Here is a 57,671-nt window from a genome sequence, read left to right on the forward strand (position 1 = left end):
GCCGCCGTAGGAATTCGGTGAGGTCCGCCATGTACGATTTTCCGCTCCTCACCGCACTGATTCTGCTCCCGCTCCTCGGCGGGTTGGCCGGGCTGTTCTTCCACCGCCAACCGGCCCAGGCCCGGTTCATTTGTCTGACCGCCGCTCTGGCCGAACTGGCCCTGGCCCTGGTCCTTTTGCCGGAGGTCTTCGACGCGGGCATACTGATCGAGCGGTTCGACTGGATTCCCTTGCTCCGCGTACAGTACTCCCTGGCCATGGACGGACTGAGCTATATCCTGGTCCTGCTCACGGCCCTGCTCGGCGTACTCGGCATCCTGACCTCCTGGCGCGAGATCCGCGAGGGCGTAGCCGTGTTCCACTGCCTGCTCCTGGCGGCCCTGAGCGCGGCCATCGGCGTGTTCCTGGCCCGCGACCTGCTGCTCTTCTACCTCTTCTGGGAGGCGCAGCTCATCCCCATGTTCTTCCTCATCGGGCGGTTCGGGCACGAGCGGCGGCGCTACGCAGCGCTCAAGTTCTTCGTCTTCAGCATGGTCGGCGGCCTGCCCATGCTCCTGGCCGTGGTCTGGCTTATGCTGACCGGGGTCGATCCGTCCCTGGCCGCCCTGGCCGCGTCGCCCGTGTCCGGAGCCATGCAGGGCTGGTGCGCCGCGGCCTTCATCCTGGCCTTCGCGGTCAAGACCCCGCTGCTGCCGGTTCACACATGGCTGCCGGACGCCCACACCCAGGCCCCCACGGCAGGCAGCCTGCTCCTGGCCGGAGTCCTGCTCAAGACCGGGGCCTACGCCATGCTGCGCTGGGCCATTCCCCTGTTCCCCCAGGCCGTGGCGGCCGCCGCCCCCTGGCTGGCCGGGCTCGGGCTGGCCGGGCTGTTCTACGCCTCCTGGACCGCCCTGGCCCAACAGGACGCCAAGCGACTGGTGGCCTATTCCAGCGTGGCCCACATGGGGCTGATCACCTTCGCTCTGTTCGCCTTCGACCGCACCGGCCTGTCCGGCGCCGTGGTCATGATGGTCAGCCACGCCCTGACCACGGGCGCGCTGTTCGTCATGGTCGGCATGCTGGCCGAGCGCTTCCACTCCCGGCGGCTCTCGGACTTCGGCGGACTATGGGGGAAGATGCCGGTATACGGCGCGTTCATGCTCTTTTTCGCCGTGGCCTCGGCCGGACTGCCCGGCCTGTCCAACTTCGTGGGCGAACTGATGATCATGCTCGGTTCCTTCAAGGTCTACCCGGTGGGCGCGTCCCTGGCCTTCTTCGGCATCGTGGTCGGCCTGGCCTACGTCCTGCGCCTGCTGCGGGGCACGGTCCTGGGACGGCCGGGTCCGCTGACCGAGTCCGGCGGAGCCGCGGACCTGAACGGTCGGGAAATCCTGATCCTGTCGGTCTTCGCCCTGGCCGTGCTGTTCATCGGCGTCCACCCCGGCCCGCTGCTCGACCTCATCCGCGAACCGCTCAACGTCCTGGCGACAAGCAGGCCGGTCTAGGCAGAGGGAAGCGACCATGCACGATATTCTCCTCTTCGCACCGCATCTGCTGCTCACGCTGGGCATCCTGCTCTGCTTCGTCCTGGGCACGCTCTTCAGACGGCCCGTCGGGCTGTACGGCGTGACCCTGGCCGCCACGCTCCTGGCCGGATCCTTCGGCCTGGCCGTGTACCCAGCAAGCGGTCCGGTCCTCCCGGCCCTGAAGCCGTTCCTGGCCACGGGCATGCTGACCGCCTATTTCCTGCCCCTGATCTGCGCCCTGGGCATAGGCGTGCTGCTCTTCTTCGGAGCCGAGCTCAAACGCGAAGGGCGCAAGCACGACGACGAGCTCTACGCCCTGTTCCTGACCGCCCTGCTGGGCGGCATAATCCTGGCGGGCGGCCGGAACTGGCTGGCCTTCTTCCTCGGGCTGGAGTTGCTCTCCCTGCCGCTCTACATTCTCATCGGCCTGCGCAAGGACAGCGGCGGAACCGAGGCCTCGGTCAAGTATTTCGTCATGGGAGCCACGGCCAGCGGCGTGCTGCTCTTCGGCATCGGGCTTGTCTACGCGGGCTCGGGCAGCCTGGATATCGCGCACAGCCTGCACGCCCCGGAGGGCGGCGGCACCGTGCTCATCGGCCTGGGCATGATCCTGGTCGGGGTGGCCTTCAAGCTGTCGCTGGCCCCGTTCCACCTCTGGGCCCCGGACGTCTACCACGGAGCCCCGGCCTCGGTGGCCGCCCTGCTGACCTCCATGGTCAAAGCCGCGGTCGGCGGCGGACTGCTGCGCATCGTCCTGGCGCTGGGCCCCGAGTTGTGGCCCGCCACGGTCCCGGTGCTCTGGGGGCTGGCCGCCTTGACCATGCTGGCCGCCAACCTGGCCGCCCTGGCCCAGACCAGCCTCAAGCGCATGCTCGGTTTCTCCTCTGCCGCGCACATGGGCTACCTGCTCATGGGCGTACTCTGCGTGAACCAGGCCGGGCCGGGCCCGGTCATGTTCTACGCCGCCGCCCTGGCCGTCATGGACCTGGCCGCCTTCGGCGGGCTCTCCCTGCTGGACGACGGCCCCGAGCCCGTGGACACTCTGGCCTCCCTGCGTGGCCTGGGCCGGACGCGCCCCTGGGCCGCCGGGCTACTGGCCGCGGGGCTGGCCGCCCTTTCCGGTTTGCCGCCCACGGCCGGTTTCACGGGCAAGCTGCTCCTCTTCCGGGCGACCATCATGGGTGGCTACAACTGGCTGGGCGTCATCGGCATCCTGGGCGCGGCCCTGTCCGTGTACTACTACCTGCGCCCCCTGGTCGCCCTCTACCTCCGCGAAGGCGATGCACCGACGGCCCCGGAGCGGCTGTCCATAGGGGGCGGCGTGGCCGTGTTCCTGGTCCTGCTCGCCCTCCTCGGCCTGGGAGTCGCCCCGTCGCCCATCCTGCAACTGATCCCCTAGCAACTCGAATAGCAACGAAAAGCAGGACTTCGAGGCTTCGTTCGGAGCCCTTATGTCCTGCCGGCCGTCGGATTGCCGCGTGTTATTCCTTTGCAGAAAAAACAAAGGACAGACTGACCAGTCCCCTGCAAAGCCCACCCGCCTCGAATGTCAGGTATGCGGCCCGTTGATGATGCCCCGTGGACATCCTTGACCGCCCTTCCACTTTCCACGGACTCCGGAACATGCAGTTTGCACTGCGGGAAATGCGGGGTCAGGGGGCCGCACCAATAGTACATATCCACCTTATCGCATTTGATATGCTGCATATCCCATAAAAAAAGGCCTGAAAGGAAAACCTTCCAAGCCCTTGCCATATCTTGGTGGAGCCGCAGGGGGTTGCATCCGGGCCCTCTTGCGCGCCCTTCAAAACAGCGCGGACCAACACCCTTTTTCATGCCTTTTTTAACAGCCCCCGCAACCTCTCATTCCCTGCGGCTTTGGTCGCGGCACCTTGTTGTGCTCGGGAGGATTGTCGCCCGAAGGCGGTAAACCACGTCAGGCGGGAATCAGAGGTACTGCCAGACCTTGCCGATTGTTGTCTCCATAACGGCAACGGCGCAAAGATCGCTGTAGGCGATTTCGACAATCTCAGCCCGAAGCTTCCCCTCCCCCTGCCTTTTGTTAAAGGCCTCCATTACTGCAATGGAGTCACTGCGGGTGCGCGATCGCGGAGAGCTGCCATCGTGCGTCCGGGGGTGGTAACCCATGAAAATCTTTTTGACCTTTTCCTGTTCGCTGTCCATATCCTGTCCTCGTCGGTTTGTGGCCGTTCCGTGTTCGATCCGAGGCCGGCGTCCTCCGGCCCGGGGCTTAGGATTTCCCCCAAGTTTTCCCAGCCCGCGCTTGGCTGCGCACACTGCGAGCCCGAGGCTCTGTTTGCCATCCTATTCGCACCGTTGTAAAGTCCCGCGTCTTAGGGGCGGCCCGCAGTAAAAACTCCCGCTGATGGAGATATATCAAACGTGCCCCAAGCCAGAGGGGGTACCCCCTCTGGCTTGGCCTGCCAAGCGGCGTAGTCCGCTCATCTGTCCACCGTAAAAACGTCGCTCAGTGGTTCAACAAAGCGGCCACGCTTCCAGTAACGGCTGGGGCACCAATTCGGGCACCGCTTCCCATGGTTACATAAATCCGGGGAAAAGCCACAACGATTACACGGGAACGGAAGAGGGCCGTTGCTCCTCGGCCTCCCATGTCCAGGCTGCATCCGGCTTGCCGAACGACCTGTTCACATCCTGCATATTGAACGGCACCCCATAAAACCTGGCGTAGAATCCCGTCGCTTCCTTGAATATATCGAAGGGGCGCTCGCCCTGATGCATTTCATTGGCAATATTCATCAGCCCCAATATCCACTTGGGACAGCCGAAATCGCTACTCGGAATCGGAGAGGTATAAATGCGTTTGTTCTGCACCGCGTCTATATCAAGGCCTTTCTCCACGCACTCCTGATAAAAGTCCACCGGGGAGTTGGAAATGAACGCCGAAATAAAGATGATTTCCGGGTTCAGATCCTCGAGCGTCTTCAGGGGGATGCTCATGCCTGGACGGCCACTGACCGTGATCTCCCGGTTGACGCTGATCCCGTTGCATATTTCCACCAGGTTGTTTTCGAACCGCTCGCCCTTTATGCAGAACTGCGGCTTGCCCATCGCATAATAGACTCTGGGCCGGGTACCCCGCTCCAGACACACGGCCCGGACCGATTCCGTCTTCTCTTCCAGGTAGGCCGCCAGGATATTGGCCGAACCCTCGCGGTGTACCAATGAGCCGAAGAAGCGTATCATCTGAACATACTTCTCCACCTGCTGGATGTCATGATGCAAGTCGTGCATTTTCCCATTGCATAGCAGATATTCCCAGACCTGGATGACCTCGGCCTTGCTCTCGACGCCGATGGCGATCAGGATGGATTCAACTATTTCAAGGGCCCGCGTAAAGGGATAGCCCCCTTGAAAATCCTTTTCCCGGAAGTCGCTGATGTTGACCTCCCCGCGCACATCGAGAGGATGACGGCACTCGGGACAGGAAATGCGCTCCTCCTGCCCCCAGGCAGGGGTTTTCAGCCGTGCCCCCATCGGGCCGTAAAAATCCCTGCTCAACACTGTTTCGCCGCAAGAGGGGCACACGGTGTCCAGCTCCTTCGTGCCCGGAGAGTTGAACACGTACACATGAGGCAAAAGCGCGCGCATCTTCCGGCTGAGTGCCTCCGTTTCCCGGATCAGCGGTTCCTGTCCAGGGTCGGCCCCTTCCAAAGGGATGAAACGCATCACCTGCAGAGGAATTTTCGGTGATATGTCTTTGATAACGGCACACAGATCCAACAATTCCGCGGCATTGTCCTTCCTATGGATACAGGCGAGTTCAATGTGGACACCCCCCTGGTGCAGCATGTTGATATTTCTCAATACGGGCGCTACCCCCTTGAACCCCGCACAGGCGCGGTATCGCTCGTCCGAAAGGCCTTTGATCCCGATATTGATGAAATCCAGGACCGGCAGTAGCTTGTTGACGGATTCCACGGAAAAATACCCGTTCGAAGAGCACCCGACGTAAAGGCCATTTTCCTTGGCCAACTCCGCGACGGCAAGAAACGTGTCGAATGCGGCCAAAGGATCATTCATCAAAAAGGCAATGCCCAGGCACTCGTCATGGATGGCCTTTTCCACTATCTGGCCGGGGGTAAGCTCCTGCAGAGCCCTGCTATCCGGATTCATCTCCCGCACGATCACCGTGGAAATGCACCCCGGGCAGTCGAAATTGCAGCCCACGGTGCTGACCTGGAGAAACCGCCCTCCGGGGTGGAAATGCAGCATGGGCATGGTCTCTATCCGTATGGGGCACGCCATGATATACCTGTTCGGAAACAACTCCGAGACAATCCCGTGCCTGTTCCCATAGCGGCCGCAACGGCCGACGCCGCCCGACGGAATCGGACAGGCGTTTTCGCAAATACGGCACACTTGAACGGAAGTGTTGTCGGACATTCTCACATCCTCCCCGGCTTATAGATCTCGACCCAGGTACCATAATCGTCATCGGTGATATTGTATGTATTGACGCCTAATTGCCGCAGTGCGTCCTCGACAAGGCCGCCTTTCTTCCAACGGGTCCGCTCCGCCAGGACGTCCGGTGGCCAGACCGGACGCATCGCCTTGACATCCTCAAGCGTTTGGAGGTGGCTGAATCCGCACCCGACCATCGCATTGCCTCCGGGGGCGAGCACGCGGAAAATTTCCCTAAAGGCCGACGGGAGGTCATCCCAAAACGGAATCGCCCCCCGGCTGAGGATCAAGTCGACGCTCTCATCGGGCAAAGGAAGCTCTTCCACCGGAGCTGTCACGAACCGTATGCGACCGTCGGGAACGCCATGCAGGGTACAGTTCTCCCCAGCCATATATATGGCTTCGGGTTCGGCATCCAGGGCGGTGATCTCCAGGTCCGTGATCTTCGACAATTCAATGACAAGCGCGGCGCTCCCCGTTCCGATATCAAGGCACGTCCCTTCGGTCAGGCCATACTTGTCGACGATCTCGCGAGCCAATAACGGATACATCGCTGCGAAGCGATGACCCTTGGTGTATCTGTAGAAAGACTTGTCCTTTTCCGGTATGGGCATGATTGATTCTCCTCCTTGCCGGGCGGCGGTCGGGTTTCCGGAAGTCTTGATCACTTCACGACAGATGACGGGGGGGGCCAGGACCGGCCGGCCGCATCAGGCGCCGACGCGCAAAGCCTCGCGTAAATCACCCCGGGAACGCATATCCTGAAATTATCGGCATACGGCAGGACAAAAACCCTTGCTCCGTAAAGTTCATACAGATTTTCCTGCGTAATGACGTCGTTGGGTGGGCCGTCACTGTGAACCACGCCGTTCTTAAGCATGATCACATGATCGGAAACCCAAAAGGCATGGTCCGGGAAATGCGTGGATTTGACAAAGGTATAGCCCTCGCCGCACAGCTCGTGCAGTTGCTCCAACAACTTGACTTGATTGCCGTAATCGAGCCCGTTGAGCGGTTCGTCCAGGATGAACACCCGGGCGCCCTGTGCCAGGGCGCGGGCAATGAGGGTCAGTTGCCTTTCCCCGCCGCTGATCCGAGTGTACGGCTTGTCCCGCAAGTGGAGAATCCCGGTTTTCTCCAGGGCGCCGAGCGCCTCTTTCTCGTCCTCTTTTGAGTACCGGCTGATAAAACTCTTGTGGGGCATCCTCCCCATCATGACCACGTCCAGCACAGGATAAGAGAAAGGAGCGCTGTGCACCTGGGGAACATACGCCACCTGCCTGGCAAGGCTTTTCCTGCCGATCTGCCCGATGTCCACACCGTTCAGCAATACCCGCCCCGTTTGCGGCGCGAAGATGCCGAGAAGGAGTTTAAGCAGCGTGGTCTTGCCGCATCCGTTGGGTCCCAGAACGGACACCAGCTCGCCCTTGGCGACGCTGAAGGAGACACCGTTCAGGACAGGGGTGTCGGCATAGGCAAAACCGATATCTTCCACACGCAACACCGTCATCTATTTCCATCCCTGTTTCGCATTTCCCATGATGATGGAAAAAAACGGTATTCCGACGAGCGACGTGATGATCCCCAACGGAATTTCCACATTCAGCAGAAGCCGCGACAGATCATCGACAAGCACGAGATAGATGGCTCCGACAAGGGCGGTCGTCGGGAGCAAGATGGAATTGTTGGGGCCCACCAGCATTCTGCCGATGTGGGGAATCACCAGCCCCACCCAACCGATCAACCCTCCGATCGCAACGGTAAGCGCGCTGATCACGGTTGCGACGAAGATGAGGCACAACCGGACCACCCTTACGTTGATCCCCAGAGTCCTGGCCTCCTCGTCGCCCATGCTGAGCGCGTTGAGGTACCGGGACATGCTCAGGATGCACGCTATCCCAATCAGGATCGGCAAGGCGGTGTAGGCGACCGTCTCCTTATCGACAAGAGAAAGACCACCCATGAGCCAATAGACGATGGCCGGCAATTGATCCGTGGGATCCGCCGTGTATTTGACAATCGAGAGCAGCGAAGTAAACAGGGATCCGCTTATTATCCCCCCGAGGATAAGCACCGTCAGCTTGTCGCCATTGTAGATTCCGGCCAGGAAGACCGCCATGCATACGGCCACAAGGCCTCCGCCAAAACTCAGTAGCTGAACTTGAAACCAGGAGTTGCCGATCAGCATGCCGAGCGCAGCGCCGAACGAGGCGCCGGGCAATACCCCGAGAAGCCCCGGGGAAACCAAGGGGTTGACGAACATGGACTGGAAGGCCGCCCCGGAGAGGGACAGGGCCGCCCCGATCACTGCCGCGGCGACCAGTCGCGGGGCGCGGATATCAAAAAGGACATTGGCCACCAGTTGGAGATGGCCGGGGTACGGGCCCCCGTTCCGGAAAAACCCGTGCCGCAAGACCAGCCCCATCTCCTTCAGGGAGATGGGATACTTTCCCAGTGACAACGACACGGCCAGACACAGGACCAGGCCGAGCGCCAACCCCGTAAGCAACAGGGACCGGCTCCTCCAGCCGCGAAAAAGGTGCGCTCTCCTCCCGGCAAAAGGTCGAGGCAGTCTCATTAGGAGGCGCTCATGAGTTGTCGCGCGTCCTGGGCAGATATGTCCTTTTGTAAAAACAGATGGAAGAACTCACGGCATTCCTGCTCCATGTCCCAATCATAACGGTCCGGGTAGAGGATGTCGGCGACCCACTTCAGCCCCAGTATCCGCATGAAAGACGGTGGGCGGTCGAACCAGTTGAAGGGTCTCCGGGGGACGAGATAGACGCGGTGATTCTTGACCGCCGGGATGCTTTTCCATCCGTCGGACGAATAAATCCTTTTATAAAAATCGGGTTGTTCGACAAAAATGACCTCCGGTTGATAGGCTATGACCGTTTCGAGAGTCACCTTTTCTTTTCCGTATCTGGTCAGGACGCCTCCGTGGTGCGCATTGATTCCGCCGGCAAGGGGAATAAGCTCGGCATGGATTGATGCGCCGCCCTCCGTCCGCAGCCCGTCGTTGCCTTCCGCATAATAGACTTTCACTCGCTTTTCCGCAGGGATTGAAGCTGTTACAGCCTTTACCCGGGCAAACGTTTTCCGGGTGTAATCGGCGAGTTCCTTTGCCCTGGATTCCCTGCCGAAGATATGCCCCAAAAGTTCAATCGCCTCCGGATATTGATCCAATCTGTCAATGACGATGTTCGCCACCGGAATATTGAACTTTCGGAGAAAGGCCTCGAACTTTCCGCTCAACGGATTTGATTTTCTGCCGATAACGATGTCCGGGTTCAGCGCGACGAGCGCCTCCAGGTTGGGCGTCTTGCCCTGGCCGAAATATCCGCCGATAACGGGCAGATTCAAGGTGTGCGCGTCAATATACTTGTCCTTCAAGGGGAAATTCAACCCGGCCAGGAGCATCGGATCGATCGCATAAACAAGCATGGTTTCAGGAGGTGAAGCTGCATACACCGTCTCTATCGTGTCCGGGATCGCGACGACGCGGCCCGTCATATCGGTGATCCGGCGGGCCCACGCTCCCCCGGCAAGCAACAGGACAGAGGCACAAGCTACGGCCGCAAATGCAATCAGTCTTTTCGTCACACAGGTCATCACGCGTTCTCTCTGCTTGGAGTTCGATCGCCGGTTCGGCACTTGGATACACCGCTCCAGGCGTAGGCATTATGCCCTACGTTCCATTCTGCCAATCCCGTCACGGCGTTGACTGTTTTCGTGATACAAGACCGAACCCCGGCGCCCATCCGCAAGATCGCGATGCAACGATGCCTATGGGATCGGCATCATGGGAAAAATGGGCACCGAGGTCGCTCTCCGTTCATGTGGCATGTGGACAAGGCACGGCGCAGGCATGCCCCGTTCATGTACCGAACCGGGCATGCCGCTCATCCCGCCCGGACCCGGCTTCAGAAGGTGAACCCGAGCCGGGTGATGATCTGATAATCCTCACCGAGCCCATAGCGGCTGGTCTGCTCGGGGCTGGAGGAGTAGCCGTTGATGTACCGGTAGACGACCAGAGGCACTCCCACGGACAAGTTGCTGTTTTTCGATATCTTCCAATGCACGCCGGGCGTGATGTAAATGGTATGGCCCCCCGATGAGTTGTCGGCCGAGCCATCATACCACTGGCGTTGCTGGTCCACTCCGTTGAGCTCCAACTCCACATCGAAGTACTTGTTCAGGGCATATCCGTATCCCAGATCATATTTGAACTGGTTGCCCACACGTGAATTGTGAGCGCCTTCCCCCGTGACGGTATACATAAGATGCGCGTCCACTCGGGACCGTCCAAAAATCTTGGTGGCTCCCAACTCGAACTTCGGATCCCACGATCTCGTGCCGAGCTGTCCGGCGGGACCGATATACTGGTGCGTATTGGAGTAAGGCAAACCGTTTTCATGGTCGGCATCGCCGGTGGGCAGCTTGAGGCCCGCGCCAAAGGCGAGATTCAACCAATCTCCGCTCCGTTGAGTCATCAGCGCGTACCGCCCCATAACAACCACGTCCCCCAAGCCGGAGACCGTATCCGTATCCCACGGTTTCAAGAGGTTGCCCGGCTTGCGTTTGACTTGTTTATCCCAATACGGAATCATAATGCGCGCTTCGAAATTTTCGAACAGACCGGCCTTTGCCGTAAGCTGCAAAGACTGATTCACGCGATCGTACTTGCCGCCGTAATTCCCGTTCTTTTTCGTACTGCCGTTATACAACGAGTCTTTATGCACGTATCTATACTTGACATTGGTTACAATCTTTCCCTTGGGAAGCACCATGCCATTTGACATATTCACAAGCCCTATGCACTTGGGCTCTTTATTGGATGGTTTAGCGACCATCACCTTCCCAGCCTTATCGCCTCCAGCCTCAACCGACTCCGCATATGCCCGATGTAGCCCCCCGACCGTCATCAGCCATGTACAGATAACAAAAAAAATCACACTCTTTTTCACATCAACCTCTCATGATTCGCGCCGTCCATTGAATAGATCTCTGGAATCGGAATGTTATAATCTAAAAAACAACTTACAATGCAGACACTATACAACACACAGTTAGTAATATTTTTCAATACACCTCACCATAATCGCTATCTTATCCAGAATTGCATTAATCTTATTTGACAATAACTATTAAATATTTTGCTGAAGACTACATACGCAATCGATTACTTCATGGCAATTGAGTCACGGGTTTAACTATAATCGTGCTACAACCGCCAATACAGAAACCGATTAAAATGTATGGCCCTCGCCGCGGGCAGAGACAGAGGGCGCTCCAACGGGATCAATCGCCAGCGACGCTTCGCCTCACAAAAAGAGGCCCGGGAGACTATCTCCCGGGCCTCTGCAATGTTTGATGGTTTGATTTCAACCGCAATCGCCGTCCTCATAAGGCCTTTAACGGCAGGAAGCCGATGGAGATATATCAGGCGCGATCCAAGCCAGAGGTGCCCCCTCTGGCCCGGCCCCGCCAAGCAGCGTAGCCCGTTAAACCGTCCACCTATAAAACGCTGCTCAGTGGTCCAACAAAGTGGACCCACTTCTCAGATCTGCATTGAACTCTCGCAGACCTACTTCGAGACAGCCTGCACCCGCCACAAGGCCCTCGCCAACTGGACCCTCTAACCACCCCCATCAACCAACGCGCAAAGCATCCGCCATGCCAAACAAAAAATCGACCACGCAAGCTTTCTCAACTTACGTGGCCGATTTTCTCAAATTGAATGTCAACTTACAGTCATTCAGGACAATCTGGCCGCCCATTATGAAGACCCAAAGGCTATGGTTTCGACAAAAGGAACACATAGCGGACATATTCCAACTAGCGCCCTTCGGAAACGAAAAAAGGATTCCAAGTATTAACTTGAAATCCTTATTTTTCTCGTGGTGGAGCTGGAGGGAATCGAACCCACGACCTCTTGAATGCCATTTTTGTTGGCACTCAACCCAATCAACACATCAACCAACTAATTAAACAGGACTTATTTGCCGCCAAGCCTATTCGAAACACGCTGTAGCATGGTGTGCGGAAAGCGCGAAATGTCGTCGTTTTCGCATGGCATCGGGAAAAAAACGGACACATAACGGACACGAGACGTGTAAAGTCTCCCATCTTAGGGCCAGCTAGTAGTAGAGACTTCCCGCCGATGGAGATGCCCCCGTTTTAGGTCCGGGCTTGTGTGAGTTCCCGGCGTCTTTCCAGCCCATCCATTCCGGGCAATTGCCCGGAATGGATGGCGAACTCAATGGGCGTCAGGTTGCCTAGGGACGAGTGAGGACGACTCTCATTATAGTCTCGTCGCCACGCCTCGACTTTACGCTGGGCATCCTCCAGAGACAAGAACCAGTTCACATTGAGGCATTCGTCTCTGAAACGACCGTTGAAAGATTCAATATATCCGTTGTCTGTAGGCTTTCCCGGCCTGGAGAAGTCCAGCTCAACGTGGTGTTCATAGGCCCATTTGTCCAAGGCCTTTGACGTGAATTCCGGTCCATTATCGCACTTGATACGAGTTGGCAGTGAACGATCACGGGCTATCTTTGCCAGCACCTCTGTTACATGCTCACCCGTAATACCCTGGCCGGCTTCAATGGCCAGACTTTCCCGCGTATAGTTGTCGACCACCGTCATCAGCTTGAGCCTACGGCCATCAAAAAGGGCATCGCTCATGAAATCCATGGACCACACCTCGTCTGGCCGCGTCGCGCTTTCTGTCTTTTCACGATGCATTGCGCTCACGATGCGTTTGGGCCGCTTGCTGCGCAGCAACAGTCCCTCCTCCTTATAGATTGTGGTTGATTTCCCAGCCTTCTCGACAGAGTAAAACGTGAATGCGCCGATAACCATATCGAACCCTGGTAGCGGCGATTTCACAAATTCTCATGCGGAGCTCGGCCTGATCGTCGCTTTTTCGTCGGTAGGTATACAGCGACCGGGATATGAGTGCGATGCGGCATGCACGACGGATGCTCACGTCGTAATCGCCCCGAAGGTCGTCCACCAACTCCCGGCGACGACCAGGCCTCAGAGCTTTTTTGACAGCACGTCCTGCAGCATGACCTTGTCGAGACTCAGATCCGCTACCATCTGTTTGAGCTTGCGGTTTTCCTCTTCGAGCATCTTCAGACGGCGAAGCTCACTGGTGCCGAGGCCGCCGTACTTCTTTTTCCAGCGATAGAAGGTCTGCTCGCTGATCCCCATTTTGCGGATCACTTCCTTTACGGGAGTCCCGTGCTCGGCCTGGCGCAAGGCAAAGGCGATTTGTTCTTCAGTGTGCCTTGATTTCTTCACGACGAAATCCTCCTACTTTCTGATAGTCGATTTCGCCGTAGAACTCACATTGTCGGTGGACCTATTTCACGGGGGCAGGTCACCATCAAGGTCAAGGCGAGCGCCACGGTCACGGCTGCCGACTTCAACGACATGCGGAAATTGGCAGAAGCAGGTGGAGAGAATTTTGTGCTGGGCATGGTTTTGTATGACGACGAGAAAACTTTGCCGTTTGGCACCCAGATATATGCCGTCCCGATATCCAGCCTGTGGCGTAAATAGAAACGGCTTACGATTGATCCCGTTTTCACGCAGGGGCCTCAACAGCAGCTCACGGTGAGCCACGCAATAGTCTATGGAGGCCGTTAACCCCGTCGTGAGACCAGTCTGGCAAAGGCGAAAAGGGCCCACATCGCTCCCGGCACGACGATGCACAACATCAGGAAGAGGACGCTCACTGCCAAGCTGCTGCTGGCGGCCTCGGCAACAGGCAGCCCGGCCAGCATGTACAGTGAGGCCTGGCCGATTTCCACGAGGCCAAGACCTCCTACGGTCTGGAGGGGTACGATACCGACCAGGGTCATGCCGCTGGCAACGGCAATGGCCGCCACCGGACCGACCGCTATACCCAAACTCTGTATCAGGCAGTAGATTACAATGAAATACCATGCCCAGATGACCACACTCTGCATCAAGAGCGTCGTTCCGGACACCGTCTGCTCTTCATCAAAACGGGCGACAGCTTTTTCAAGCATCTCGGAAAAGGAGCGCAGAAAGCCCAAACCGGGGAGCAGGGTCAAGAACCGGAACACTTTGTCGGCCAGGGACAAGATCCGCACCGGCGAAAGCAAGAAAAAAGCCACCCCCAGAATGCCGGCAACACCGATATACACTTTTAGCCAGGCATACTGGCGCATGGCTACCCATCCGGCACAGAGGATGAAGCTGATGGCCATCACGCGTAAATCCCACAGCCTGAACCGCAAAAAAACGCCAAGCGTCCTGTCAAACGGGGCGTACAATTTCATTTTGGCGAGCCAGAAAAAAGCGACTTCCCCCAACCGGAACGGCAGAATCTTGATCAGTGCCTGACAAAGAAAGGCTACTTCCACCGCCGAGGCATACATAGGGCCGCTTCTGCCCTCTGCATCCGGCAGTAACGTAGCCAGCCGAAGACCGGACACGCATTGCAGGACCACCATGCAGGCGGCCGCCCCCCCCAACCAGAACCGGTCAACGTGGCTAAGCAGTTGCCTTAAGAGGCCCAGGTCCGCACTCCATGCCACGACAGCCAACAAGACTACGGAACCCAGCAATGAAAACAACACCATCTTGACCAAGTTGCCATGCTCGGCCCTTCCCTGGGGATCATTTTGAATGGCATTGTTTTTCATCAATCATCCTGAGTTTATATACCAACCACCTTATACCATAGACAACATGGGAGGCGATAGCATCGGGCAACGGGCTGCGCAAGGAGAAAACTCAAAGGCGATGCCTCATGACAATATAATTGGAAACCAACACTTGGGCATTGTAGCATTTCAGGCTGGCCCAATTGTTCTCGTAACACACCTTACCCATGGACAGAAAAACCACAAACGCTTACTACACCTTCATGTGCATGACCGATATCTGGCTCGTTATGCCCTGCTTCAATGAGCGCAACCGGCTTTCCAGGGAAAGTGTCGATCAGTTCCTTGCCTACGCACCGGACGGGCACCTCTGCCTAGTGGATGACGGCAGCAGGGACGGGACACACGAACTCCTTCTCGATCTGCAGCGCCGCTCTCCGGACACGGTCACGGTACTCCGCCACACCTCGAACAAGGGGAAAGCGGAAGCGGTACGCACAGGTATCCTGCACGGGGCAAGCAAGTCCGATCATGCCTATGTCGGCTATTGGGACGCTGATCTGGCCACCCCGTTTTCGCAACTGCCCCTTTTTTTTGCAGAAATGGGAAAGACCCCATGCGGAGAAATCTTCATGGGGTGCCGCCATCAACGATTGGGAACAGCCATAGAACGAAAGTGGACACGCCACTATTCGGGCCGCGTGTTCGCCACAGCGGCTTCACAGGTCCTCGGCCTCCCCGTGTATGACACCCAATGCGGGGCCAAATTGCTCCTCCGGGAAACGGCAGTACCCCTCTTTCAGGAGCCCTTCCTGACCACCTGGGTTTTTGATGTCGAGCTACTGGCGCGTTTCCTTGCCGCCAAAGGACGACAGAAAGCGCTCGACGCCATTAGGGAAATCCCGCTTGAGCGATGGACTGACATTGCCGGTTCCAAGGTTTCGCTCAAGGCCTATTTCACAGGGGCAAGAGACTTGATCAATATCGCGCGGGAATATGGTTTCAGACCCGACCCCCGCCACACTCACTAAAGGTTGAACGCATGCTGAACGGCAAGAAGGTAGTCCTGGTCATGCCCGCCTACAACGCGGCCAAGACCCTTCAAAAGACCTATGAAGCCATCCCCAAAGGCTTTGTGGATGACGTGCTCTTGGTGGATGACAAAAGCCAGGACAATACGGTTGAACTGGCCCAATGCTTGGGCATCAAGACCTATGTCCATGCCCAAAACAGGGGCTACGGTGGCAACCAGAAGACCTGCTACGCCAAGGCGCTGGAACTGGGCGCGGATATCGTGGTCATGCTCCATCCCGACTACCAATACACGCCCAAGCTTATCCCGGCCATGGTCTCGCCCATTGCCGAGGGCGTGAACGACTGCATGCTCGGCTCCCGCATCCTCGGCAAAGGAGCGCTCAGGGGCGGCATGCCCATATACAAATACGTGGCCAACCGATTCCTGACCCTGATCCAGAATCTGCTGATCAACGAAAAACTTTCCGAGTACCACACCGGCTACCGCGCCTTTTCCCGCGAAGTGCTGGAACGGCTACCGCTGGAACAGAACAGCGACGATTTCATTTTCGACAACCAGATGCTCTGCCAGATCGTCTACGCCGGATTCCACATCGGGGAAGTCACCTGTCCCACCAAGTATGAAAAGGAATCCTCTTCGATCAGTTTCCTGCGTTCCTGCAAATACGGCATAGGTGTGCTCCGGTGCTCAATGGGAACCTTTCTGCACCGCCATGGCATGAGGAAGTCGCCTCTGCTGGAACCACTGGACAAGGCCTGAATGTCGATCCCACTTTGGCTGAAGCGAGGCTTCAATACTCCAACACAAAACGTTGTTAGACCACTAAAGACAAGGTTAAAGAGGTCCTCACGGGAGTGAGTCTGGGAGTCTATAGAATTTCGCGCAGCCAGTAGGCCTATATCTCTTTATTGAATCGTTTAAGTATTGAGTCGATTGCTAAGACAAAGTTAGCCTTTAGAGACTCGGGATATTGCAGCCATGAAGGCTCCCTTGAAGTGATCCCTGCCAAACCGGCTTGCCTGCGCAGAAATGGTAATAGGATCAAAGGTCAGGTCCGCTTCAAAGCGAAGAATGGCCTTTGCCAGGGATTCCGGGGTGTCCTGATTAAAGAATAGTCCATTTTTGTCTGTTATATAGTCGAGGGCTCCGCCTCTTGCATAGGCAATGACGGGCCTGCCAGCAGCCATGGTCTCGATGGGGACGATCCCGAAATCTTCTTCTCCGGGGAAGAGCAAGGCTTGGCAACCTGCATACAGTCTTGCCAATTCTTCACGCTCAACCTCGCCACGGAATTCCACCTTGGGCCCAGCCATCGATTTGAGGGCTTTCATTTCCTCCCCTTGGCCCACGACAACCAGCCGTTTGCCCAATTGTTCACAGGCCTTGATGGCCAAATCAGCACGTTTGTAGCGTACCAGTCTGCCCGCGAATAGATAATAATCGCCCGGTTCTTCGTTGATGAACGTTTTGAAATATTCCGTGTCAACCGGAGGGGGAATCACCTCGGCCTCGCATCCCCACCACCGTTTTATCCTGGCTGCCACCGCCGAGGAGTTCGCTACGATGGCATCCGCCCTTTTTGCCGAAAGGACGTCCCATAGGCGTAGATAGTGAAAGATAGGGATCATAAACAGTCTGATCAGAGGATTTGCCTCTGCCAGATAAGCATCCTTATGGTCCCAAAGATATCGCATTGGGGTGTGACAGTAGCAGATGTGTTTTGTCGTAGCCGGTGCGATAATCCCTTTTGCGGGGCCGGACTCCGAGGAAATGACCAAGTCGTACTCCGAGAGATCTACCTGTTCCAAGGCCAAGGGCATCAAAGGGAGATAATGTTTATAGAACCGTTTGCTGAAGGGCATCCGGTTGATAAACGTGGTCTTGATAGTGTGCTGTTCAAGGGTATGTGACAACTTGGTCGGGTCCACGCAATGAGTAAAAATATCTGCCTGAGGAAACAACTCACACAAAGCTTCGATGACCCGTTCACCACCCCCATTACGGTTGACCAACCAGTAGTGAACCAGAGCTACTTTAGCGGTATGTTGAGAAACAGTGGTCATCTGACAGAGTCTCCTTTTGTGATCATCATTGTATCCACGATAGAGAGATTGTCTTGGATACGCGTTATCCACATGATGTCGTCGAGCAGGACGAACCGGTCGTTTTCAAAAATCATCTTTAATCTACACATTAAGGGACTCTAAAAACAATTGCTCTTGAAAATATACCCTGTTGAAGCCCTGCATATCCAGTTCCGAATCAATGTGATTTTTACGACAAAAAACGACGACGAAACATCAATTGATAAAAAAGTAATCCGACACGCTGTACTCCGGCTCTGGCCCGTGGGCGACCGCGACGCCGCCCCCACCCTCCGGAGCAAGTGGTGCGATCCTCTCTCCCCCCTCAAGCACCGCATACGCCCGCACCATTACGGTCCCTTCAGGCAGCCAGGCCGTGGGGAGAAAGAGTTCCCAATACTCCTCACGGGTCGTGGAAACGCCAACGATCCTGTTGCCGACAACGATTAGCACAGGCACCCCGGATTGATCACGAGTCACGACACCCTGCAACAGCAAGCCCTTCACCTGGCCCTGCGCACCAATCATCTTCTCCACCACAGAGAAGGCACCACCCGCTTTATCTTCCTTGTCGTACTCGTCAAACCGCTTGATATCCCGGTAAAGGGAAAGCCGATCAGCCAACAGCATGGGCAGTTGTTTGAACAGGTAGGCCGTATCCGGAAAAATCGGGGCCAGATCACTATCGCTGGTCAGACTGAACAGCGCCTTGCGGGCCTTGGCAAACCGGGGTTCACGATTGCGAATCACAATAAAGGACAGGAGCGTGGACAGGAGAAACACTCCGGCGCAAAAGACCAGGAAATTCCGCCCAAGGATCAACCGATGGGTTGTTTTGTCCCTTTTCCAGGCCAACAGGAATAGCACGAACAAGGCCATCCAATAAGGTGTGGCGTAGGAGGCATAACGGCTCTCCAAGGCCTGGGCCAGGCCAAAGCCACTTCTTGCAAGGGCGGTAACTCCGGCGGAAAACAGCGTGAAGAGCATGACACAGGACCAGGGCATGGCCGCCCGCCACTGATCGCGATCATCGCAGCGCAACAGATCCCACAACAGCCGACCCAGCAGGCAAAGGGAGCAGGCTCCGATCGCCACCGCCAACGGCATCAGATTTTTGTCGCTGGACACGGCGCTGCCGAGATAGGCCATGAAATACCCGGCCATCCGGAAAGGCGCGGCCAGATCACCGGACAGGGACGGATGCTGGGGGGGGAATTGGAAGGAATAAAAATACAGGAACCAGACTAGGGCCGTAAGACCGCCCCATATGGACAATGTCCTAACGACATTACCCGATTTGCGGGCCTGCATATAAAGAAGCGGTGCCAGACAGAACCAGTAGAACAAGCCGTTGGCAAAACTGAAGGAGGGCAAAATGCCGACAACGGCGAGCGCCGACAGACGCAACAGTGACGGAGGGCCTCCGGCAGCGATAAGCACTCCCAGCCAGATACCCAACGGCAGGATCAGGACGGAACTGTTGGCCCCGAAGGTGAAGGCCTCCCATTGCAAAAGCGAGAAGCTCAGCATAGAAAAAATCAAGGCGACAAAGGGCGTAATCCGTTGTCGAAAAGTCCGGCCGTACAAAACGACCGCTGCCCAGAAAGAGCCTGCGGCCAACAGAAAATTCACTCCGTACTCGGCAAACCGGTTCAGCTTGAAAAGCGGCATAAGCAGCAGCCCGAACACGCGCGCAGCCATGTTGCGCTGCTCATTCTGCTGAGCGGCCAGATCGGCTAAGCCGAACGTCCCCGCCTTGATCTTGTGCAGCAGCTCCCCCCAGATCACCCACTCATCCCATTGCAGCACGTCCACTGCATACACGGCCACCACGGCAATCAGCAGTAGCGGCGGGACGATCCAGGCCCAGACTGGGCATTTTTCAGGGACCAATCGCATTACCTGGACTCCATATCCTGTCGCAGGCCGCTCAGGGTTCGCCCTTTAACCACCACATACCGTTTCAGCCAAACCACGAACGTACGCAGCTTTTCCAGGAAGTTCCGGACCGACTGCTCGGTCGGGAAATGGGGGCTTGCGCCCGGCAACAATTCCGAAGAATGAAAAAACAGATTCAGGACTTCTCCGTGGCGATGGGCGTGCAACCGAACCGCCTGCCGCATGCTCCAGGCGGGGAACCAGACGGGCTGGATACCGAGAGCCCCAAAGCTGGAAAAACGTCGGGTAACGGATTTCCCCATGTTCACGGCAAGACGTCCAAATGCAGGCACTATCGGCAGGACCGTCAGCGGCACCTCCAGCACCGAGTGCTCCTCATCCAGCCAAAAGGGCTCGGCAGGCGCGTTGAACCACGTTGTTCCGGCCGGGGTATGCTTGAGCGGTGCCACGCTGGCATCAACCAGCAGGCCCGAGGCCAGCACGGCCCGACGGACGCTTTCCGAAAAATCCCATCGCCCCATGCGGAAGGAGCGGGGCCGTCCCCCCACGCACGCCTCAACGGCCTCCAGGACATTCCCCAGCTTGGCCGAAAGCAGCTCAGGCGGCATGGCCGTGGAATCCAGCGGGTCGCCGTCCCCGAACGGGGGCGTGTTCCATGGATGCAGGTGCACGCCGATCTCCGCGCCCAGGTCATCCTTCCAATGCCGCAGGACCGTAGCGCAGGCACCGCTTGATGCAACGGCATGATCGACCAGCAGTGTCAGGGGGAGATCAAAATCCCTTGTCAGCCATTCCAGCTTTTCCAACAGCGCAACGTTGGAAACCGTGGCCCCGCTTCGCGGGTATGCCCCCCCGAAGAGTCCTTCTTCTTCAACGTCGATGGTAATGGCCAGCTTCAAAATTTCACCCATGCCATACGGCTGTTGTCAAAATATGCTGTTGCAAAAACAACATATTAACCTAGTAGTTGCAAGTCACGTCCTGCTGCCCTAAAGTAAAACGCCTTTTATCTGTATTCAATGCCAACTGATGGAAAATAAAACGATATTCCCGAGGATTCATGAGTAAACGCAGCCAAATTTCGCCGGCAGTCATAACCAAGCTCTTCCTCCGTCACGCCCGGCATCCGTGGATTGCCAAAAAACTGGTCGCATTGCAGGCCGACAAGTGGCTGTTCAACCTCACCCACTCACGGCTTGATGAGGGGTATGCCAAAAAGATCCACCAGTTCAGTGTCCGCATCACCGACGTGTGCAATCTGCGCTGCGTCATGTGCGGTCAGTGGGGCGAAAACGGATTCCTTCGCGGCAAGAAGCTGAGCGACCTCAAGAAGGCCGAGGTCTCCCCTGCACGGTATATCGAACTTCTGGACGACATGGTAGCTAACGGCCATCACCCCAACGTGTACCTCTGGGGCGGGGAACCCATGCTCTACGACGGCACCCTGGACATTATCGGACACGCCTCCCGGCTCGGCCTGCCGCCGTCCATTGCCACCAACGGCACCAAGCTGCAAAAGGGCATCGACTGTTTCACGGACTCGCCGCTCTACCTGCTCCAGGTGTCCATCGACGGCCATAACGCCGAGCTGCACAACGGCATCCGACGCCCGGGCAACCTCGATGTATTCGGGGCCATCATGGACGGCCTGTCCGACATGCGGGACGCCAGGGAACGCAAAAAAAACGACCTGCCCTTCATCGCCTCCCTGACCACCATCTCCCGTGATAATCACGACCATCTTCTGGACATTTATGAAAATATTTCCCCGATGGTCGACTTTCTGGTCTTTTATCCCTCCTGGTGGATCGATGAACCGAGCGCCAATGCCCATGCTGTGGACTTCGAGCGTCGCTTCGGCCAGAAACCAACCCTGCACCGGGGCTGGATCGGCGGCTGGAAGCCCGACAATTACGCGCTCATCGAATCCCAGATGCAGGCCATCAGACGGCGCTCGGCCCGGCTCGGCACCCCACCCGCCGTGTTCATCCCCAACATCTCCGGCGTTGACAATCTCCGGGAATACTACACCAACCACAGAAACAGCTTCGGCTTTGACCAATGTATCTCCATCCATCAGGTGGTGGAAATCGACAGCAATGGAGACATGTCCCCCTGCCGGGACTATCATGATTATGTCGTCGGCAACGTCAAGGAGCATACAGTCACCGAACTGTGGAACTCGGACCGGTTCCGCACATTCCGGCAAAGTCTGCATAGGGATGGACTCATGCCGGTCTGCAGCCGCTGCTGCGGGCTGATGGGCTATTAAATCGGGGGGGATATGGGCCTGCCGGAGATCAGCGTCGTCTTCGTCCTCCAGGATCTAGAATTCGGAGGCACCCAACGCCAGACCCTGGAACTGCTACGCCGCCTGGACCGCAGCCAGTTCACTCCCGAGCTGTGGATACTCAGGGACGGCGGCGACTTTCTGCAGAACGTCCGCACATTGGGTATTCCCAGCCACGTCCTGTCCTCCTGTCTGGCCGTGAACCCGACAAGCCTCCTCAATCTCTGGAGACGGCTACGGCGAACGCGCCCGGACATCCTCATCCCCATGACCGTCGTGCCCAACATCTGGTGTCGGCTGCTTGGAAGGCTGGCCGGTTGCCCGGTCATTCTCGGCACCTGCCGGGGCGGCGGCTCCGTCAAGCGGCAGCATGAAAAAAGGCTTTGGCGGCTGGCCCATCACCATGCCTGCAACGCGGAAGCCCTCTGCAAAGGGCTCGCGGCCCTCGGCACGCCGAGCCATCGCCTCACCCTCATTGAAAACGGCATTGACGTGGCGCAGTGGGACGCCGGACCACGAAGCGATATCGGGAAACGGCTGCTGGCCGTGGGCAGGCTGCATGAGGACAAGGACCATGAAACCCTGCTGCACGCCATGGCGCTGTTGCCCGAACACCACGCGGACGCCAGGCTGACCATTGTGGGCGATGGCCCCCTGCAGCACGAATTGCAGACGACCGCAGGACGCCTGGGACTGGACGACCGCGTCCGATTTGAACCGGCCCGACACGATCTGCTGCCCTATTACGCGCAAAGCACCCTGCTCGTTCACCCTTCCCGGCGGGAGGCCCTGCCCAACAGCATCATGGAGGGAGCAGCGGCCGGACTGCCGGTCATCGCTACGGACGTGGGCGGCGTATCCCGATTGGTTGTGGAGGGCAAAACAGGCCTTCTCGTCGAGCCGGGTGATGCGAAAGAACTGGCACAAGCGATCTGTACCCTGCTTGATGCGCCTGAAAGGGCACACGACATGGGCAGCCAGGGCAAACAACACATGCAACAGCATTTTAGCATGGATGCCATGGTCCAGAACTACGAAACCCTGCTGCATGATTTGGCTGCAGTCCTAAGGAGTTAAGCCCATGGCCAGGATCATCTATGGCGTCATGGGCGACTCCGGCGGCCACATTAACCGCTCCCTGGCCGTTGCTCGGGAAATGGACGAGCACGAATTCCTGTTCGTCGGCGGAGGCCGGGTACTGGAGGCAGAAAGGCACGGCTACCGATACTCCAGCCTGCCCATGATCTCCACAGTGCTGCGGGACAACCGTGTCCACGTGACGGGAACCGTCGCCAACTTCGGGCACATCATCCTTGGATATCAAAAAATTGTGGCCGGGCTCTGCCGACAGATAGAGGAATTCAAGCCGGATCTGGCCATCACCGACTACGAATTTTTCCTGCCCAAAGCGGCCAGGCAATGCGGCCTGCACTGCATCAGCCTGGACCACCAACACAGCATCACCAACACCGTGCACACACCGCCCTCCGAGCAGACCGTCAGCCGCCTGATAACCACCGGCATCATCAAGGCGCTCTTCAGTTGCGCCGACAAATACGTGGTCAGTTCGTTCTTCTCCCTGCCGGGCAAGGACAACACCACGGTCGTGCCGCCAATCCTGCATAGGGACGTTCTGGAGGTTGCGCCGTCAGAGGGCAGCCATGTGCTGGTCTACATGCGCAGCGGCGTGGGAAAAAACCTGCTCCAGGGGCTCCAGTCAACAGGCAGGACATGCCGCATCTACGGCACCCAGGAGACGGGCAGCCAAGGCGACCTGCACTTCATGCCCCCCTCCCGGGAAGGCTTCCTCACCGACCTGGCCGCCAGCGCCTACGTCATCTGCAACGGCGGCCACACCTTGACCAGCGAAGCCCTGCACCTGGGCAAACCCGTGCTCGCCCTGCCAACGGAATTATTCTATGAACAATTCCTCAATGCGCATTTTCTAAAAAAACTCGGATATGGCGATTTCACTAATGCCCATGAGGAAAACAATGTGGCCTTATGTCACTTCGATAAGCATCACAACAAACACAGAAAAATATTGGCCGAAAAGAATTTTTTCGGCAATACGGTGATAGCCGATACCATCAGATCACTTGCGGATTCATACTAACTCGCTTGGCCTTCAGAGAAAGCTTGGAGCCACTTATGGTCGTCAGGATCCCGGCCGCGGAGTTCTTGCCCAATGCCTTTCCGACAAATCTTCTTCCCTTGTAGTGACTAGCATGGACATTCATCCCATTGACCTCGCCCAAGAAGTGATAGAGGTCTTTTGATCCCATGAATCCAAAAACTTCAGCGTAGCCTGACACTTTCCGACCTTTCTGCTCGACATGGATAACAATATCCGCAATGAGATATCGAGTCTGCCAAATGCCGGTAAAATCGAAATTTTTCATTGTTACCTCCGCCTGCTACCGTTTATGCTGTTCCGGGCAAGTAAAGAATCACAACTTGCCAAGGGGGTAATATACGGAATAATGTCTATCAACGGTCAATACCATATTGTTATACTGAGGATACTAAAAAATCCGCCAACAACAATCAAGCCACGTACAACCAACACACAAGCCGACCAGATGAGCAACACGCCCGATCCCCAGACACGACCTTTCAACTCCAAGCACCCAAAAAGGCGCCAATGGACTGAACAGAGGCCGACCAAGCCTGAAACCGGTTTTGCCCCGGGCCTGAAAGCGTATTACGTTTGCTCCATAACTCTGATTGTTTTTCTGTTGCTCCCGGCCATCGGCCATTGCGCTGCAACCATCACCGACATGAACCAGACCTTCATAACGACCAGCGACGACAGCCGTATGCTGATCGTCACGTGTACTGTCCAAACGGACAAGGCGACAGAAAGTCCGGCGCTCCAAGTCAAGGTGTTTGACGACACAGGGAAAACACTTTCGAAGCATACAAGCTATGGTGGAAGATATTACGACAAGGCGGTCCTCTCCCAGCTGAGCCTCCTTGCCGCTACCGCTGCCGTTTGCTCCCCAATCCCCAAACCGGTCAAGCCGAACACCAAGAGGATTTATCAAATCCTCTTGCCCTATCCGAGGGAGTATACAATAAAGCTGGATGTCTCATTACTCACCGAGGCCAAACCAACTCCTGCCCCTCCTCTTGCTCCACCCGCACCCAATGCAGGATCGGGCTCAATACATACCGACGGACTTTACCTGCAAAAAGCCTTTGCCCCGTTCACTGTGGATGAAAGTGTCGACACGCTCTTCCGAGAGTATCCTGAAGACGTTCTTGCCACCTCCCAGCCGCAGACTTACGAACCAGAGGAGCGCCACTCGCCTGCACCTGTACCGCAGCCTGGAACAGGCAGTCGCTTTGAAGAAGCAGATAATCTACTGGAAGGATATGGCATTGTCCCTTATTGGGAGCTGGTAGCCTTTGGCTGGAGCATTGAGAAAACCAATAAAGAACTTGCGAAACATGCGCTTACTTCGTATAAAAACAATTCTTTAGTCGTCACCGCTTGCACGGAAAATATTTGCGACTACAGACTGAAAGATAAGTTGAAAAATTCCAAATCAATAGGATTCCTGTTTCTGAATAAAAAGCTCCATGCCATGACTGTCGACATTTCCACTCGGGACATGGTTAGGCGCAGAAGCCTGCTGCAAGCGTTAGCAACTTTATATGGCGGCACTATTTGGAGCCGAACTCGTGGTCCTGAAATGGGCAATGATGTCAGCCGACTTGAATATATGGCCGAGACTTCCGGTTTTACGATGAAAACCGCAGGCAACAAATTGCGCATCATTTCAACCGGCACAAATAAAAATTAATCGATTTTAACATATCCGGGCACTAATGACCTCCCTGCTATATCTTACGAACATTCCACAGGCATCCACAGAGGCCCCCATCAGCGACTCTGCGTTTATTCTGGACCAATCTTTCCTTGCCCCCGCTGCGGTTCAAGCATCGCGCCTTCATGAAGCGACCGAGGTATACCTCCGTTCAACGCAACTTTTGGCTCCGGAATTCGAAAGTGCGGCAAAGGCCTTGGAGGGCTCCCGCGTATGGGTTGAAATTCTGCCGTCCGAATTGCTGGATGTTCAAGAGACTCTTTCGAGCCTGCAAAAATTTTCCGCAATGGCCATCGTCCCGGTTACCGGGAACCATGCGTTTGCCAAGACATGGCTTGAGGCCAATCCGGAGGGATCTATCGCTTTGAAGGGAGTGGAGTCTTCCGGCCTAGTCAGTGCAGACTCCATCCAGGTCCTGTATTCCGCCGTGGGAAAAGAGGCCGGAGGCGCTTCCATCTATGTCTGGGGAGGGCTGGGCACCTCCGAAGCAGCTGCGGCATTCATCGGCTCGGGCGCAGCCGGTGTTGTTTTCGAAAGCGTACATTGGCTGAACAGCGTCATGGGCCTGACCGACGTTGGAAAAGACAAAATTCGAAAACTCCGCTATGATTCGACCACCGTTGTCGGCACTTCCACTGGTATGCCCTGGCGTTTTTTCGACAAGGGCAATTCCAAAGCCGTCCGCCAATTGACCAAAACAGTCGATTGCCTGGGCGACAAAAAACCGGAAGAGGCTGGCAGGCAATTGGCCCTTGAGGTCATGGGCCAAGCCGTGGAGCCTCTGTCCAGCGATTTTTCCGCCGCAGAACTCATACCGCTCGGGCCCGAGGCCGCCTTTGCCAGCAGCTTTGAAAAAAAGTACGGCTCGTCCATGTCCGCCTTTACGAAATTTGCAGCGGATATCCGTAGCCTGCTTGAAAGCTCTCCCCAAAGATTGAAACGCTTTGACGCAAGCCCGGCGGCAGCGTCGCTTGGCGTCAATTATCCAATCATCCAGGGCGGGATGACCTGGATCACCGACAATTTCGCATTTGCTCGCGAAGTGGAACGCGCCGGGGCACTGCCGACCATCACCTTGGGGATGCGCAACACCAGGAATCTGGAGCAGGATTTCGGAGCAATCCATGAAGAGATGGGAGACCGCCCATATGCGATCAACGCCCTCCTGCTGGACGAAAACCCATTTCGTGACGAGCAGCTTGCCTGGATTGAAAAGATCAGACCGCCCTTCGTCACGATAGCCGCCGGAGATCCGGCATTCGTCAAACAGTTCGCCAAGCTCGATATCCGCGTCATCTACCTTGCCGCAACTGTCGACCTGCTGAAACTCGCCGTAAAGGCGGGCGCTGACTTCGTGGTTCTCGAGGGCAACGAAGCCGGGGGCCATGTCGGCGAAAATTCGACGCTCTCCCTCGCCCAAGCCGCTTCGGTCCTTCGCCAGGAAATGCCTGACTTTTTCGCCAAGACTAAAATTATCATAGCCGGTGGCATTTACGACAGAAAGACGGCCTATCGCGCCGCAATGCTCGGAGCCGACGGCGTGCAGATGGGCACGGCCTACCTCGCCACTCGCGAAATTATTGAAACCGGAGCCCTGCGCCAACAATACCAAAAGCTCATTGTGGAAGCCAAACCGGGTGGCACCGTCTTGTCTGGGGAGAGTATCGGTCTTCGGGTGCGTTCTCTCAAGACTCCAAAACTCAATGACATCTGCACCATGGAACGCGATCTCGTCGCCAAGTCCGTGGAAGAGTCCGAACGCCGCATGGCACTCGAAAAGGTGAGTGTAGGCACCCTGTTCGTTGCCGCCAGAGGGATCAATCGGGAGGATGGCACCCCCTTGAGTGACGAGTACTGCCTGCGTGAAGGCCAATTCATGAGCGGCGCCGTTTCTGGCAATATTTCAAGCTCCATGACCCTTGATGATCTGCATTCGAAAGTGGCGTCAGGCCCCATGCTGATACATGGCCTCCCGAAAAGCGAAATGGCGACTGCCACAGGGGCTGGCTCAGGGCACGAACGCATCGCGATAACCGGCATGGCTGCGGTCAATTCCCTGGGCAACAACTATCAGGATATTTTCGAGGCTTCCGTCAACCTCAAAAGTGGTGTCAGCACGATTCCCGCCAAACGCTGGGACCACTCCAAGCACATGAAGCCCGGTGCCCGGATGCCCAACGTGTATACCAATGTCGGCGCATTCATTGACATCGAAATTACCCGCAAGGACATCAATGTCTCCCCGCAGGATTTCCGGACCATGGCCGAATCCACTCGCCTGACGCTCCTTCTGGCGAAACAGGCCCTGGAAGAATCCGGCCTGTTGAACTCGGACATTGAGAAATCGAGAATCGCTGTCATCACGTCGCAAAACTCCGCTGAAACGGCGAGCACTTTCAAGGACCAGCTCATCCACGTATATGCCGAGGAAATCGTCGACAACCTGGCCAAGTCGATTCCCATGACGGCCGAACAGCGGACGGCAGCCATCAACGACATGCGGGACATTGGAACGAGGCCGGATGACACGACACTCATAGGACGCCTCAACTGTACCGCCGCTGGCTACATTTGCAACCAATACGCACTCAATGGCCCAAGCTATTCTGTCGGAGCCGCCTGTGCATCAAGCCTCATTGCACTGCACTGCGCTTTGATGCTGCTCCGCCAGGGCATCATTGATGCGGCCGTCATCGGTGGAGGCGAAGAAATACTCACCCCCGGCCACTATTATGAATTTTGCGCCATAGGCTCTCTGGCAGGTATGTCGGGTGTCAAACGGACACCAGCGGAATGTAGCCGCCCCTTTGACAAAAACAGGGACGGCTTCGTTCTCGGCGAAGGCGGCTCCATGGTGGTCATAGAACGGGAGTCCGTAGCCCGGGCCAGAGGGGCCAAAAGCCACGCCTACATCACGGGTATAGGTGCCTGTACCAACCATGAAGGCATTGTCGAATCCATATCAGCCTCCCAGCAGATCGCCCTGAACGCTTCATTCGCAGATGTCCCGTATGGACCGGATGAAGTTGACCTGATCGAGTGTCACGGCACCAGCACCAATCAGGGAGACCGGGAGGAGATACGTGCTCTGGCCGCCGTCTTCCCCCAAAACGGCAAAACGGTTCTTTCTTCGTTCAAGTCTCAAATCGGTCACACCCTGGGCGCCTCAGGCATCACCAGTCTCATTCGAGGCGTCAACGCCATGAAGCACGGCGTACTTCCCGCCAGCTTAAACCATGACACACCAGACCCTGAAATCGGCATTAAAAACACGGGGCTCAGAATATTGTCCAAGCCCGAGCCATGGCCCTCTCCCGAGGGGCGCCCCCGCCGCTTACAGGTCAACGCATTCGGTTTCGGCGGTGCGAGTCTTGTTGTCCATCTGGAAGGCACTGAGGCTGACAGGGATCGTGTCTGGAGCGGTGAGGGGTGGGAGCCTGTCCAAAAGGCCGCGGCACCGAAAGGCGGACTCGTGGCCTATCCGATCAGGGGTGCTTTCGGATCAGCGCGTGTTGCTACCGCGCAAGCCTCCCGGACTGAGGTGGAATCCCTGCTCGCCGGACTGAAGGGCAAGGATGCAATTTCAAATAGATTTTTGAGAAAGCTGGCGAGCAACGACGTCTTCGTCGGACAGGAAACGTCCGGTAAGGGCCTGGCCTGGGTGTTCTCCGGCCAGGGGGGCTGGTACATCGGTATGGGCAAGGAGCTGTATTCCACAGTTCCCGGCGTCCGGGAGACCCTGGATTTCCTGAACGGGCATGCCGACTTCGATCTTCTTGACCTTATGTTCGAGGCTGCCCCGGAGAAATTGCAGAAGACCAGATGGCAGCAGCCCGCGCTGTTCGCCTTGGAATACGCCATAGCCAAACACCTGGTGGATTCCGGTATGCGCCCGGATGCGGTAGCAGGCCACAGCCTCGGCGAATTCACCGCCCTGTGCGTTGCCGGCGTGCTTTCTGCCGAAGACGCATTCACCCTCGTATGCAATCGCGGCCGCATCATGGACGAGGCAGCTGAGGCAGCCGACGATCCCGGCGGCATGGTGGCCACCAATACCCCACTGGACATCCTCACCAGAAAACTGAAGCGTTTCCCGAACGCAATCATCACCAACTACAATTCACCCGGCCAGACCGTACTCGGAGGCCCTGCCGACCTGCTTGACGATCTGGTGATCGAGCTCAAAGATCAGGGCTTCCTTGCAATACGGCTCAAAGTCAGCATGGCTTTTCACTCCAGCATCATGGCCGGTGTCCGTGACGCATTCCGGTCCGTGCTCAACAACGTCACTTTCAATGCACCGGCTATTCCCGTGGCCTCCAACGTGACCGGCGAAATCCATGAGAACTCACCGGAGGCCATCAAGAACACCATGGTCGAACACCTGGAGAGTCCTGTTCTCTGGACGCAGAACACCTACACACTCTGGGAAGGGCTACAAATCCGTTCCTTCCTCGAAATAGGCCCCTCGGACACGTTGTGCACATTTATCGGAGACATCCTGCCCAAGGCGGAATGCCGGGCCACCTGCAGGGAAGCCCACGAACGGAACCAACTTCTGAACAGCTCGGCATGGCTGTGTGCCAAAGGCTACGGGAACATCACGGACGGACCGGTCATTGACCTCAACGAAACAGCAAGCCCGGCCCCCATCGCCAAGCCGGCAGCCAAGGCCTCGGCAAGCGGCGGTTCCATCCTCGAACAGGTCATTCAGATCATCATGGACTCCACAGGCTATGAGCGCGATGAGATCGAACCGTCCATGAATATCCGCCAGGACCTCAATATTCGTTCCAGCCGACTGCCGGTGATCATGGACGAGGCGGAACATATCTTTGATATTGAAATTCGCATTGAAGATTTCATCGGAGTTGAAACAATCAACGATCTGGCTACCCGCATTGCGGAAATCAAAGGTGTCGACATCAACGCCGATACCGCGCCTGCGGCTGCGAGCACGAGCGGCAAAAAGGACGTCCTTGAACAGGTCATTCAGATCATCATGGACTCCACAGGCTATGAGCGCGACGAGATCGAACCGTCCATGAATATCCGCCAGGACCTCAACATCCGTTCCAGCCGACTGCCGGTGATCATGGACGAGGCGGAAAAGACCTTTGATATTGAAATTTGCATTGAAGATTTCATCGGAGTTGAAACAATCAACGACCTGGCTACCCGCATCGCGGAAATCAAAGGTGTCGACATCAACGCCGATGCCGCGCCTGCAGCTGCGAGCACGAGCGGCAAAAAGGACGTCCTCGAACAGGTCATTCAGATCATCATGGACTCCACCGGTTATGAGCGCGACGAGATCGAACCGTCCATGAATATCCGCCAGGACCTCAACATCCGTTCCAGCCGACTGCCGGTGATCATGGACGAGGCGGAAAAGACCTTTGATATTGAAATTTGCATTGAAGATTTCATCGGAGTTGAAACAATCAACGACCTGGCCAGCAAAATCTCGGAGCTCAAGGGTGGAGCACCTGTCACAGCAAAAACGTCGGCAAAAAGCGGAGCTGCCGATCCAGCAAAAACGGCAGCCGAGCCCGAGGCCGCCAAAGCCCCATTGCCGGTTCTGCGTTATGATTTTGCCGAAAGTGTTGCCGACGCCCCTGCCGGTCCGCCCGCCTATACAGTAGGCGGAAACGCGATTGTCGTAGCAACCCTTGGAGGGTCCAGCCTGTCCGACGCGACACTGGCATGGGTTGCCGACAAGCTGCAAAGCGACGTCGTCACGGCGGACCTGACTGAAGAAATTCCAGTTAAAACCCTTGCCAAGTGTCAGGGACTCATCCTGCTCCTTGACGAGGCGGAAAACCGAGACAGCACCCAAACCATAGAAATTCTGTCGCAAATATTCCCTGCCATGAAAGCCTTTGCCGCCAACAGAACAAAGCAGTTCTGCATCGCCATGGGCAAAGCTCCGAAAGGCGTTGCCCTTAGCGAGGTCGGCGAAGGCGTACTCGGCATCCTCCTTGCCGCGGCCATGGAATACACATCCACGGTCTTCCGTTACGCTGCCGTTGAGCATGGAATCGGTATTGCCGACGTCCTTGATCGCTGCGTGTCCAGCAAAGAGCGAACTGTGGACCTCGTTTTCAGGAATCAGGGCGTCATGACCCGGACAGCGCAGCCCGTCGCCTTCAAGACTGGAGAGCAAAAAAACAGAATCAAGCCCGACGATGTGGTGGTCATTACCGGCGGAGGCAAGGGAGTTACGGCTGCCGTGGCTGAATCCGTGGCCGCTCTGGACGTGAAGCTGGCGCTGCTTGGCAGAAGTCCTGAAACAGCGCCAGACACGGCATCGACCATCAGCAATCTGAAAGGACTCGGTTGCCAGGTAATGTACCATTCCTGCGACATCGCCGACGCCAAAGCCGTGGAAAAGGCCGTCAACTCCATCGCCGCCGAATATGGTCGAGTGGACGCGGTCATACACGGAGCGGGCCTTCTCAAAGACAGCTTCCTGCAACTCATGGAACCTGAAGATTTCAAGCTTGTCCTCAATGTCAAATTGCAGGGAATGAGGAACGTGGTCGAAGCCGCATCCAGGCACGGTCTGGAGTTCGCGGCCGCCTTCTCTTCCGTGGCAGCTTGGCATGGCAACGTCGGACAGGCGAACTATTGCGCGGCCAACCGGGCCATGGCCGCCTACCTGAATTCCCTTACCGACCGAGGCATCGCCGGGAAGGCACTCTGGCTGCCGCCCGTGGACGGCATCGGCATGGCCAATGACCCCGAAGTCAAAAAGCTTCTGGCCATGAAGAGCATGGGACAAGCCTATGTTCCCATCGCCTCCCTGTCAAAGCTCATCCGCCTTGAAATCGCCACGGAAACGTCCGGATGGACCATGCTCTCCCGCCCGGTCAAGGACCCGGCCAGCGGCAAGCGTTTCCCCGCCGGACCTGAACAAGATGCATTAGGCCTTGCCGTTGGCGATCTGCCCATGATCGATACAGTCTCCGAACTGATTCTCGAAATACCCGAGATCCGAATCAAGCGGGCCGTTTCCCACGCACGGGACCCCTGGCTGCCGAACCACAAGCCGTATCCGATGCTGAAATACCCACTCTTCTCGGCTGTCATGGCTGTGGAAAGTTTCCTGGAAACCGCCAAGGCGCTCTATCCAGAGTTCACTCCGACCGGCGTCAGGAACGTTCGCTTTTTGGATATGATCCCTTGCGCTGAAGCAACGACACGCGAACTGAGCGTCGTTGCCCGTGGAAGCAGCACCAGCATCGGCAAAACTCTGGTCTCGACCTCGCTTGCCTGCCGCGACATGTCACCCAAAGGCCGACAGCTGGATCGCTGGAACGACTGCTATACCGCAGAGGTCGCCATGGCGGCGGCCTCAACGCCAAAGCTCAAGAATCCGATCATGGAAGGGACTGCCCCCCTGCCATCCGCATCGCTTTCTCCTTCCGAAATCACTGATGTATATGCGAAATACACGGCCCAACTCAATAGGTATCAGGTTATCAAAGAGATCACCGGTGCCGACGAGCACGGGGTCACAGGCGTCAGCATCTATGGTGAGGAAAAAGACTTTTCCGCAAAACGCGCGTCATATCAGTATTCGCCCTATCTGCTGGAAGCCTTGATGCAGTTAGTCCTGTTCCAGCCCCTGGCAATAGGTGGGGAACTCTCTCCCTTCCTCCCGGTGGGTATAGGCGAAATGCAGTTTTCCCGGCGGTGCGAACCAGGAGAGACCGTGATGCTTAAGGCGCGACTGCGCAAATCCGTTGAAGGCGGCTCCTCTTGGGACGGCGTGGCCCTGGACGATGAGGGCAATGTGCTCATGATCGTTGAAGGCCTCTTCATGAAACGCATACCGAACTAGGCGCCTTTCGCATGATTCTCTTCTGCAATGGTATGAGAATCGCCGTTCATCAAGCTTCAGTCGGCACTGATCGACATGCGCTTATTGAAGCCTCCTGCCACGATTTGACATTTGATGCGCAAGGCTTCTCGCTCGTGCGAGGGAAGCTGGGCGCACCGAAATTAATCGGGAAAACACCTCCACCAGCCATCTCGTTCACCACTTCCGGTGAAACGCTGTGGTGCGCCGTATCCTTGAGCCGGGGGCTCGGCATCGACGTGGCCTGCCCTGAAGAATTCATGCAGCCATATCCGGTACCACGTGTCTTTGATCCAACCGAAATAAAACTCACCGAAACGTTTGTCCACGATCCGTTGTCGCGCCTTGCCCTGCTGTGGAGTCTCAAGGAAGCAGTGGCCAAGGCCTTGGGGACGGGGTTTAATACCGTCGACCCCGGAGAGTTGACGGCAACCGCTCTGTATGAGAAAGACGACAAGCTCAGCGGGACTATAGCGACGCCCAAGGGGGAACTCCCGATTGTAGCGGTACCGGTGAACAATTGCTGGCTGGCCCTTGCACAACAATAAGAAAGCCGAAGAGATACATGTCTAAATTCAAAATAATTCCAGTCCGTTCTTCCGGGGAGATAAAGCAGTTTGTCGATCTGCCCTGGACAATATACAAAGACTCCCCCAACTGGGTGCCACCGATCAAGAAAAACGTTATGCAGCTGTTGACTCCGGGCAAACACCCCTTCTGGGAATTCGCCAACCGCGAACTCTTTCTTCTTAAACAGGGTCGGAAGGTTATTGGTCGGATCGCCGCCATCGTTGATGACAATTACAACAAGTATCACCATGAGAAAGCCGGGGGCTGGGGCTTTTTCGAATGTATTGACGATCAGGAAGCTGCCAACATGCTTTTTGACGCAGCCGAGGTATGGCTTCGTGAGGCGGGCATGGAATACATGCACGGGCCGTTCAATCCATCCACCAACTATGAGGTCGCCATGCTCATCAAGGGCGGGCAAGTTCCGCCGGTGCTCATGATGACCTACAACCCAGATTATTATCCGGCGTTGGTGGAAGCCTCGGGCCAAACCAAGGAAAAGGACCTTTTCGCTTTCAAGTTCAACCGGGGCCACCAGTTGCCCGAGTGGGTGACCAAGATTGCAAACCGGTTGGTGGACAAGGGAGAAGTCACCATACGCCATCTGGACATGAAAAAACTGAATGAGGAAGTGGTCCTCATGAATACGCTGTACCGGGCTGCTTGGGCAGACAACTGGGCCTTTGTCCCGGCCACGGATGCTGAAATCGCCATCCAGGCCCATGAACTCAAAGACATCATCGAGCCCCGTCTGGCCTTTTTCCTCTACCATGGCGATGAACCCATTGGCGTCGGCGTCATCCTCCCGGACGCCAACCCGCTCCTCAAGGAATTCAACGGAAAGCTCGGCGTCACCGCCCTCTACAAACTGCTGCGCCACAAATCCAAAATCATCGGCACGCGCTGTATCATTTTCGGCGTCAAGCCCAAGTACCACCAGACAGGCGTGCCGCTTGTCGCCCTGGATTACATCATGAAGATGAGCGAGGAATTCCCCCAATACAAACACATCGAAATGAGCTGGACCCTGGAGGACAACGCAGGTATCAACGACTTGCTGGAGGATTTTGGGGGCGACCTCTACAAAAAATATCGTATTTATCGCAAGGATTTCTAGGACATCACCATGCGCGTTTTGGTTACGGGTGCAGCAGGCTTCGTCGGTAGCCATTTGGCAGAGGCGCTTGCAGCCGACGGCCATGACGTAACCTGCCTGCTTCGCCCAAACAGCAATCCACGTTGGCTGGCCAACTCATCGTTGTCCTTTGTCGATTGCGGCATGGATTCACCAAAGGCCATGGCCGGGCCCGTCGGCAACAGCGACATGATCTTTCATGTGGCCGGTGTAACCAAGGCCAGCACCCCGCAAGGCTATTTTAACGGCAATGTCAACATCACCCGCAATCTCGTGAAAGCCGTCAAGACTCACGGTCATCGGGTCAAGGCGGTAATCGGCGTTTCAAGCCAAGCGGCAGCAGGCCCGCATCCAGGGCCGGAGGGGCTGGACGAGATCGCAACGCCCGCCCCTGTTTCCTACTATGGGAAAGCGAAACTGCAATCAGAACAAGCACTCATGGAGCTCGCCGACTTGACTGCGGTGGGCATCGTCAGGCCATCCATGGTCTATGGCCCAAGGGACTATGCTTTTCTCCCTCTATATTCAGGGGCCAGACTCGGTCTTTTCCCTGTCCCCGGTAGCCGCAAGACACTCATGAGCATCATTCACGTCAACGATCTGGTCCGGGGCATCGTTTCCCTGGGGAACAGCCTGCTGGACGGGGATGTCGATTCGGGCAATGTCTATTTCCTCTCTGGCCAGACCGCATCCTGGTCGGGAATCGGCAAGGCTATCGGAGACGTCGTCGGGCGCGGGCAGATGCTATTCCCCATCCCGCTTTTCGCCATCGGCGCGGTAGCCATGGTCAATGGCGTGCTGGCCCGTCTCGGATTGCCGACCAACCATCTGCTGCCGGACAAATGGCGGGAAGCCAAACAGTCGGGATGGGTATGCACCCATGGCCGCGCCAATGCGGATTTCGGGTATTCCCCCCAAATCAGCCTTGAAGAAGGGATGCGCGGTACCATCCAATGGTGCCGGGAAAACGGCTTGTTGTAAGACGACAGCCCCTCTACACGGTGTACCCGTTTGCCTCCAGCCAAAGTTGCAGAACAAGAAAGGTCCACAACTCCTCACGCCTGTCCACCACATTGTTTTCATGCTCAAAGATTAGTGACTTGACTGCTTCCGGACGGAACAACCCCTGTCGTTTCAAGAATCCGGCATCGGTGAATCGCTCCAATTGGGGTTTCAGACTACTGCCGAGCCAACCGGCTACGGGCATGAGAAATCCCCGCTTGTTGCGTTTTTGGATGCTCGACGGCATGAATTCGGAGAGCGCCTGCTTCATGAGGTGCTTTCGCTTTCCTCCTGGGACCTTGAAGCGGCCTGGCAGACTGAAAACAAACTCCACCAAAGCCGTATCCAAAAACGGCGACCGCACCTCCAGCCCGTGCATCATTGAGCAGCGGTCGACTTTCGTCAGTATATAATCGAGCAGATAGGTCCGTGCGTAGTAGTTGAACACCGCGTCCAGTGGATCTCTATCCTCAAACCCCTTCCAGCTCTCGGCCGGATGGCCGAACAGCAGCTCGGGAGACTCACTCGGGGCTGATACCCACAGCGCTTTCTGGGCTTCCGGGGAAAAGGCCATGAGCATACGGGGCACCCTGTGCGGTGCAGGAGCCTTGACCGCCTCGGCGAACCGGCCCACAGCATGCCCCGGACTGATGTAATGAGGAGAAACAGGCAGCATGCGACGCAGTCCTTCAAAAATCAAATGCATAGGCGCGCCGAGAGCGGCACAGCGTTGCGCCCACAAGAAGGCCGGAAAATGCTCGTATCCGCCGAACAATTCATCGGCCCCATCACCGGACAAAGCCACAGTGACATGTTGTTTGACAAACCGGGATAGGAAATAGGTCGGGATAATCGACGGGTCTGCCAGAGGTTCGTCGAATCTGCCCACAACTTCACTCACCAGCCCCGCGCACATCTCGCTGGTAAGGTTCGCATTGCGATGGTCCGTTCCTGCGAATCGAGCAGCCTGGGCAGCATACGCGGATTCATCATAGGCCTTCGCCTCAAAGCCTATGGAAAAGGTTTTGACCTGCGTATTTCCTAACCGCGACATGAGGCTGACAATGACCGTCGAATCAAGGCCACCGCTGAGGAAAGCGCCCAAGGGGACATCACTTATCAGACGACGCCCGACAGCCTCCTCCAATAACGACCTGATACGTTCAGCCACTTCGCCGGTGGCCACGCCGCTGACCGGAGACGGCAGTGACCAATAGCGGGCAACAGTGATCTCTCCATCCCCGAACCGCAGACAATGTCCCGGCTGAAGTTTCCTCGCTTCCGTATAAATGGAACCGGGAGTCGGGACGTATTTGCAGGTCAGAAACTGGGCCATGGCCTGCATATCCAGATTAAAAGATATGTCAGGCACATGGGCGAGTGAAGACAACTCCGAAGCAAAGGCGAATATGCCGTTCTGGCAAGTGTAGTAGAATGGTTTTTTCCCCATTCTGTCCCGCGCGGCGAACAGTGATTCTTTTTTGGTATCCCATATGGCAAAGGCAAACATGCCCTCAAGGAATGACAAGCACGATTCGCCATACTCCATATAGGCCTGCAACAGGACTTCGGTGTCCGAGGTCGTGCGGAATCGACGCCCTTTGGTCTCCAGAGAGACTCGCACTTCCTGAAAATTGTATATCTCGCCGTTGAAGACAATGACAAACCGGCCGCAATCGCTCATCATGGGCTGCCCCCCCGAGCTGAGATCGATAACCTCTAGGCGGCGGTGCGATAACGCGGCAGGCCTTTCGACCCACACCCCACTGGAATCCGGTCCGCGATGGCGCACGCCATCTGCCATGCTAACGGCGCACTGCCGGAGCGCATCCGACGTCATTCGGGCATGGACAACCCCGGCGATGCCGCACATCAGTCAGCACCTCGCGCATGCGCCGAGAACAGTTCGATCAAGGTGGAACAGTTTTTTTCCTGATCAAATAAATCCATGACATGGCTCTTCCCCGCATCGGCAAGAGATTGGGCCCCTTCAGGGGCCCGAGCCAGCCGGATAATGGCATCGGCCAGAATCTCAGGACTCCTCTGCGGGACAAGATACCCCGTCCTATCGTTAATCACGACCTCGCTGATCCCGGCCACGTCCGTAGCGATTACAGGAAGGCCATGGGCATACGCCTCCATGATGACATTGGGGATGCCGTCCCTGTCTCCATTGGTGTCCACCACACTGGGCATAACCAATGCATCGCTGGCCAGCATGAGACGGGACAACGCATCATGACTGAGAAATCCCTTGAAATCGACAAAATCTGTCAGCCCTAGATCGACAGCCTGTCGGGTCAACTTGCTGCGGAGCATGCCGTCTCCAGCGAATGTCAATAAAAAGTCGACACCCTGCTCTTTAACAATGGAACAGGCGTCAAGCAGATTGTCAAACCCCTTAGTCCTAACCAGACGCCCCGCAGCCAGCAGCCTGAGTTTTCCGTTGTCCGAGGGAAGCCGTTCACCCTCAGGTGCCAATGAAAGCGCATTATAGACCAGCGTGATCTTGTCTTCATGGCCCTCGGCAACGGACTGCAGATACGAGACATTGGCTCCGTGATTGACCCGAACAAAGGAGGCATCCTTTATCTTGCCGCACAGCGAACCTTCGGGCGGGTAGATGTCGCCGGCCCTTCCGGCAAAGGAGAAAGGGATGCCCGTGAGTCGCGAAGCAACCCAAGCGGCCGTGGCCGGTCCTCCGGCCCATGGAGCATGGATATGCTGGATGCCCTCTTCCCGAAACCGCCTGACCAGATGCAATCCGCAGCAGAAGGCCCAGAGGTTTTCACCCAATCCTTCCAGGGAACGCCATTTGTTGAAAGGCCCTGCCTTGAGCATCGAGAACGTCTGTACAGGGGCTGACACAAGATGCTTAATCAAGGTGCCGAACAGCATGGGAGTCTTGATGGAGCCAAGGGACTCCGAAGGAGGAAACGCCTGCATTTCCGGGGAAAGGTTCTTAGTTAGGCCAGCATATAGGGTGAACACTTGTAGTGGCAACCCCATATCCCGCATCTTTTTGACTTCACGGAAAATGAATGTTTCAGACGGCTTGGGAAACCAAAGTGAAATATATGCGGTGCGGGGAGGGTTCATAGATCGGAGGTCTCAGTGGGGCGGATAATTTCTATGACATCGCCGCCCAATTTGGTGCGGTATCTGATACTGTGCCAAGAAATGATGTTGGTTGTCCATGTGCGCATATACCCGACAGCAGCACCAATATGAAGCATTGCATAGGCTGCCAACTGTATTGGCAGCGGGGCGCTGTTCGGTATAATCTTGGTGTAGAGGATGCCGGTAAAGGCAAGCCCCGCGAGATAGACCACGGACACAAGCCATGAAGGCCCGGTACCGATCCCGAGCATTAGCCCGGCAAGACCGACAACAACATATGCGAGGATCAAAAAAAAGATTACGGGGACGGCTGTGAAGGCTATCCATGTGAGGGGCATGCAAAACTTGAGGTATTGCAACTGGCGAAAAAACCACTCCTCCCAACCTTTGATACTCTGCCCCGAAAGATAGGTGACGAGACAGGCCTCGGCCACCGGCAATGACCTGATACCATTGCCTTGAAGATATGGCCCCATGGTGAAATCATCGACCACGGTTCGCTCCCACAACTCAAAAATGTTGTAGCCGAAAAAGGTGTTACGGCTAATGGCAGTCGCCCCGCCCCATGGCTGCGTGATGGGACGTATGGCCTGAAGCATGTGGATGGATTGCACAGACAGCATCTGGCAGAGGGTTCCAAGATGACTGTCCCCGGGCTGGACGAAACGATAGCCGGACGTCATCAGAGCCTCCCCCCGCGCTATCGGCGCTGTCAGGCGGGCCAGGAAATCCGGTTTCGCCACGTGGGTGCTGTCGCAAAACACGAGTATCGATTCATCAACGGTGACTGAAGCCACCCCAGCCAGCAGGTTGTAATTCTTCTGACAACAGCGCGTCGCGGGCCCTGCCACGATATGCTGCGCATGGCTGTATTCCCGGCACAGAGCTTGGACCAATGGAACGGCCGACTCGTCCTTTGTGGCTGTCACCAGCATGACGCGGTAGTGGCCGTACTCCTGCTCGAGCAGCGACCGAAGGCTCGGTTCGACTCCAGGGGCGGCATTGCCCACCGGCACCATCATGGCGATATGGGGCGTATCCGCAGGACGCTCAAATGGTGTGTCACGCCGAACAGCCTTACGCATGAAAGAAGCGGTAACGAACATGAACAGCAACGCCCCAAGCACATGCAACGCCATGGCGGTTTCAATAAAAACACTCCATAAAGCAACGCCCTGTATCAGTTCAACCATTGGATCCCATTGATGTGGAGAGTGCACTCTCCCGTGTTTATATCAACAGCCGGACATCTTGAACTATCCATCAGAGCAACGCTCCCGGCAACGTTTTCTGCTGACGAAGATATAGCCTGTATGCGTGGTAAAGCAATGGGCAAAGAGTCAATATTTCTACGACTGTCCTGGGAAAATACTGTACCGTGACAAGATGGACCACCACGGCTGCCGCAACTATCACCAGAAGCCTGAGAACATCTTTAGCCACAAACAACCCGATGGCGAATTGGCAAAAAGAGACCGTCATGAATGCCATGCCCCCCTTTGTCAACAAGATGGCATAGGCGGTTCCCGACATGGGGTTCTGGGGAATAAGCACCATACACAGAATGAAATTAGCCGCCAGCCCGACGGTGTACATGACAAGCAGGATGCGTTGGCACTTCATGCTCACCATGAGATAACTCGCCAGATTGTGGATAAAGGCGAAAAGGATGCAGCCGACGAGTTCCTTCTGCATCTGGATGGCTGGGCCGTAGTTCTGCCCGTACACCAGCGTGATTATGCGGTCGCTTTCCACAAAGAGCACGTAGGAAATGGGAAGGGCCGCCGCCACAAGCCAGGCCGACGACTTTTGTGCCAGTCTTTTGAACTGCGTCCGGTCATTGACCCAGAGCTTGGTGAACAGCGGAAACATGACCTTTCCGAGCAAGAGGCTTGAGACAAGGACCGACACGAAATCGACGATCTGCCAAGTGGCGCTGTACTGTGCAACGCCTTCCGACCCCGCATATTTTTGCAGAAAGAACATGTTGATCTTGTTATAAAATATGGCGCAAACAGCCATTGCAGTATAGACCAACCCTTCTTTCCAGACACCCCAGACATCGGTAAAGCTTTCCAGCCGAAACGACCTCCAAAATCGCCTAAAAAACAGACGGGCGACCACGCCAAGATTGGTAAATGTTTCCAAAATCTTAAACAGGGCGACCATGGTTGCCGGGAAACCGGAAAACAGGGCTATCAAACCATAGCCATATCCAAACAAAGAGGCGATGCCACGACTTTTGCCTTCCACGTCCTGCCGCTCAAGAACCTGACAGGCCACAAAGAATGAGTTGCCTATGCCCTCAAGCCCGATGGCAGTGGCAACAACAATGATAATGGCCCGTAGCTGCGGCGAATAATCCTGCCAGAAGGTGAAGCCGATCATGGCCAGCCAGCCAAAAAATAAAAAGGCGACCTTGATGAACGTCACCTGCCGAAGTATGCGAGAGGGATAATTCTCCTTCCGTGCCAGCATGGTCGAAAGATGCTGGTTAAGCCCGAATTCCGAGGCAAACAGCAGGAGCTGACCGATGCTGATGGCAAGCATGAACTGGCCATACATCTCGGTGCCCTGCCTGGCCAGGGCAATGATGAAAATCGTCTGCAAAACCTCTCGCACCCAATGGGCGGACAAAAGATAGCCGAAGTTTTTAAGGACGGATTTACTTGATTTCGTCATGAGTTAAGACATGTCTCTCGAATGCAGGATCATAGCTACTTTTTTGTGAAGCAGGCTCACCGCGAGAGACAGGTCCTGAAGCCATACACTCGGTATGGGCTGATGAGCGAGTTATGCGCCCGTCCCCCGCATACGCAGCTTTTTTGCTGGCGTACCTACATTGACACTGAGCGGAGCCAAGTCTTTGGTCACCACGGCCCTGGCCCCGACAACGGCACCGTCGCCGATAGTCGCCCCCGGCAAAACAACTACACCATAGGCGAGCCAGCACTCTTTGCCTATTGTAATATCGGCTGATTCGCTGCCCTGCATACGGATGGGCATGTCTGGGTTGTCAAAGACGTGATTCATGGTTTCCAAGAAACACCGTGGAGCGATATGCGTTCCGTCCCCAATGAAGATGGTGGCGGTACTGCCAATCAGATATGTCCCGGAATTGATCGTGACGTCGTCGCCAATCACAATACGTTGGGGTTTGTAAATCCTGACTGACTGTCCCAGAACGAACCGCTTGCCGCACGCTCCGAGAAAGGGAGCGACCAACTTACCGCGCACCCTGTTTATAGGTCCATGCGCAGGCAACCAACTGATGAGTGGATACAGCAGGTAAAAAAGGAGTGTCCGTAATTGATTCGGCATATCTAGACCTGCCATCTCCACTCTGTCGCGCTATTGAAGCGCGTTCACGAAATCCATCACCGTGACCGCTTCAAGGCGATCCGAAGACACCTGTTTGAACTGGTCATGACCGACGAGAATGGCAATGACATCGGCCTGTTCAAGAGACAGCTCAAGAGACACCATCTCCCCTCCTTCCATCACGAAATCGGATTCGGCATTGGGTTCAACGACCAACACCCGAAGGCCTTTTTGCGCCACCAGACGACGGGCAATGGACAAGGCAGGACTCTCTCGCAGATCATCAATATTCGGTTTGTAAGCCAACCCCCACACGGCGATCGTGCAGTTTATCCGACCGGCCAGCACTCCCAGGATTTCCTCAAAAACAAAGTTTTCCTTTTCAATGTTCACTTGCCTGGCCGTCCTGATCAAGAGCGCCCTGGCGGGAGCCTGGTCAACGATAAACCAGGGATCGAGAGCGATGCAATGTCCCCCTACACCGGGACTGGGCTGCAGGATGTTGACTCTGGGGTGACGGTTTGCCAGCGAAATAAGCTCCCAGGGATCAATGCCGGAATCTTTGCAGATCATTGAGAGTTCATTGGCAAATGCAATATTGACATCCCTGTATGCGTTTTCGGTCAACTTGGCCATCTCGGCGGTCTTGGCATTGGTGACAATGCACTCGCCTTCAACAAAGATCCCATAGAGCGACTTTGCCCGTGCTGCGCATGCCTGACTGGCCCCGCCGACAACCCGGTCATTATTCACCAGTTCGTACATGGTTCTACCGGGGATAACCCGCTCAGGACAATACGCAACATACACATCCTGAGTCGAGTCCTCCCAATCCTTGGCAAAGGTCAGCTCAGGGCACAATTCCTGCAGCAATGAGAGCATTCTGGTTGTCGTGTGAACAGGTGAAGTGGACTCCAGTATGACCAGATCACCCTTTTTCAGGACGGAGGCGATGGACCGCACAGCGGCCCAGACGTAATCCATACATGGAGTCTTGTCTTCGTTGATCGGCGTGGGAACGGTTATGATAAAGGCGTCGGCCTCCACCGGACTCGTGCCCGCTTCCAACTTGCCCTGCTTTACGACGGTCTTGACGAGCTCGTCGAGCCCTTCTTCGACAATATGAACATCACCGGCATTGATCCGGTTGACGATATTCTTGTTGACATCCACACCATGTACATTCACGCCCCGACTGGCCAGACAGGCACTAGTTGGCAGACCGATATATCCAAGACCAATGACACAAATATTTTTATAAGGACTCTTCATTTCGCAACCTAGTTATTATTCTGTGGGCAGCCCGCCCGTCACCAAAGGGGTTGTGCGCCTTGGCCATTGCGGCATAGGCGTCTGGGTCGTCAAGCAACCTATTGGCCGCTTGCAGGATGGAATCTGGCTCGACACCGACCAGCAAGGCGGTGCCCTTTTCTATAGCCTCCGGCCGTTCAGTCTTGTCCCGCATGACCAGGACGGGTTTTCCAAGGCTTGGGGCTTCTTCCTGGACACCGCCGGAATCAGTCAGGATAAGCGTGGCCTTCATCATAAAAAACGTGAACGTCAGATATTCGACCGGATCGCAGAGATGGACTCCAGGGACATTTTCCAGACACTTGAAAACCGGAATCCTGACGTTGGGATTGAGATGCACGGGATAGAGGATTTCTACATCGGGCCGCCCCGCGAGCTCCTCCAGAGCCTTGCAGATGCCCTCGAATTTGCCAAAATTTTCTCGCCGGTGTCCGGTGACGAGCACAATCCGTTTACTCCAGTCAACGGAAGGGAATTCCGATTCCAGCTTTTGCGTCAATCTGGCATCGCCGTCTATCCTCTGCGCAATGTGGAGCAGGGCGTCGATGACCGTGTTTCCCGTCACGTCAATGCGATCTTCCGAAACATTTTCCTTGATGAGATTTTGCCGAGCCTGCTCGGTCGGAGCAAAGTGCAGTGAAGAGAGAGCGCCGGTCAGACACCTGTTCATTTCCTCGGGCCACGGAGATGACTTGTTCCATGTCCTGAGTCCGGCTTCGACGTGCCCGACGGGAACCCGATTATAAAACGCGGCCAGTGATGCCGCAAAAGTCGTCGTGGTATCACCGTGCACCAGAAGCACATCGGGTTTGTATTCCGCACACACCTGCCCGACGCCGTGGATCACCAAACTGGTGATCTGTTCCAGAGACTGATTGGCCCGCATGAGATTCAAGTCGAAATCCGGCGTCACGCCGAACAACTCAAGAACCTGGTCAAGCATCTCCCTGTGTTGCGCTGTGACGCACGTGGCAAATTCGAATGCATCGGAAGCCTCTTTCAACGCATAAATAACCGGCACCATCTTGATGGCTTCCGGCCTTGTCCCAAAAACGACAAGAACCTTTCGTTTCATCGCCGCCAGCCCCAGTCATATTGGGAAACGGCATCAGCAAGACACCGCTCGAAATCGACAATGAGTTTCTCACGAGAATACTCTTTGCTCAACTCCCGTCCGTTGGAGCCGCACCGTTGGCAAAATTCCCTATCTTCCGCGAAACGGGTTATAGCCTCGGCCAACGATTGAGGAGTACTGTTCCGGGTGAATATGCCAACCTGCTTCCCTTCAACAATATCAGCCACTCCTCCGGGAAAGTTGACGACAATGGGAAGCCCGGAGGCAAGATAATCGAAAAACTTGTTCGGCAAGACAGTCGAAAAAATGTCCAGCGGCTGCAGGATCATGAGTCCGCAATCGACTTCTGCCAACACCTCGGCTAGCTCATCCTTGGGGAGGGGGTCCAAAAACAGTATGTTGTCAAGCCCCATACTGTGCGCCTTCTCCTTGAGTTCTGCCTTCTTGCCACCGTCTCCAATCAGGACGATTTTCACTCCTGGAGGAAGGTATGCCGCAGCGTCGACAACCAGGTCGAGGCCGTTGGCCAGACCATGAGCTCCCGTAAAAATCGCGACAAAATCCTTTTCCAACTTGTACCGTTTCCTGAAATTCACACGGCTTCCCTGACCGAACAAATCAGGATCGGCGCCTAGCGGAACCACCGTGATTTTGTTGGGAGGAATATTGGCGCACTCAACCATCCGGGCCTTCATTCTTTCACTGACCGTGACTATTCGGGTCGCTTTGCGGTACACGAATCGTTCAAACCATGTCAAAAACCTGATCAGCAGGGGATTCTTCAACACACCAGTCGCTACAGCCGACTCCGGCCAGATATCCCTGACCTCGAAGACCAGCGGGATGCGCTTCAGCCAAGAAATCAGCAGTCCCGGCACCGCTACGGTGATCGGTGTGGACGTGGCAAAGACAAGGTCGGCGCCCTTGAGTTTGACTCCTTCACGGGCCGCCTGCAGGGCGAATGCGAGAAAAGCCTTAACGCGTCCGCAAAACCCTGCCTGCTGGGCATACGACACGTTGCATACGTGCACATCTATGCCGTCGACATCAATTCTATCCACAGCCCTTTCGGAGGGTTGTGCAAAGTTGGACTTTCTGTTTCGCCCGCACAGCATGTTCACCCGATGGTGAAACTTGCCGACAAGGAGCCGCCCGAACTCGTAAGATCGAGTTCCGGCACAACCACCACGAGTGCTGAAGTGCTGGTGTATATAGATAATATTTAACGGCATGATTTCTCAATAATCGGGTTGTCGAAATGACTCACGCTATCTATCAGAGTATAGATACAGAGGCAAGAAAATCTACGCCTTTCCTCTTTCGCGATTGTCCCAACGTGCATGGGGCATTGACAATTTAAGAAAGCCCCTCCGAAAAGGAACATCTCCGCCCCCACCGGAAAAGCCCTCTCCGCATCCTTCCTTTCCCTTTTCAAGGAGAGGCTTTTCTCGCTCCCCTTTCGTTTTGGGTTTGCATCGCCCCCCCCTCTCTGGTACGAACCAATTCGAGCCTAAAAAGAATCCAGTGAATAAATATTGATACAGAATTAATTTGGCACTCATGTCTCTTTTAGCTATTCAACGTCTCAATTGAGAATATCATCCGTAACGAGACAGAAACATTCCTTTCTTTAAAAGATATTCAACAAACCAAGGGGTATAGTATGAGCTTTACTTCCGATACGCCACAAGAATACCTGGACTTGAAAAAGCTCACATTACGCTTTGCCAGACGCTGGAAGACCATTGTCCTGTTCGTAGCTGCCACGGTTGCCATATCCCTGGTGGTAGCACTGTGGCGCCCCGAAAGCATTTCGAGCCAGAGCTTCCTTGTTACCCCGATAGTAAACTCGCTCAATCTATCCAAAGAACTTTACGAATTCACGCGTGAATTCATCAAAACCGATGGGCTGCAAATCGCTCTTGCCTCCAAGCTCGGTACGACCGATTCATTCAGAATAGAAGGGATATTTCAAGACAATTCCGGAACCATTACCATCAACTGCATCGCCCAGGACAGAGACGTGGCAACGGCTGCCGCCAACGACGTTCTGCCCGTTGTGGCAGAGGTCACGGCACCACTCCTCGCCACATACAAACATCGGTATGCCGACGCGGCACAATTCTTCTCCAAATCCGACGAGAGAATGGCGAATATCGAACTATCGCTCGCTAAAACTAAAAGAACTCTCATGGATAGTGCAAAAGATTATGACAAGCAAAATGAACTGTGGATTGAGACCATTGACCAGTTACAAGCCACCAATCTGCAATTCAGACAATTACAAAACAATTTTGATGCAGGCTACAAAAAAAGCCTGCAAGACATCCAAGTGCCTATGATTCGGCTTATCACAAAACCCCATATACTGAAGCCCAAGACGAAACTTGAACAGGCCATTATCATTTTCGCCGCTTGTATTGGTGGTCTAATGGCGGCCATACTTTGGATCATTATTTCGGACTGGGTTGGCACCACTCGTAAGTTGCTCCGCGCCGAAAAAAACGCAAGCTAGCAAGAATTGGAATTATTCCCCCGAGTGCATCGAGGAGGGGCGTCAATACCATAAATTATACGGCCGCAACGGTCCAGACTATCTCCCAAAAGGCAATTAATCATGAAAGTACTCATACTCGGTGGTGACGGATATCTAGGGTGGCCCACGGCGATGAACTGCAACGCCAAAGGCCACGAAGTCGTCGTTGTGGACAATTACCTGCGCCGCAATATCTGCAACGAACTCGATGTCGCCGAACTGTTCGGCGTTCCCAATCTGACGGAGCGGGCCAGAAGGTGGAAAGAGCTTTCCGGCTCAGAAATCCCGGTCTACATTGGCGACCTTTCGGACTGGTCCTTCATTTCTGAAGTGTTCAAGGAGTTCACCCCTGATGCCGTCATCCACTATGCCGAACAGCCGTCCGCCCCGTATTCCATGCTCAACCGCCGGGCCGCTTCCCGGACGTTGATCAACAACCTTGAAGTCACGGCCAACGTCATCTACGCTGTCCGCGAATTCAATGGGGACGCACATATCATCAAACTCGGCACCATGGGCGAATACGGAACCCCTAATATTGACATAGAAGAAGGCTGGTTAGACATCGAGCACAAGGGGCGCAACGACCGCTTCCTTTTCCCCCGCCAAGCGAGCAGCCTCTACCACACCACCAAGATCATGGATACCGACCTTCTCTGGTTCTATGTCCGCATGTGGGGACTCCGCGTCACTGACCTGATGCAGGGCCCGGTTTACGGCTTTGCCACAGAAGAGAACGAAGGCCATCCTGAGCTATACCCTTTCTTCAACTATGACGAGCTGTTCGGCACTGTTATCAACCGCTTCATAACCCAGGCCGTCGCTGGGTACCCGTTGACCATCTATGGCAAGGGCGGACAGACCAGAGGCTACCTGGATATCAAGGATACGCTTAATTGCGTCCGGCTGTCTCTTGAAAACCCGGCAGACAAGGGCGAATTGCGGATTTTCAACCAGTACACCGAAACATTCTCCGTCAATGATCTTGCCCAGCGCATCGAAACTGTCGGCAAAGGCCTTGGCCTGAACGTGCAACTCAACCACCTCGACAACCCGCGCAAGGAATTGGAAGAGCATTACTATAATCCGACAGCGACCGGTCTTCTGGGACTCGGTCTCGAACCCAAATTTCTGACTGATGACGCCCTCGCTGCCATGCTGGAAGAAGTCATGCGTTACAAGGACTCCATCGACGAACACAAGATATTCCGAAAAATCGCCTGGACGTAAATTGCGGCAACACCCGTATGGCCAGCAAGCTGACAAAGAACTATGCCCATATCGCCGTCTCCCAGGGCACGATAGTCCTGGCCAAGAGCCTGCTCCTTTTTATTTTGGGAAGAGAGCTCGGCGCTTCGGGATTCGGCGTTTACACGCTCCTGTTCGCAACCCCGATTCTGATATCGACTATTGCGACGCTGGGCGTCAGCCGGGCTATCACATTCAGCCTGAGCGGCGAAGCCCACAGACGGGAAACAGTACTTGGCAATCATGCGTATCTGGTATGCGGCATCATTTTCATGGTGACCGCATGTCAGGTCGTCTTGTTTTCCCTGTTCCCGGAAACACTTTTCAACATTCTCGGACGCTCGGAAAAAACCGCAAGCCTGCTGATCGGTGCCGCCTTCACGCTTCAGGTGGCCAACAACGGGATCCTGCACGGTGTCGGCGGATTTCATCGGCTCCCCCTTGGAACGGTCCTCCAGTGGGCGGTCAATCTTGGCGCCATAGTTTTTTTCTGGAGCCAGAGCACATTGACCCCGTCCAATGCCGGGCTCGCCTATGCCCTGGGACTGATCGTTTTCGGCCTGTACACCCTGCGGTGCCCGGAGATGCGCGGGGTCTTCCGCCCCCAAAAGCCCGATATAGTATATTTCAAATCCTGCTTTGCCTATGGCTCCAAAGCGAGTGCGCTCACCCTGACCAGCACCATCAACCTCCGCCTTGATTACTACATCGTCGCCTATTTTTTATCTGCAGCCGACCTCGGCTTTTATTCTTTGGCAACCTCTGTCTGCGAGGTCTTCCTCAATGTGTTCAGCAGAGGCCTCGACTTCGTTCTTCTGCCTTGGGCGGCAAAACAATCCGCAAACAATCGCATAGAGCAAACCGCACGACTCACCCGGGTAACATTCACTCTGACCTTTCTTTTGGCGATAGGCATATTCATGCTGGCAACCCCCGCAGTCACATTTTTTTTCGGCCAGCAGTACGAACCAACCGTCACGGCCTTGAAGTACCTTCTCCCGGGACTAGTCGGCCTGAGCCTATCATACACCCTGACCGGCATTTTCATGGGCGTGGGCCAACTCACTCCCCTCCTGTGGGCAGGAACCGTATCGTTCCTTGCGACACTGATACTCGACATCGTCCTCATCCCCCGCATAGGGATCAATGGCGCAGCCATGGCATCGAGTATAGCTTACTGGGTGCAGGCATGGATCACACTTGCCGCGGTCAGAAGAGAAAGCGAATATGCTTACTCGCGGTACTTCATTCCCAGGAAAAATGACTTTTCAATCAGGCGAAAATAAAGAAAAGGCCATGACCAGACCAGTATCATACCAACACAGCAAACACCTTTGCGTCATCGCTGCGGCGATCCTTGTGGCGCACACCATGAACTTCGGCGCTCTCGGCATAGCAGCGGTTCTAGTATATATTCCCTACGCCCTTTCCCGTCCGGCCTTCGCCATAGCCATGGTCATCCTGGTCCTATCCGTTATGCCTCCCGTACCGAGATCCGTCGGCTGGGAGGAAATTATATTCTGCCTGACGTTTGCCACCGCCATAGGACGCTGGTTCTTCCCGTTCTGCAAGAATCCACGCATCCCAGCCACCCCAGTAACCGGCACGAGCCTCGCCTTTCTGGGACTCGCTATCGCATCGATCCTGCCAGCCTCTCTGGCTGGCACTCCGATGTCCCTCTGGTTTCGCGGCATCGCGCCTTTCCTGACGTTCACCATATTCATTCCTGCTCTGAACGACCTCAAGACAAAAGAGGCCCGCCGCGTCATTGTGACGGCCCTGTTTCTGTCAGGCGGCATGTTTGCGGTTCAAATTCTCATGGTCATACCTCAAGCGTGGATGCCGGCATCCACCACAAGCCATTGGATCGCCCTAAGGGCAAAACTTCCGGCCAACGCCTTCCAACCGGCCATTCTCGCGGCCGGCTCCTTTTGCGTTGGACAACTGGCACTGCCTCCGTCGCAAATCCACCGACGATACATACTATGGTTCATCTTCCTGACTGCCGCCATATCCCTGACGTTCCTGCGCAGCATGATCCTTATCCTGGCAATTCTGGGGTTCCTGGCCGTCATGATCAATTTTTACATGAATCCCTACATCATCCCCCGGGTACTCGGTAAGGGAATCAAACTTGTCGCAATGCTCGCCGTCTGCTTTGCGGTTTCCCTTTTCATACCGGCAGTACTCAACTTCTACCTTCTGGTCTTCAAGACATTCACCATGCGCTTCGGCACGGGAGAATACAGTTACCTCGAATCAGGCCGATACCTTGAGTGGGGCGCCATCCTGAAACTCGCTGGCTCCACCGACCTATGGCGTCTGGTGACTGGCTGGGGATTGGGCAAAAAAATCACTTTTTTCCACATCTATCTCGGAAAGGAACTAACCTACGGTTACACTCATTGTATCCTTTCGTACATTCTGCTGACAACGGGCTGCATCGGCTATGCCTTCTTCGGAGCTCTAACACTCTCGACAGCGGCCCTTATGAAACATGCCGCATTCACGGTTCCCAGGGATGAGTTACCGGTATTCTATGGATTTTCAGCAGCGTTAGTTTCCATGATGATGTACGCCATGCTCCAATCCGTCTTCCGCCATTTCGGCTTCAATGTACTGGCCGCCGTGCTGCTCGCCTCCATAGCACAAATGTACACTACGACCTTTCGCAGCCCCGAAAAGGAGTCACCATGTGCGGAATAGCCGGAATCCTTCGCTTTGCCGGAAACAATAATGACAAGCAGCTCATCCAGGCGATGACCGACGTCATCAGCCATCGCGGCCCAGACGATCACGGTTTTCTGGCCGCGACCCCGGAAGAGGCCCCAATTCCCCGGGGCAAATGGGCACACGCCAAATCTCCGTTTCCCATCCACTTCGGCCATCGCAGGCTGTCCATTCTTGACCTCTCAGCCGCCGGGCGTCAGCCCATGGCGTCCACGGATGGCACGGTCTGGATCACGTACAACGGTGAAGCTTACAATTATCTCGAACTCAGACAGGAATTGAAGGAGCTCGGCTATTCCTTCCATACAGGTACCGACACCGAGGTGCTGCTGGCGGCCTATCAGGCTTGGGGGGCTGAATTCATATCCCGTGTCAACGGGATGTTCGCGTTCGCTCTCCTGGACCTTAGAGAGAACCGTTTTTTCCTGTTCAGAGACCGCTTTGGCATCAAGCCGTTGTTCTATCACCTAAACGGATCCCGCCTCCTGTTCGGATCGGAAATCAAGTGCTTGCTCCAAAGCCCGGACGTGACGCGAACCGTAAACCAACAGGCAGTGCGGTCATATCTGTGCAGTCAGATACTGGACCACCGTCCCGAGACCTTTTTCGAGGGGATCAATAGCCTTGCTCCCGGCCACTACATGTCCTGCTCCCTGTCTCAAAGGCAGCCCAGGATTCACCGCTATTACAATGTGCTCGAACGGGCAGCGGCCATGCCCGCCGTAAGCTCGCCAGTCGAAGCGTTTAGAGAAACATTCGAACGGTCCATCAGCTACCGGCTGCGTAGTGATGTCAGGGTCGGCGCCTGCCTATCGGGTGGACTGGACTCCTCATCCATCGTCTGCACCCTGAAAAAACTCCTCAATGAGGGCGTGTCAGAAAGTTCGTCCATAGGGAACTCCCTGGTAACCTTCACCTCGTGCCATGACGACCCAAGATTCGATGAGAGGGAATTCGTCAAGGCTGTCACCGATGAATCCGGTGCCAATTCGATTCACGTGTTTTCGGACCCGGAAGAACTCACCCAACACCTTGCGACCCTGGTCTGGCACCAGGATGAGCCGTTCAGCTCTCCGGCCATTTACGCCCAGTACTGTCTGATGGAAGCGGCACGGCGGGAAAACGTCTTGGTTCTGCTAGATGGACAGGGCGGCGATGAACTCCTATGCGGCTATCGCAAATTCTTCTTTTTTTACCTGAAACAACTAGTTCGGCAGAAAAAACCACTGGCGTGTGCCAGGGAACTGCTCGGCGCACTTTTGCACGGGGACGAGAACCTGTTAGACATGCGAGCAGCAAAACGGTACATGCCGGGCAAACTGGGCAGCAGCAATCCTATGAACGCCCTGCTAACGAAGCGTTTCCTGGCGGAAAGCAGTACCCCAACCATTGGCTGGGGTTCCAGCTTGGTAGAACGTCAGGTCGCCGACATCGAACAGTTCAGCATCCCTCCCTTGCTCCGGTACGAAGACAGAAACTCCATGGCGTTCGGCATCGAAACCCGGCTCCCCTTTCTTGATTACAACGTTACGGAACTGTCACTCGCCTTGCCCGTAGAAACTAAAATAAAAAATGGGATCGCCAAGCACATCCTCCGCGATGCCATGCGGGGCACTGTCCCCGACGCCGTACTGGACAGAAGGACCAAAATGGGCTTCGTGATGCCCGAAGACGCCTGGCTCCGTGGGCCGCTGGCCCCACTGGTGGAGAAAGCTCTCACCAAAAAGCAAAGCATACTCGACGGGATGGTAGACAAACCCAAGGCGCTAAAAATATTTAACCATTTTATGCAGGGACAACCTACCCCGGTCCGATCACGCGACTTTTTCCGACTTCTTTGCCTCGACATATGGGCACAAACCCATAACCTGGAGAAAACGCATGACTAATTCTCCCATCTGTATTGTCGGCGCAGGCGCACAGGCGAAATACAGCCTGGATACCATGGGGCTTCTCGGCCTTGAAGCGGCAGCCGTCATTCGCTTCAGTACTGAACATACCGAATTCGTTCCCGACAATATCCCTGTTTATGACGGCGGAAGAGACGCTCTTGACAGCAAGGAGTTTGAGCATTGCGCCTTCATCATGGCGCGCCCCAACAACAGAGAAAAGCTGGGACTGATACAGTGGGCACGCGAACAGGACCGCGAACTCGTGACGCTCATTCATCCGAAGGCCGTCATCTCCCATAGTGCCACAATCGGACAGGGCTGCCTGATCAATGCAGGCGCGGTCATCCAACCGCATGCGACCATAGGTGACGGTGTCATGATCCACGCCAACGTCGTTGTCGAACACGATGCAGTTGTCGAAGAATGCGCGAATCTGGCACCTATGGCAGCCCTGGCCGGATGGGTCAGGATAGGGACATGCGCAACGGTTTTTACCGGTGCACGCTGCATACCCGGCGTTCAGGTGGGAGCTGATTCCATCATCGCGGCCGGAGCCACAGTCATCGAAAACATACCGGAAAAGAGCCTTGCCGCAGGAACCCCTGCGGTCATCAAGAAAAGCATGGATTAACGCAAGTTGCCAGATCAGGACAATGATCCCGGACCGAAGGTCAATCCCAGGAAAAGGCCGTGAAATATTCTTCCACCTGATATTTTTGTTTCAGGGACGCATAGCCGTGGTCAAGGGCGTAATTCCCCGCACCGAGAACCGCCACGATAAGGCAGGCCATGCCCCAACCTTTAGCTGTCTTCCACAGCCTGTCGCCAACGACCTCCCGATCAAGCGTCATGGCGTAGCCGACTGCCAACATGCCCAGCAACAGCACGATGGAAATATACTGCATACTCTGAAACAGGCCATAGATGTGGAATGTCACGATCGAAAGGGCTGCGCTCAAGCTCAGCATCTCGCCGTTGCGTACGGCATCCCACACCAACATTGCGAGCGTCAGGGCCATGACCATCAGCCAAATACCCAGTCCGGCCATACCTAGCCCTGTAAAGAGTTGGATATACGTATTGTGCGCCGTGTCACGCAGGACAAAAGGGGTGAATGCCTTGGACAAATCCGACTGCGGCAATTCAAACATCTTTTTGGTATGCTCACGAAATGTCTCATAGCCTAGCCCGAATACCGGCGCCTCGCCCCCTATGGTCAAGCCTGCCTTCCAGATGGTCGGGCGCTCGGTCTTACTAAACCTCTCAAGCCGCTTCTCAATATAATCCACACTGTTTTTCACACGCTTTGACGGGGCGATGCTCTTCAAACCGTATACCAGGCACACGCTCAGACAAATCGTCAGAGGAAATGAAATACAGACGAGCAACAGTTTCTTCCTGGAAAAATAAAATTGCCGTTCAGTGAAATCATATGAGTAAAAAATCAGCCAGCAGCAGAAGAGAATTATGGGATAGGCAAGCCATGATGCCCGTGACAACGTAAAAATGAGAGCCAGTTCGGCCCCGACAAGAACCACGAAGACCAGCCACTTCTTCCAACGGACGGGTGTCTGCATCCGTTCTATGAGGTACGGCAGGGCAACGATGACAAATTGGGCGAACCATCCCGGATTCAGGAATATGGAAGAGAAACGCCCGGCAGCCTGTTTGCTCTCACTGAAAAAGAGACTTCGGACAATATCGCCAATGGAAAAGAGCACGCAGATAATGAGCCCTATGACTACCCCCCTGAACAGAGCCTTGTAGCATTCCCTGGGAGATTCCATACCGGTGATCAGCCAGATAAACACAAAAAACAAAAACAGCCGATTGCAGGCAGCCATGGAATACTGGATCGCAACGTCAATGGGGCTTTGGTATATCGTTTGGAAAAAACGGAGCTGGCCGCTGATTGACCATTGGTCGGAAATGCTATCGAAGGGGAAAAGCAACAGCGATGAGACAGCCAGCAGGATGAAGGCAAGCAACGAGTACTTGATGGGATTGAGGGGGCGTTCCTTGCTGCCTCTCAATTGATGGAACAACAGTAAAAACAGACAGAATCCGTTGAGTCCATATTCGAAGACCTGATTCCTGACACTCCAACTGTGCTCTCCGGCCAGGATCATCGCTATCCCTAAGAAGGTGAAGAGCGCCCTCAGCGGCAGTTGTTTCCTGTACCCGAAATACGCTCCACCGGCTATTACCGCCAGCCCGATCACGGCGGGCAGAACCGGTGCGCTCAGAAGGGCATATGTCCGTGTAACATGGGAAAAAACAAGATAAATTAGAGGGATGACAAAAGTAATGAAGGTCCTCATTCATACCCCCTAATTCTCGACAACTATACTGGGAAGGAGGCTGAAGCCTCTCCCAACCAATATGGGGAACGGCACGCCTTCAGGGCTGCTTGTGAAAAGTGACGACAGTCGCCAAGGCGAGGGGATCAGCTGTCCCGTTCCTTGCGGAGCACACACGTCAATTTCGGTTCCAACTTGTTCAAGGTCAACAGTACCTTCACGGTGGTCAAAATGATTTTTATATCCAAAAAAATACTGAAATATTTCGCATAGTACAGCGTATACATGACTTTTTCAAAAACAGTGTCCACCCCGGTATCTCTTCCGAGATGCAGCTGCGCCCAGCCGGAAATTCCCGGCAGCAAAGGATAGCAAAGAGCGTAATGAGGAATATTGTTCGCATGACGTTGCGAAACAATGGGCCGAGCCGGACGCGGGCCAATGAAACTCATCTGCCCCAGAAGGATATTGAAAAGTTGCGGCAATTCATCGAGGCCAGTCTTGCGCAATATCCTGCCGAGCGGAGTGATGAGGTCCTCAGCGACATTGGGCCACTGCAAGGAATCGTCATCGTGCAACCGCATTGTCCGAAGCTTGATCATTTTGAACGGCCTGCGGTCCTTGCCGATCCGCTCCTGGACAAAAAAAGCAGCCCCCTTCGACTCCCAGCGCACGGCAATCGCCAGGATCGCGATCACCGGCAGGGTCGGGACAAGCAGGAGAAGGGCAAAAAAAGTATCAAAAACCCGTTTGCAAACAAAGCGCCACTTGGCGGGCGGGATAAAGGCACTCTGGGTCACCCAATGCCCATCCCGCCTGAAGAGAGGAATTTTTTCCAAAACACCTTCATAAAAGGAGCCGATGTCCGTCGTCGACAAGCCGTTTGAATAGCACTCCCGAATAAAACGGTTGAATTTTTCCTCGTCAGGAAGCACCTGCCCCATAATCAAGATAGGGACAAAGGAATTTGTTTCGCAAAAAGAGATGAAATCAGCCAACTCTTCATCGGTCAATTCCATAACCCCCCGGGTCATCGAAGAAGTTGTCTCCATAAAGGCGGTCGCCATGGACCAATAGCCCGGCAACTTCTCGCAAAACTCGGCCAGACCAGACTCCCAATATGGTTCAAGGGCGACGAATACAGCCAGCATCTGTTTCTTTTGACGAAATAAACGCCATTCAATGATCCTGACGGCAGACAGACAGACAAAAAGCACACCGCCGATGATAAACGGCAAAGTAAAACCAGGCCGCCACGTCTTGAAAAGAAAATAGACGGCACTCATGACCAGGCTGGAAACCAAAGCACTGTTGAACAGGGCAAAGAGATCCCTGGACAGTGAGGATTGGGGACGATTGAGCCTGACGTAGAAGGCCGAGAAAAACCACAGAAAGAACAGGAGGATCAAAACAAATATTGAGACTTGCTTCCAGTACAGGGTGTTATGCAGAGCGAATTTCCCGACAGGCCCCAATTGCATTATGACAAGACACACCACTGCCACTAGAATGATGACATCCAGAAAACACCAATGGGTTCTCCGAAAAAAACCTATACTGCTACGTTCCATCCTGTACTCACGTTTTGCTCAAGCAATCCTGATTCAACAAACCCGATCGAACTTTGGAGAACCCAATACCCGTTCAACCGATTGAAACCGTCCACGGCCTCAGACCGTGGACGGTTTTTCATCATTTCAATTTCCGAAAACGTCTAGGCACTAAAACGCTTTCAAGACCTCCACAACCCGCTCCCTATCTTCCTCGGGAAGAGAGGGGTGATTCGGCAAGCCAAGGACCTGGCCGACTGTCTTCTCAGCATTCGGCAGGAA

42 protein-coding genes and 1 pseudogene (2 of these 43 running past the window's edge) are annotated in these 57,671 nt (G+C 55.5%); 19 read left to right on the forward strand and 24 right to left on the reverse strand.

What is annotated here, in order from left to right:
• The 3 genes in view from nuoL to V8V93_RS16435 are tightly spaced (at most 16 nt apart) and all read left to right on the forward strand, a layout consistent with a single transcriptional unit that may run on beyond the window.
• On the forward strand, positions 1-21 hold the end of the coding sequence (nuoL, locus tag V8V93_RS16425) for an NADH-quinone oxidoreductase subunit L (protein WP_338667697.1). The gene continues 1,890 nt to the left of window position 1, outside the view; the window shows 21 of its 1,911 coding nt (coding positions 1,891-1,911); its start codon lies beyond the left edge, outside the window; its stop codon occupies positions 19-21.
• A gap of 8 nt (positions 22-29) precedes the next feature.
• Positions 30-1,487 carry a complex I subunit 4 family protein gene (locus V8V93_RS16430; RefSeq protein WP_338667698.1) on the forward strand — a complete coding sequence of 486 codons (1,458 nt, stop codon included), beginning with the start codon at positions 30-32 and terminating at the stop codon, positions 1,485-1,487.
• A 16-nt stretch (positions 1,488-1,503) separates the two neighbouring features.
• Complete coding sequence (locus V8V93_RS16435; protein WP_338667699.1) at positions 1,504-2,907, forward strand: NADH-quinone oxidoreductase subunit N; 1,404 nt, start codon at positions 1,504-1,506, stop codon at positions 2,905-2,907.
• 548 nt (positions 2,908-3,455) lie between these two features.
• On the opposite strand, the gene V8V93_RS16440 is transcribed toward V8V93_RS16435, so the two are convergent.
• The 9 genes and pseudogenes from V8V93_RS16440 to V8V93_RS16480 form a co-directional block, all read right to left on the reverse strand.
• The gene (locus V8V93_RS16440) at positions 3,456-3,692 is read right to left on the reverse strand and encodes a hypothetical protein (protein ID WP_338667700.1); all 237 of its coding nucleotides are present in this window, start codon (positions 3,690-3,692) and stop codon (positions 3,456-3,458) included.
• A gap of 405 nt (positions 3,693-4,097) precedes the next feature.
• Positions 4,098-5,768 carry a radical SAM protein gene (locus V8V93_RS16445; protein ID WP_338667701.1) on the reverse strand — a complete coding sequence of 557 codons (1,671 nt, stop codon included), beginning with the start codon at positions 5,766-5,768 and terminating at the stop codon, positions 4,098-4,100.
• Positions 5,769-5,935: 167 nt separating this feature from the next.
• A complete protein-coding gene (locus tag V8V93_RS16450; RefSeq protein ID WP_338667702.1) occupies positions 5,936-6,565 on the reverse strand; it encodes a class I SAM-dependent methyltransferase in 630 nt (209 codons plus the stop codon).
• A 50-nt stretch (positions 6,566-6,615) separates the two neighbouring features.
• Positions 6,616-7,461 carry an ABC transporter ATP-binding protein gene (locus tag V8V93_RS16455; protein ID WP_338667703.1) on the reverse strand — a complete coding sequence of 282 codons (846 nt, stop codon included), beginning with the start codon at positions 7,459-7,461 and terminating at the stop codon, positions 6,616-6,618.
• Entirely contained in the window at positions 7,462-8,460 is a 999-nt protein-coding gene (locus V8V93_RS16460; protein WP_338667704.1) for a FecCD family ABC transporter permease, read from the reverse strand. It lies immediately after the preceding gene.
• 68 nt (positions 8,461-8,528) lie between these two features.
• Complete coding sequence (locus tag V8V93_RS16465; protein WP_338670201.1) at positions 8,529-9,563, reverse strand: ABC transporter substrate-binding protein; 1,035 nt, start codon at positions 9,561-9,563, stop codon at positions 8,529-8,531.
• 311 nt (positions 9,564-9,874) lie between these two features.
• Complete coding sequence (locus tag V8V93_RS16470) at positions 9,875-10,918, reverse strand: transporter (RefSeq protein WP_338667705.1); 1,044 nt, start codon at positions 10,916-10,918, stop codon at positions 9,875-9,877.
• 1,213 nt (positions 10,919-12,131) lie between these two features.
• Positions 12,132-13,259 (reverse strand): annotated as a pseudogene (locus tag V8V93_RS16475) (IS3 family transposase).
• Between the two features lie 344 nt (positions 13,260-13,603).
• Entirely contained in the window at positions 13,604-14,632 is a 1,029-nt protein-coding gene (locus V8V93_RS16480) for a lysylphosphatidylglycerol synthase transmembrane domain-containing protein (protein WP_338667706.1), read from the reverse strand.
• Between the two features lie 188 nt (positions 14,633-14,820).
• Between V8V93_RS16480 and V8V93_RS16485 the strand changes: the two genes are divergently transcribed.
• Both V8V93_RS16485 and V8V93_RS16490 read left to right on the forward strand, forming a co-directional pair.
• The gene (locus V8V93_RS16485; protein ID WP_338667707.1) at positions 14,821-15,624 is read left to right on the forward strand and encodes a glycosyltransferase; all 804 of its coding nucleotides are present in this window, start codon (positions 14,821-14,823) and stop codon (positions 15,622-15,624) included.
• Positions 15,625-15,635: 11 nt separating this feature from the next.
• A complete protein-coding gene (locus V8V93_RS16490; RefSeq protein WP_338667708.1) occupies positions 15,636-16,388 on the forward strand; it encodes a glycosyltransferase family 2 protein in 753 nt (250 codons plus the stop codon).
• Between the two features lie 188 nt (positions 16,389-16,576).
• On the opposite strand, the gene V8V93_RS16495 is transcribed toward V8V93_RS16490, so the two are convergent.
• From V8V93_RS16495 to V8V93_RS16505, 3 genes are all read right to left on the reverse strand, one after another.
• Entirely contained in the window at positions 16,577-17,692 is a 1,116-nt protein-coding gene (locus V8V93_RS16495; protein ID WP_338667709.1) for a glycosyltransferase, read from the reverse strand.
• A 237-nt stretch (positions 17,693-17,929) separates the two neighbouring features.
• Complete coding sequence (locus V8V93_RS16500) at positions 17,930-19,612, reverse strand: hypothetical protein (protein ID WP_338667710.1); 1,683 nt, start codon at positions 19,610-19,612, stop codon at positions 17,930-17,932.
• Positions 19,612-20,523, reverse strand: a complete 912-nt coding sequence (locus V8V93_RS16505) for a hypothetical protein (RefSeq protein WP_338667711.1) — start codon at positions 20,521-20,523, stop codon at positions 19,612-19,614. Before V8V93_RS16505 ends, V8V93_RS16500 begins: the two co-directional genes overlap by 1 nt.
• Before the next feature lie 149 nt (positions 20,524-20,672).
• On the opposite strand from V8V93_RS16505, the gene V8V93_RS16510 reads away from it, so the two are divergent.
• The 3 genes from V8V93_RS16510 to V8V93_RS16520 are packed head-to-tail and all read left to right on the forward strand — an operon-like array spanning position 20,673 to position 24,018.
• Entirely contained in the window at positions 20,673-21,884 is a 1,212-nt protein-coding gene (locus V8V93_RS16510; protein ID WP_338667712.1) for a radical SAM protein, read from the forward strand.
• A 12-nt stretch (positions 21,885-21,896) separates the two neighbouring features.
• Entirely contained in the window at positions 21,897-22,979 is a 1,083-nt protein-coding gene (locus V8V93_RS16515; RefSeq protein ID WP_338667713.1) for a glycosyltransferase, read from the forward strand.
• A 4-nt stretch (positions 22,980-22,983) separates the two neighbouring features.
• Positions 22,984-24,018: a glycosyltransferase family protein gene (locus V8V93_RS16520; RefSeq protein ID WP_338667714.1), complete on the forward strand. Its 1,035-nt coding sequence runs from the start codon at positions 22,984-22,986 to the stop codon at positions 24,016-24,018.
• On the opposite strand, the gene V8V93_RS16525 is transcribed toward V8V93_RS16520, so the two are convergent.
• Complete coding sequence (locus V8V93_RS16525) at positions 23,993-24,304, reverse strand: hypothetical protein (RefSeq protein ID WP_338667715.1); 312 nt, start codon at positions 24,302-24,304, stop codon at positions 23,993-23,995. The genes V8V93_RS16520 and V8V93_RS16525 overlap by 26 nt on opposite strands.
• Positions 24,305-24,385: 81 nt before the next feature.
• On the opposite strand from V8V93_RS16525, the gene V8V93_RS16530 reads away from it, so the two are divergent.
• The 5 genes from V8V93_RS16530 to V8V93_RS16550 are packed head-to-tail and all read left to right on the forward strand — an operon-like array spanning position 24,386 to position 36,285.
• Complete coding sequence (locus tag V8V93_RS16530) at positions 24,386-25,711, forward strand: hypothetical protein (protein WP_338667716.1); 1,326 nt, start codon at positions 24,386-24,388, stop codon at positions 25,709-25,711.
• A 25-nt stretch (positions 25,712-25,736) separates the two neighbouring features.
• Positions 25,737-33,581, forward strand: a complete 7,845-nt coding sequence (locus V8V93_RS16535) for an SDR family NAD(P)-dependent oxidoreductase (RefSeq protein WP_338667717.1) — start codon at positions 25,737-25,739, stop codon at positions 33,579-33,581.
• An 11-nt stretch (positions 33,582-33,592) separates the two neighbouring features.
• Positions 33,593-34,147: a 4'-phosphopantetheinyl transferase family protein gene (locus tag V8V93_RS16540; protein WP_338667718.1), complete on the forward strand. Its 555-nt coding sequence runs from the start codon at positions 33,593-33,595 to the stop codon at positions 34,145-34,147.
• Positions 34,148-34,164: 17 nt separating this feature from the next.
• Positions 34,165-35,286, forward strand: coding sequence for a hypothetical protein (locus V8V93_RS16545; protein WP_338667719.1), 1,122 nt, complete (start codon positions 34,165-34,167; stop codon positions 35,284-35,286).
• A 9-nt stretch (positions 35,287-35,295) separates the two neighbouring features.
• Positions 35,296-36,285: an NAD-dependent epimerase/dehydratase family protein gene (locus V8V93_RS16550; protein WP_338667720.1), complete on the forward strand. Its 990-nt coding sequence runs from the start codon at positions 35,296-35,298 to the stop codon at positions 36,283-36,285.
• Positions 36,286-36,298: 13 nt separating this feature from the next.
• Here the strand turns inward: V8V93_RS16550 and asnB (V8V93_RS16555) are convergent, their stop codons facing one another.
• From asnB (V8V93_RS16555) to V8V93_RS16590, 8 genes are all read right to left on the reverse strand, one after another.
• The gene (gene asnB / locus V8V93_RS16555) at positions 36,299-38,179 is read right to left on the reverse strand and encodes an asparagine synthase (glutamine-hydrolyzing) (RefSeq protein WP_338667721.1); all 1,881 of its coding nucleotides are present in this window, start codon (positions 38,177-38,179) and stop codon (positions 36,299-36,301) included.
• On the reverse strand, positions 38,179-39,405 hold the full coding sequence (locus V8V93_RS16560) for a glycosyltransferase family 4 protein (RefSeq protein ID WP_338667722.1): 1,227 nt from the start codon (positions 39,403-39,405) through the stop codon (positions 38,179-38,181). Before V8V93_RS16560 ends, asnB (V8V93_RS16555) begins: the two co-directional genes overlap by 1 nt.
• Positions 39,402-40,619, reverse strand: coding sequence for a glycosyltransferase (locus V8V93_RS16565; protein ID WP_338667724.1), 1,218 nt, complete (start codon positions 40,617-40,619; stop codon positions 39,402-39,404). Before V8V93_RS16565 ends, V8V93_RS16560 begins: the two co-directional genes overlap by 4 nt.
• 70 nt (positions 40,620-40,689) lie before the next feature.
• Positions 40,690-42,108 (reverse strand): lipopolysaccharide biosynthesis protein, encoded by a 1,419-nt coding sequence (locus tag V8V93_RS16570; RefSeq protein WP_338667726.1) that lies wholly within the window; start codon positions 42,106-42,108, stop codon positions 40,690-40,692.
• A 111-nt stretch (positions 42,109-42,219) separates the two neighbouring features.
• Positions 42,220-42,747: an acyltransferase gene (locus V8V93_RS16575; RefSeq protein WP_338667727.1), complete on the reverse strand. Its 528-nt coding sequence runs from the start codon at positions 42,745-42,747 to the stop codon at positions 42,220-42,222.
• Between the two features lie 30 nt (positions 42,748-42,777).
• A complete protein-coding gene (wecC, locus tag V8V93_RS16580; protein WP_338667728.1) occupies positions 42,778-44,019 on the reverse strand; it encodes a UDP-N-acetyl-D-mannosamine dehydrogenase in 1,242 nt (413 codons plus the stop codon).
• Positions 44,003-45,133, reverse strand: a complete 1,131-nt coding sequence (gene wecB, locus V8V93_RS16585) for a non-hydrolyzing UDP-N-acetylglucosamine 2-epimerase (protein ID WP_338667729.1) — start codon at positions 45,131-45,133, stop codon at positions 44,003-44,005. The genes wecC and wecB overlap by 17 nt, the downstream gene beginning before the upstream one ends.
• A complete protein-coding gene (locus tag V8V93_RS16590; RefSeq protein ID WP_338667730.1) occupies positions 45,130-46,365 on the reverse strand; it encodes a glycosyltransferase family 4 protein in 1,236 nt (411 codons plus the stop codon). Before V8V93_RS16590 ends, wecB begins: the two co-directional genes overlap by 4 nt.
• A gap of 431 nt (positions 46,366-46,796) precedes the next feature.
• Between V8V93_RS16590 and V8V93_RS16595 the strand changes: the two genes are divergently transcribed.
• The 6 genes from V8V93_RS16595 to V8V93_RS16620 all read left to right on the forward strand — a co-directional run bounded on the left by V8V93_RS16595 (position 46,797) and on the right by V8V93_RS16620 (position 54,170).
• Entirely contained in the window at positions 46,797-47,648 is an 852-nt protein-coding gene (locus tag V8V93_RS16595) for a hypothetical protein (protein ID WP_338667731.1), read from the forward strand.
• A gap of 102 nt (positions 47,649-47,750) precedes the next feature.
• The gene (locus tag V8V93_RS16600; protein WP_338667732.1) at positions 47,751-48,899 is read left to right on the forward strand and encodes an NAD-dependent epimerase/dehydratase family protein; all 1,149 of its coding nucleotides are present in this window, start codon (positions 47,751-47,753) and stop codon (positions 48,897-48,899) included.
• 17 nt (positions 48,900-48,916) lie between these two features.
• The gene (locus tag V8V93_RS16605) at positions 48,917-50,203 is read left to right on the forward strand and encodes a lipopolysaccharide biosynthesis protein (RefSeq protein ID WP_338667733.1); all 1,287 of its coding nucleotides are present in this window, start codon (positions 48,917-48,919) and stop codon (positions 50,201-50,203) included.
• Positions 50,145-51,623 (forward strand): hypothetical protein, encoded by a 1,479-nt coding sequence (locus V8V93_RS16610; protein ID WP_338667734.1) that lies wholly within the window; start codon positions 50,145-50,147, stop codon positions 51,621-51,623. Before V8V93_RS16605 ends, V8V93_RS16610 begins: the two co-directional genes overlap by 59 nt.
• Complete coding sequence (gene asnB / locus V8V93_RS16615; RefSeq protein WP_338667735.1) at positions 51,611-53,536, forward strand: asparagine synthase (glutamine-hydrolyzing); 1,926 nt, start codon at positions 51,611-51,613, stop codon at positions 53,534-53,536. The genes V8V93_RS16610 and asnB (V8V93_RS16615) overlap by 13 nt, the downstream gene beginning before the upstream one ends.
• Complete coding sequence (locus V8V93_RS16620) at positions 53,529-54,170, forward strand: NeuD/PglB/VioB family sugar acetyltransferase (protein WP_338667736.1); 642 nt, start codon at positions 53,529-53,531, stop codon at positions 54,168-54,170. Before asnB (V8V93_RS16615) ends, V8V93_RS16620 begins: the two co-directional genes overlap by 8 nt.
• Positions 54,171-54,210: 40 nt before the next feature.
• Here V8V93_RS16620 and V8V93_RS16625 read toward each other — a convergent pair whose 3' ends face one another.
• The 3 genes from V8V93_RS16625 to V8V93_RS16635 all read right to left on the reverse strand — a co-directional run.
• Complete coding sequence (locus V8V93_RS16625) at positions 54,211-55,860, reverse strand: O-antigen ligase family protein (RefSeq protein ID WP_338667737.1); 1,650 nt, start codon at positions 55,858-55,860, stop codon at positions 54,211-54,213.
• Positions 55,861-55,985: 125 nt separating this feature from the next.
• Positions 55,986-57,410 carry a sugar transferase gene (locus V8V93_RS16630; protein ID WP_338667738.1) on the reverse strand — a complete coding sequence of 475 codons (1,425 nt, stop codon included), beginning with the start codon at positions 57,408-57,410 and terminating at the stop codon, positions 55,986-55,988.
• 150 nt (positions 57,411-57,560) lie between these two features.
• Positions 57,561-57,671 carry the 3' end of a DegT/DnrJ/EryC1/StrS family aminotransferase gene (locus V8V93_RS16635; protein ID WP_338667739.1) on the reverse strand. 999 nt of this gene lie beyond the right edge of the window, so 111 of the gene's 1,110 nt are visible here — the last part of the coding sequence; its start codon lies beyond the right edge, outside the window; its stop codon occupies positions 57,561-57,563.

The organism is Pseudodesulfovibrio sp. 5S69 (assembly GCF_037094465.1).
GTDB classification, from domain to species: Bacteria; Desulfobacterota; Desulfovibrionia; order Desulfovibrionales; family Desulfovibrionaceae; genus Pseudodesulfovibrio; species Pseudodesulfovibrio methanolicus.

Coding starts and splice junctions, on each gene's coding strand:
- asnB (WP_338667721.1), bottom strand. CDS start 38,179: ATGTGCGGCATCGCCGGGGTTGTCCATGCCCGAATGACGTCGGATGCG.
- V8V93_RS16630 (WP_338667738.1), bottom strand. CDS start 57,410: ATGGAACGTAGCAGTATAGGTTTTTTTCGGAGAACCCATTGGTGTTTT.
- V8V93_RS16625 (WP_338667737.1), bottom strand. CDS start 55,860: ATGAGGACCTTCATTACTTTTGTCATCCCTCTAATTTATCTTGTTTTT.
- V8V93_RS16505 (WP_338667711.1), bottom strand. CDS start 20,523: ATGGGTGAAATTTTGAAGCTGGCCATTACCATCGACGTTGAAGAAGAA.
- V8V93_RS16575 (WP_338667727.1), bottom strand. CDS start 42,747: ATGCCGAATCAATTACGGACACTCCTTTTTTACCTGCTGTATCCACTC.
- V8V93_RS16595 (WP_338667731.1), top strand. CDS start 46,797: ATGAGCTTTACTTCCGATACGCCACAAGAATACCTGGACTTGAAAAAG.
- V8V93_RS16550 (WP_338667720.1), top strand. CDS start 35,296: ATGCGCGTTTTGGTTACGGGTGCAGCAGGCTTCGTCGGTAGCCATTTG.
- V8V93_RS16465 (WP_338670201.1), bottom strand. CDS start 9,563: ATGACCTGTGTGACGAAAAGACTGATTGCATTTGCGGCCGTAGCTTGT.
- V8V93_RS16610 (WP_338667734.1), top strand. CDS start 50,145: ATGCTTACTCGCGGTACTTCATTCCCAGGAAAAATGACTTTTCAATCA.
- V8V93_RS16435 (WP_338667699.1), top strand. CDS start 1,504: ATGCACGATATTCTCCTCTTCGCACCGCATCTGCTGCTCACGCTGGGC.
- asnB (WP_338667735.1), top strand. CDS start 51,611: ATGTGCGGAATAGCCGGAATCCTTCGCTTTGCCGGAAACAATAATGAC.
- V8V93_RS16440 (WP_338667700.1), bottom strand. CDS start 3,692: ATGGACAGCGAACAGGAAAAGGTCAAAAAGATTTTCATGGGTTACCAC.
- V8V93_RS16495 (WP_338667709.1), bottom strand. CDS start 17,692: ATGACCACTGTTTCTCAACATACCGCTAAAGTAGCTCTGGTTCACTAC.
- V8V93_RS16500 (WP_338667710.1), bottom strand. CDS start 19,612: ATGCGATTGGTCCCTGAAAAATGCCCAGTCTGGGCCTGGATCGTCCCG.
- V8V93_RS16455 (WP_338667703.1), bottom strand. CDS start 7,461: ATGACGGTGTTGCGTGTGGAAGATATCGGTTTTGCCTATGCCGACACC.
- V8V93_RS16515 (WP_338667713.1), top strand. CDS start 21,897: ATGGGCCTGCCGGAGATCAGCGTCGTCTTCGTCCTCCAGGATCTAGAA.
- V8V93_RS16480 (WP_338667706.1), bottom strand. CDS start 14,632: ATGAAAAACAATGCCATTCAAAATGATCCCCAGGGAAGGGCCGAGCAT.
- V8V93_RS16445 (WP_338667701.1), bottom strand. CDS start 5,768: ATGCCCATGCTGCATTTCCACCCCGGAGGGCGGTTTCTCCAGGTCAGC.
- V8V93_RS16450 (WP_338667702.1), bottom strand. CDS start 6,565: ATGCCCATACCGGAAAAGGACAAGTCTTTCTACAGATACACCAAGGGT.
- V8V93_RS16530 (WP_338667716.1), top strand. CDS start 24,386: ATGTCTATCAACGGTCAATACCATATTGTTATACTGAGGATACTAAAA.
- wecC (WP_338667728.1), bottom strand. CDS start 44,019: ATGAAGAGTCCTTATAAAAATATTTGTGTCATTGGTCTTGGATATATC.
- wecB (WP_338667729.1), bottom strand. CDS start 45,133: ATGAAACGAAAGGTTCTTGTCGTTTTTGGGACAAGGCCGGAAGCCATC.
- V8V93_RS16600 (WP_338667732.1), top strand. CDS start 47,751: ATGAAAGTACTCATACTCGGTGGTGACGGATATCTAGGGTGGCCCACG.
- V8V93_RS16490 (WP_338667708.1), top strand. CDS start 15,636: ATGCTGAACGGCAAGAAGGTAGTCCTGGTCATGCCCGCCTACAACGCG.
- V8V93_RS16620 (WP_338667736.1), top strand. CDS start 53,529: ATGACTAATTCTCCCATCTGTATTGTCGGCGCAGGCGCACAGGCGAAA.
- V8V93_RS16565 (WP_338667724.1), bottom strand. CDS start 40,619: ATGGTTGAACTGATACAGGGCGTTGCTTTATGGAGTGTTTTTATTGAA.
- V8V93_RS16525 (WP_338667715.1), bottom strand. CDS start 24,304: ATGAAAAATTTCGATTTTACCGGCATTTGGCAGACTCGATATCTCATT.
- V8V93_RS16510 (WP_338667712.1), top strand. CDS start 20,673: ATGAGTAAACGCAGCCAAATTTCGCCGGCAGTCATAACCAAGCTCTTC.
- V8V93_RS16535 (WP_338667717.1), top strand. CDS start 25,737: ATGACCTCCCTGCTATATCTTACGAACATTCCACAGGCATCCACAGAG.
- V8V93_RS16605 (WP_338667733.1), top strand. CDS start 48,917: ATGGCCAGCAAGCTGACAAAGAACTATGCCCATATCGCCGTCTCCCAG.
- V8V93_RS16520 (WP_338667714.1), top strand. CDS start 22,984: ATGGCCAGGATCATCTATGGCGTCATGGGCGACTCCGGCGGCCACATT.
- V8V93_RS16540 (WP_338667718.1), top strand. CDS start 33,593: ATGATTCTCTTCTGCAATGGTATGAGAATCGCCGTTCATCAAGCTTCA.
- V8V93_RS16570 (WP_338667726.1), bottom strand. CDS start 42,108: ATGACGAAATCAAGTAAATCCGTCCTTAAAAACTTCGGCTATCTTTTG.
- V8V93_RS16560 (WP_338667722.1), bottom strand. CDS start 39,405: ATGAACCCTCCCCGCACCGCATATATTTCACTTTGGTTTCCCAAGCCG.
- V8V93_RS16545 (WP_338667719.1), top strand. CDS start 34,165: ATGTCTAAATTCAAAATAATTCCAGTCCGTTCTTCCGGGGAGATAAAG.
- V8V93_RS16485 (WP_338667707.1), top strand. CDS start 14,821: ATGGACAGAAAAACCACAAACGCTTACTACACCTTCATGTGCATGACC.
- V8V93_RS16430 (WP_338667698.1), top strand. CDS start 30: ATGTACGATTTTCCGCTCCTCACCGCACTGATTCTGCTCCCGCTCCTC.
- V8V93_RS16590 (WP_338667730.1), bottom strand. CDS start 46,365: ATGCCGTTAAATATTATCTATATACACCAGCACTTCAGCACTCGTGGT.